The 56,948-nt window shown below is 70.7% G+C and carries 49 protein-coding genes and 1 pseudogene (1 of these 50 running past the window's edge); 28 read left to right on the top strand and 22 right to left on the bottom strand.

Annotation, left to right across the window (positions count from 1 at the left end; all coding sequences use genetic code 11):
- The first annotated feature begins 100 nt into the window (after positions 1-100).
- From ssuE to ACIOKD_RS36720, 6 genes are all read left to right on the top strand, one after another.
- Positions 101-655 carry an NADPH-dependent FMN reductase gene (gene ssuE / locus ACIOKD_RS36695; RefSeq protein WP_402092375.1) on the top strand — a complete coding sequence of 185 codons (555 nt, stop codon included), beginning with the start codon at positions 101-103 and terminating at the stop codon, positions 653-655.
- Positions 656-690: 35 nt separating this feature from the next.
- Positions 691-1,068 (top strand): hypothetical protein, encoded by a 378-nt coding sequence (locus tag ACIOKD_RS36700; RefSeq protein WP_402092376.1) that lies wholly within the window; start codon positions 691-693, stop codon positions 1,066-1,068.
- Between the two features lie 69 nt (positions 1,069-1,137).
- Entirely contained in the window at positions 1,138-2,280 is a 1,143-nt protein-coding gene (locus ACIOKD_RS36705) for an LLM class flavin-dependent oxidoreductase (protein ID WP_402092377.1), read from the top strand.
- Positions 2,281-2,401: 121 nt separating this feature from the next.
- Complete coding sequence (locus ACIOKD_RS36710) at positions 2,402-3,100, top strand: DNA polymerase beta superfamily protein (RefSeq protein WP_402092378.1); 699 nt, start codon at positions 2,402-2,404, stop codon at positions 3,098-3,100.
- A gap of 175 nt (positions 3,101-3,275) precedes the next feature.
- Positions 3,276-4,598: an aldehyde dehydrogenase family protein gene (locus ACIOKD_RS36715; RefSeq protein WP_402092379.1), complete on the top strand. Its 1,323-nt coding sequence runs from the start codon at positions 3,276-3,278 to the stop codon at positions 4,596-4,598.
- 228 nt (positions 4,599-4,826) lie between these two features.
- Complete coding sequence (locus ACIOKD_RS36720; RefSeq protein WP_402092381.1) at positions 4,827-5,714, top strand: glycoside hydrolase family 19 protein; 888 nt, start codon at positions 4,827-4,829, stop codon at positions 5,712-5,714.
- A gap of 65 nt (positions 5,715-5,779) precedes the next feature.
- On the opposite strand, the gene ACIOKD_RS36725 is transcribed toward ACIOKD_RS36720, so the two are convergent.
- The 3 genes from ACIOKD_RS36725 to ACIOKD_RS36735 all read right to left on the bottom strand — a co-directional run bounded on the left by ACIOKD_RS36725 (position 5,780) and on the right by ACIOKD_RS36735 (position 7,990).
- Positions 5,780-7,438, bottom strand: coding sequence for a catalase (locus tag ACIOKD_RS36725; protein ID WP_402092382.1), 1,659 nt, complete (start codon positions 7,436-7,438; stop codon positions 5,780-5,782).
- A 107-nt stretch (positions 7,439-7,545) separates the two neighbouring features.
- Complete coding sequence (locus ACIOKD_RS36730; protein ID WP_402092383.1) at positions 7,546-7,821, bottom strand: DUF4190 domain-containing protein; 276 nt, start codon at positions 7,819-7,821, stop codon at positions 7,546-7,548.
- 4 nt (positions 7,822-7,825) lie between these two features.
- Positions 7,826-7,990, bottom strand: a complete 165-nt coding sequence (locus ACIOKD_RS36735; protein ID WP_402092385.1) for a hypothetical protein — start codon at positions 7,988-7,990, stop codon at positions 7,826-7,828.
- Between the two features lie 201 nt (positions 7,991-8,191).
- Between ACIOKD_RS36735 and ACIOKD_RS36740 the strand changes: the two genes are divergently transcribed.
- The 3 genes from ACIOKD_RS36740 (at position 8,192) to ACIOKD_RS36750 (ending at position 12,110) form a co-directional block, all read left to right on the top strand.
- Complete coding sequence (locus tag ACIOKD_RS36740) at positions 8,192-9,544, top strand: acetyl-CoA carboxylase biotin carboxylase subunit family protein (RefSeq protein ID WP_402092386.1); 1,353 nt, start codon at positions 8,192-8,194, stop codon at positions 9,542-9,544.
- 30 nt (positions 9,545-9,574) lie between these two features.
- A complete protein-coding gene (locus ACIOKD_RS36745) occupies positions 9,575-11,632 on the top strand; it encodes a CocE/NonD family hydrolase (RefSeq protein WP_402092387.1) in 2,058 nt (685 codons plus the stop codon).
- Between the two features lie 85 nt (positions 11,633-11,717).
- Positions 11,718-12,110, top strand: a complete 393-nt coding sequence (locus ACIOKD_RS36750) for a DUF3662 domain-containing protein (RefSeq protein WP_402092388.1) — start codon at positions 11,718-11,720, stop codon at positions 12,108-12,110.
- 25 nt (positions 12,111-12,135) lie between these two features.
- On the opposite strand, the gene ACIOKD_RS36755 is transcribed toward ACIOKD_RS36750, so the two are convergent.
- Positions 12,136-12,627 (bottom strand): DUF5709 domain-containing protein, encoded by a 492-nt coding sequence (locus tag ACIOKD_RS36755; protein WP_402092390.1) that lies wholly within the window; start codon positions 12,625-12,627, stop codon positions 12,136-12,138.
- 251 nt (positions 12,628-12,878) lie between these two features.
- Between ACIOKD_RS36755 and ACIOKD_RS36760 the strand changes: the two genes are divergently transcribed.
- A complete protein-coding gene (locus tag ACIOKD_RS36760; protein WP_402092392.1) occupies positions 12,879-14,243 on the top strand; it encodes a phospholipase in 1,365 nt (454 codons plus the stop codon).
- 78 nt (positions 14,244-14,321) lie between these two features.
- Here the strand turns inward: ACIOKD_RS36760 and ACIOKD_RS36765 are convergent, their stop codons facing one another.
- A complete protein-coding gene (locus ACIOKD_RS36765; RefSeq protein ID WP_402092394.1) occupies positions 14,322-15,032 on the bottom strand; it encodes a dienelactone hydrolase family protein in 711 nt (236 codons plus the stop codon).
- 165 nt (positions 15,033-15,197) lie between these two features.
- Here ACIOKD_RS36765 and ACIOKD_RS36770 point away from each other — a divergent pair, with 165 nt between their 5' ends.
- The 3 genes from ACIOKD_RS36770 to ACIOKD_RS36780 all read left to right on the top strand — a co-directional run bounded on the left by ACIOKD_RS36770 (position 15,198) and on the right by ACIOKD_RS36780 (position 18,260).
- Positions 15,198-15,608 (top strand): VOC family protein, encoded by a 411-nt coding sequence (locus ACIOKD_RS36770; protein ID WP_402092395.1) that lies wholly within the window; start codon positions 15,198-15,200, stop codon positions 15,606-15,608.
- A 43-nt stretch (positions 15,609-15,651) separates the two neighbouring features.
- On the top strand, positions 15,652-16,749 hold the full coding sequence (locus ACIOKD_RS36775; protein ID WP_402092397.1) for an adenosine deaminase: 1,098 nt from the start codon (positions 15,652-15,654) through the stop codon (positions 16,747-16,749).
- 284 nt (positions 16,750-17,033) lie between these two features.
- Complete coding sequence (locus tag ACIOKD_RS36780; protein ID WP_402092399.1) at positions 17,034-18,260, top strand: cytochrome P450; 1,227 nt, start codon at positions 17,034-17,036, stop codon at positions 18,258-18,260.
- A 154-nt stretch (positions 18,261-18,414) separates the two neighbouring features.
- On the opposite strand, the gene ACIOKD_RS36785 is transcribed toward ACIOKD_RS36780, so the two are convergent.
- From ACIOKD_RS36785 to ACIOKD_RS36810, 6 genes are all read right to left on the bottom strand, one after another.
- The gene (locus ACIOKD_RS36785; protein ID WP_402092401.1) at positions 18,415-19,680 is read right to left on the bottom strand and encodes a cytochrome P450; all 1,266 of its coding nucleotides are present in this window, start codon (positions 19,678-19,680) and stop codon (positions 18,415-18,417) included.
- A complete protein-coding gene (locus tag ACIOKD_RS36790) occupies positions 19,677-20,294 on the bottom strand; it encodes an ATP/GTP-binding protein (protein WP_107019020.1) in 618 nt (205 codons plus the stop codon). The genes ACIOKD_RS36785 and ACIOKD_RS36790 overlap by 4 nt, the downstream gene beginning before the upstream one ends.
- On the bottom strand, positions 20,275-20,631 hold the full coding sequence (locus ACIOKD_RS36795; protein WP_402092404.1) for a DUF742 domain-containing protein: 357 nt from the start codon (positions 20,629-20,631) through the stop codon (positions 20,275-20,277). Before ACIOKD_RS36795 ends, ACIOKD_RS36790 begins: the two co-directional genes overlap by 20 nt.
- Positions 20,628-21,047 (bottom strand): roadblock/LC7 domain-containing protein, encoded by a 420-nt coding sequence (locus ACIOKD_RS36800; RefSeq protein WP_402092510.1) that lies wholly within the window; start codon positions 21,045-21,047, stop codon positions 20,628-20,630. Before ACIOKD_RS36800 ends, ACIOKD_RS36795 begins: the two co-directional genes overlap by 4 nt.
- Before the next feature lie 124 nt (positions 21,048-21,171).
- Positions 21,172-22,953, bottom strand: a complete 1,782-nt coding sequence (locus tag ACIOKD_RS36805; protein ID WP_402092405.1) for an ATP-binding protein — start codon at positions 22,951-22,953, stop codon at positions 21,172-21,174.
- 383 nt (positions 22,954-23,336) lie between these two features.
- A complete protein-coding gene (locus tag ACIOKD_RS36810) occupies positions 23,337-24,248 on the bottom strand; it encodes a LysR family transcriptional regulator (RefSeq protein ID WP_402092407.1) in 912 nt (303 codons plus the stop codon).
- 113 nt (positions 24,249-24,361) lie between these two features.
- Between ACIOKD_RS36810 and mgrA the strand changes: the two genes are divergently transcribed.
- The 5 genes from mgrA (at position 24,362) to ACIOKD_RS36835 (ending at position 31,163) form a co-directional block, all read left to right on the top strand.
- Positions 24,362-25,354 carry an L-glyceraldehyde 3-phosphate reductase gene (gene mgrA, locus ACIOKD_RS36815; RefSeq protein WP_402092511.1) on the top strand — a complete coding sequence of 331 codons (993 nt, stop codon included), beginning with the start codon at positions 24,362-24,364 and terminating at the stop codon, positions 25,352-25,354.
- Between the two features lie 937 nt (positions 25,355-26,291).
- A complete protein-coding gene (locus ACIOKD_RS36820; protein WP_402092408.1) occupies positions 26,292-26,702 on the top strand; it encodes a hypothetical protein in 411 nt (136 codons plus the stop codon).
- Between the two features lie 79 nt (positions 26,703-26,781).
- The gene (locus tag ACIOKD_RS36825) at positions 26,782-29,118 is read left to right on the top strand and encodes an FHA domain-containing protein (RefSeq protein WP_402092410.1); all 2,337 of its coding nucleotides are present in this window, start codon (positions 26,782-26,784) and stop codon (positions 29,116-29,118) included.
- A 21-nt stretch (positions 29,119-29,139) separates the two neighbouring features.
- Complete coding sequence (locus ACIOKD_RS36830; protein ID WP_402092412.1) at positions 29,140-30,207, top strand: hypothetical protein; 1,068 nt, start codon at positions 29,140-29,142, stop codon at positions 30,205-30,207.
- The gene (locus ACIOKD_RS36835) at positions 30,207-31,163 is read left to right on the top strand and encodes a serine/threonine-protein kinase (protein WP_402092413.1); all 957 of its coding nucleotides are present in this window, start codon (positions 30,207-30,209) and stop codon (positions 31,161-31,163) included. Before ACIOKD_RS36830 ends, ACIOKD_RS36835 begins: the two co-directional genes overlap by 1 nt.
- A gap of 67 nt (positions 31,164-31,230) precedes the next feature.
- On the opposite strand, the gene ACIOKD_RS36840 is transcribed toward ACIOKD_RS36835, so the two are convergent.
- Together ACIOKD_RS36840 and ACIOKD_RS36845 are read right to left on the bottom strand one after the other, a co-directional pair.
- Positions 31,231-31,875: a class I SAM-dependent DNA methyltransferase gene (locus ACIOKD_RS36840; protein ID WP_402092415.1), complete on the bottom strand. Its 645-nt coding sequence runs from the start codon at positions 31,873-31,875 to the stop codon at positions 31,231-31,233.
- 30 nt (positions 31,876-31,905) lie between these two features.
- Complete coding sequence (locus ACIOKD_RS36845) at positions 31,906-33,183, bottom strand: streptophobe family protein (RefSeq protein WP_402092416.1); 1,278 nt, start codon at positions 33,181-33,183, stop codon at positions 31,906-31,908.
- Between the two features lie 219 nt (positions 33,184-33,402).
- On the opposite strand from ACIOKD_RS36845, the gene ACIOKD_RS36850 reads away from it, so the two are divergent.
- Positions 33,403-34,701, top strand: coding sequence for a DUF6777 domain-containing protein (locus tag ACIOKD_RS36850; protein WP_402092417.1), 1,299 nt, complete (start codon positions 33,403-33,405; stop codon positions 34,699-34,701).
- A 17-nt stretch (positions 34,702-34,718) separates the two neighbouring features.
- On the opposite strand, the gene ACIOKD_RS36855 is transcribed toward ACIOKD_RS36850, so the two are convergent.
- Together ACIOKD_RS36855 and ACIOKD_RS36860 are read right to left on the bottom strand one after the other, a co-directional pair.
- Positions 34,719-36,209: an esterase gene (locus ACIOKD_RS36855; protein WP_402092419.1), complete on the bottom strand. Its 1,491-nt coding sequence runs from the start codon at positions 36,207-36,209 to the stop codon at positions 34,719-34,721.
- A gap of 183 nt (positions 36,210-36,392) precedes the next feature.
- Positions 36,393-37,619: an epoxide hydrolase family protein gene (locus tag ACIOKD_RS36860; protein WP_402092420.1), complete on the bottom strand. Its 1,227-nt coding sequence runs from the start codon at positions 37,617-37,619 to the stop codon at positions 36,393-36,395.
- A 274-nt stretch (positions 37,620-37,893) separates the two neighbouring features.
- On the opposite strand from ACIOKD_RS36860, the gene ACIOKD_RS36865 reads away from it, so the two are divergent.
- Positions 37,894-38,376 carry a VOC family protein gene (locus ACIOKD_RS36865; protein WP_402092421.1) on the top strand — a complete coding sequence of 161 codons (483 nt, stop codon included), beginning with the start codon at positions 37,894-37,896 and terminating at the stop codon, positions 38,374-38,376.
- Between the two features lie 124 nt (positions 38,377-38,500).
- On the opposite strand, the pseudogene ACIOKD_RS36870 reads toward ACIOKD_RS36865, so the two are convergent.
- Positions 38,501-39,894, bottom strand: a pseudogene (locus ACIOKD_RS36870) (ABC transporter ATP-binding protein).
- Between the two features lie 251 nt (positions 39,895-40,145).
- On the opposite strand from ACIOKD_RS36870, the gene ACIOKD_RS36875 reads away from it, so the two are divergent.
- The 6 genes from ACIOKD_RS36875 (at position 40,146) to ACIOKD_RS36900 (ending at position 48,227) form a co-directional block, all read left to right on the top strand.
- Positions 40,146-41,729, top strand: a complete 1,584-nt coding sequence (locus ACIOKD_RS36875) for an ABC transporter substrate-binding protein (protein ID WP_402092422.1) — start codon at positions 40,146-40,148, stop codon at positions 41,727-41,729.
- Positions 41,730-41,731: 2 nt separating this feature from the next.
- Entirely contained in the window at positions 41,732-42,688 is a 957-nt protein-coding gene (locus ACIOKD_RS36880) for an ABC transporter permease (protein ID WP_402092424.1), read from the top strand.
- Positions 42,685-43,584: an ABC transporter permease gene (locus tag ACIOKD_RS36885; RefSeq protein WP_402092425.1), complete on the top strand. Its 900-nt coding sequence runs from the start codon at positions 42,685-42,687 to the stop codon at positions 43,582-43,584. Before ACIOKD_RS36880 ends, ACIOKD_RS36885 begins: the two co-directional genes overlap by 4 nt.
- A complete protein-coding gene (locus ACIOKD_RS36890; protein ID WP_402092427.1) occupies positions 43,584-45,338 on the top strand; it encodes a dipeptide ABC transporter ATP-binding protein in 1,755 nt (584 codons plus the stop codon). The genes ACIOKD_RS36885 and ACIOKD_RS36890 overlap by 1 nt, the downstream gene beginning before the upstream one ends.
- A gap of 226 nt (positions 45,339-45,564) precedes the next feature.
- Complete coding sequence (locus ACIOKD_RS36895) at positions 45,565-47,580, top strand: CocE/NonD family hydrolase (RefSeq protein WP_402092429.1); 2,016 nt, start codon at positions 45,565-45,567, stop codon at positions 47,578-47,580.
- Positions 47,547-48,227 (top strand): TetR/AcrR family transcriptional regulator, encoded by a 681-nt coding sequence (locus tag ACIOKD_RS36900; RefSeq protein WP_402092430.1) that lies wholly within the window; start codon positions 47,547-47,549, stop codon positions 48,225-48,227. Before ACIOKD_RS36895 ends, ACIOKD_RS36900 begins: the two co-directional genes overlap by 34 nt.
- Positions 48,228-48,242: 15 nt before the next feature.
- Here ACIOKD_RS36900 and ACIOKD_RS36905 read toward each other — a convergent pair whose 3' ends face one another.
- On the bottom strand, positions 48,243-49,184 hold the full coding sequence (locus ACIOKD_RS36905; protein ID WP_402092432.1) for an SGNH/GDSL hydrolase family protein: 942 nt from the start codon (positions 49,182-49,184) through the stop codon (positions 48,243-48,245).
- 106 nt (positions 49,185-49,290) lie between these two features.
- A complete protein-coding gene (locus ACIOKD_RS36910) occupies positions 49,291-50,691 on the bottom strand; it encodes a pyridoxal phosphate-dependent decarboxylase family protein (RefSeq protein ID WP_402092433.1) in 1,401 nt (466 codons plus the stop codon).
- Positions 50,692-50,933: 242 nt separating this feature from the next.
- On the opposite strand from ACIOKD_RS36910, the gene ACIOKD_RS36915 reads away from it, so the two are divergent.
- Positions 50,934-51,629, top strand: coding sequence for a L,D-transpeptidase family protein (locus ACIOKD_RS36915; RefSeq protein WP_402092434.1), 696 nt, complete (start codon positions 50,934-50,936; stop codon positions 51,627-51,629).
- Between the two features lie 48 nt (positions 51,630-51,677).
- On the opposite strand, the gene ACIOKD_RS36920 is transcribed toward ACIOKD_RS36915, so the two are convergent.
- The 4 genes from ACIOKD_RS36920 to ACIOKD_RS36935 all read right to left on the bottom strand — a co-directional run bounded on the left by ACIOKD_RS36920 (position 51,678) and on the right by ACIOKD_RS36935 (position 56,212).
- A complete protein-coding gene (locus tag ACIOKD_RS36920) occupies positions 51,678-52,880 on the bottom strand; it encodes a Gfo/Idh/MocA family protein (RefSeq protein WP_402092436.1) in 1,203 nt (400 codons plus the stop codon).
- 62 nt (positions 52,881-52,942) lie between these two features.
- Positions 52,943-54,292: an ABC transporter substrate-binding protein gene (locus ACIOKD_RS36925; RefSeq protein ID WP_402092437.1), complete on the bottom strand. Its 1,350-nt coding sequence runs from the start codon at positions 54,290-54,292 to the stop codon at positions 52,943-52,945.
- Between the two features lie 10 nt (positions 54,293-54,302).
- Positions 54,303-55,229 (bottom strand): carbohydrate ABC transporter permease, encoded by a 927-nt coding sequence (locus tag ACIOKD_RS36930; RefSeq protein WP_402092438.1) that lies wholly within the window; start codon positions 55,227-55,229, stop codon positions 54,303-54,305.
- Positions 55,230-55,246: 17 nt separating this feature from the next.
- Entirely contained in the window at positions 55,247-56,212 is a 966-nt protein-coding gene (locus ACIOKD_RS36935; protein ID WP_402092439.1) for a carbohydrate ABC transporter permease, read from the bottom strand.
- A 178-nt stretch (positions 56,213-56,390) separates the two neighbouring features.
- Here ACIOKD_RS36935 and ACIOKD_RS36940 point away from each other — a divergent pair, with 178 nt between their 5' ends.
- Positions 56,391-56,948, top strand: partial view of an ROK family protein gene (locus ACIOKD_RS36940; RefSeq protein WP_402092440.1) — the 5' end (the start) only. It continues 615 nt past the right edge of the window; 558 of the gene's 1,173 nt are visible here — the first part of the coding sequence; its start codon is at positions 56,391-56,393; its stop codon lies off the right edge, out of view.

The raw sequence follows: 56,948 nt of genomic DNA on the forward strand, positions 1-56,948 counted from the left end.
CCCGGAGAGCCGGGCGGCCACTCCTTCGAAGCCACTGAAGGCAAGAACCCATAAGCCACACCCGGCCCTCCCGGGCCGCCTAACAACTTACGGAGGACCCATGGCCACCGTCCTGTCCGTCTCCGGCAGCCCCTCCGCCTCCTCCCGCACCAACCGCCTGCTGCGCCACCTCGACAACCGGCTGACGGCACAGGGCCACGAGGTGATCCCGCTCGACGTCCGTACGATCCCTGCCGAGGCCCTGCTCGGCGCCGACTTCCGGCATCCGGCGATCGTCGAGGCCACCGCCCTCGTCGCACGGGCCGACGGCGTCGTCATCGGCACGCCCGTCTACAAGGCCGCCTACTCCGGGGTGCTCAAGGCACTGCTCGACCTCCTCCCGCAGTACGCCCTCACCGGCAAGACCGTGCTGCCCCTGGCCACGGGTGGGACGACGGCCCATGTGCTGGCCATCGACTACGCGCTGCGCCCGGTCCTCAGCTCCATGGGTGCCCGGCACATAGTCCAGGGCTGGTTCACCCTCGACAAGGACATCGTGGTCGGTGAGGACGGCCGCCTCACCGTGGCACCCGCGGCCGCCGAGGCACTGACCTCGGTGCTCGACCAGTTCTCCGAGGCGCTGGGCCGCCGGCCGGTCCTGGCCGCGGCGGGCTGACCATGTCAGCGGCGACCGTCACAGAAGCGTTCGCGGTGCAAGGGGAAGCCTCCACGAAGGTCCCGGCAGGAGCTGTCGCGCGGGGCGCCGCCAAGGTCATCGCCGACCACGCCGAACGCGGGCTCACGCGCGAGGAGTCGGCCCGGCTTTCCGACTCCGGCCTGCTCGCCGCCGCCGGCCTCGCCCAGACCCCGCGGACACCAGGACCCGCCCGTGGTTCGAAAGCGGTGTGGAGCGTGCTCTTCGAGGTGTCCGGCACCCGGTCCGCCCGCAACTCCCGCAACCGGTGCCGGTGCCGGCACCGGCACGACGCCCGCACCCGCGCCCAGTACGACCCGGCCCGCTGGAAGATCCAGCACATCGGCCGGTACGTACTGAACGGCACCCTGCCGCCGCGCCACGGACTCCTCTGAGCCGAAGAACCGTCGAGCCGCCCCGCACACCCCCGCACACCGCCCCGCGCCCGATCGGAGAACGCACCCGTGTCCCTCACCTTCCACTGGTTCCTGCCCACCAACGGCGACAGCCGCCATGTCGTCGGGGGCGGCCACGGCACCCCGGCCGCGGTGTCCGGGCGGGACCGGCCGCCGACGGTCGCGTATCTGAGCCAGATCGCCCGCGCCGCCGAGGATCTCGGCTTCGTCGGCGCGCTCACGCCCACCGGGGCGTGGTGCGAGGACGCCTGGCTGACCACCGCGATGGTCAGCCAGAACACCGAGCGGCTGAAGTTCCTGGTCGCCTTCCGGCCGGGGTTCGTCTCGCCGACGCTCGCCGCGCAGATGGCGTCCACCTTCCAGCGCCAGTCCGGCGGACGGCTCCTCCTCAACGTCGTCACCGGTGGCGAGAGCCACGAGCAGCGGGCGTACGGCGACTTCCTCGACAAGGACGCCCGCTACCGCCGTACCGGCGAGTTCCTGGAGATCGTCCGGGGCCTGTGGGAGGGCAGGACCGTCGACCTGGACGGCGAGTTCCTCAAGGTCGAGGACGCCAGGCTGGCGCGGGTGCCCGACCCGGTGCCCGAGGTGTACTTCGGCGGCTCCTCGCCCATCGCCGGTGAGGTCGCCGCCAAGCACGTGGACGTCTACCTCACCTGGGGCGAGCCGCCCGCGCAGGTCGCCGAGAAGATCGCCTGGGTGCGCGCGCTGGCCGAGAAGGAGGGCCGCACCGTCCGGTTCGGCATCCGGCTGCACGTCATCACCCGGGACAGCTCCGAGCAGGCCTGGGCGGAGGCCGAGCGGCTGCTCGCCGGGTTCGACCCGGGGACCGTGAGGTCCGTACAGGCCGGACTGGCCCGCAGCGAGTCCGAGGGCCAGCAGCGCATGCTCGCCCTGCACGGCGGCGGCAGCCGGGACGGCCTGGAGATCCACCCCAACCTCTGGGCGGGCATCGGCCTCGTGCGCGGCGGCGCGGGCACCGCCCTGGTCGGCAGCCACGACGAGGTCGCCGAGCGCATCACCGAGTACCACCGCCTCGGCATCGACGAGTTCGTGCTCTCCGGCTACCCGCACCTTGAGGAGGCGTACTGGTTCGGCGAGGGCGTCCTGCCCCGGCTTGCCGCGCAGGGCCTGTGGCAGCACCCCTTCGCCCGGCCCGCCCCCTCGGCGCAGGTGCCGTTCGCGAGCTGAGCCGCGCCCCCGTACTCCCGGAAATTCGCTGTACGCGACCGCCCCCCGGGTGGTGACCTTGTGCGAGCCGCCCGGCTCGCACAAGGCAGCGGGGCGGCCTGGGGAGAAGGGGGGGACAGCCATGACCACCACCAGGAACATCCTGCTGTCCGGCATCGTCGGCTCGACCGCGTACGGACTGGCCCGCCCGGGCTCCGACGTGGACCGGCTCGGCATGTTCGCCGCCCCCACCGAGGACTTCCACGGCCTGCACGGGCCGAAGGAGACCCACGTCACGGCCAAGCCCGACAACACCCTCCACGAAGCGGCCAAGTGGTGCCGGCTCGCCCTGGGCGGCAACCCCACCGTGACGGAACTGGTGTGGCTGCCCGACGAGTTGTACGAGGTCCGCACCCCGCTCGGTGACGAGCTGATCGGCATCCGCACGACCCTGCTCTCCGCGAAACGGGTCCGCGACGCCTACCTCGGTTACGCGACCCAGCAGTTCAAGCGGCTCTACGACCGTGGGGACGGCTCCGCCTCCGCGGACACCCGCGGGCGCACCGCCAAACACGCCCGGCATCTACGGCGCCTGTGCCACCAGGGCTTCGAGCTGTACGCCACCGGTGCCTTGGACATCCGCGTCGAGAACCCGGACGACTACCACCGCTTCGGCGAGCAGGTGGCGGCCGACGCGATGGCCGCGCTGCCCCTGCTCCAGCGGTACGAGGCGGCCTTCGACGAGACCCGCAGCGCCCTCCCGGAAGAGGCCGACGAGGCCCCCGCCGAGGACTGGCTGCGCCGGGTCCGGGCTCAGCACTACACGCGACCCGGGGCCTGAGGGGCCGACCCGCGCGGCGGCCCCGGCGGGATCGTCCGGGTGATCCGACAAACACGGGCGGTGTCTTCGACCGGTGCGGAATGACGATGCCGTATAAATGGTTGGCATATACATCGAGCTTGTCGCTCGACGTACCGCGTGCGGGTCACAGGCCCGCCCCGACCAGCGAGGCACCGTGAACCAGCCCACCCCCGAGCAGCCCGCCGACGTCGTGGCCCGGCTGCGCGCCACCTTCCGCTCCGGCCGCACCAGGCCCGTCGAGTGGCGCACCGGCCAGCTGGGCCGTCTGCGCGAGATGCTCACCACGGACGGTGCCGCACTCGCCGCCGCCCTCCACGCCGACCTGGGCAAGAGCTCCACCGAGGCCTTCCGTACGGAGATCGACTTCGTGGTGCGGGAGATCGACCACACCCTCGAACACCTCGAAGAGTGGCTGCGCCCCGAGCCTGCTCCCGTCCCCGCGCACCTCGGAGCCGACGCGACGGGCTGGACGCGCTACGACGCACTCGGTGTCGTCCTGGTCATCGCCCCCTGGAACTACCCGGCGCAACTCCTGCTCGCCCCGATGCTCGGCGCGCTCGCCGCGGGCAACGCGGTGGTCGTCAAGCCCAGCGAGCTGGCCCCCGCCACCTCCGCCGAACTGGCCCGGCTGCTGCCCCGGTACCTCGACACCGAGGCCGTCGCCGTCGTCGAGGGCGGCATCCCCGAGACCACGGCCCTGCTCGCGGAGCGCTTCGACCACATCTTCTACACCGGCAACGGCACGGTCGGCCGCATCGTGATGACCGCCGCCGCGCGGCACCTCACCCCGGTCACGCTCGAACTCGGCGGCAAGTCCCCGGCCTTCGTCGACCGGGACGCCGACCTGACCGTCGTCGCCGAGCGCCTGGCACGCGGCAAGTTCCTCAACGCCGGACAGACCTGTGTCGCGCCCGACTACGTCCTGACCGACCCGGAGACCGCCCGCGCCCTGGAGCCCGTGCTGACCGAGGCCGTCGAGAGGCTCTACGGGTCCGACGCGTCGAGTTCCACCGAGTACGGGCGGATCATCAACGAGCGGCACTTCGACCGGCTCAGCGGGCTGCTCGACTCCGGCCGGATCGTCGTCGGCGGCGCGACCGACCGCGCTACGAGGTTCATCGCGCCGACCGTCCTGGCCGACGTCGACCCCGACGCGCCCGTCATGCGCGAGGAGATCTTCGGCCCGGTCCTGCCGATCGTCACCGTCCCCGGCCTCGACGAGGCCATCGACTTCATCAACGACCGCGACAAGCCCCTCGCCCTCTACGCCTTCACCGAGTCGGACACCACCAGGGAGCGGCTCGCCGCCGAGACCTCGTCCGGAGGGCTGGGCCTCGGACTGCCGCTCGCCCACCTCACCGTCTCCGACCTGCCCTTCGGCGGAGTGGGGGAGAGCGGCATGGGCAACTACCACGGCCGCTACTCGATCGAGACGTTCAGCCACCGCAAGGCGGTACTGGAAAAGCCGCTGAGCTGAAGCCGCTGACGGGCCGAGCCCGCTGAGTCGAAGCGACGCCGCGCCGGGGCGAGTTGACTGGTCTACACCCTTGACTGGTCCAGACCAAGGTGGTGGAGTGTGCCTCACTACCCCCCACCACGGCCGCCCCGTACGCCGCGGCCGGTCTCACCGGCACGTGCGTACAAGGTCCGCCCCGCGCTGCCTCCGTACGGGTCCGCGGCCGTGCTCCGTGAAGGAGTTGACCCTGTGTCCAGGCGCCGTATCTCCGCGTTCGTGGCCGCGATCGTCCTCGGAACCGCCGCACCGGTGCTGTTGCCGGCCTCGGGCGCGTCCGCCGCGGCCTGTTCGAGCTACCCGAGCTGGGTGGCCGGCAAGTCCTACGTGACCGGGAACATCGTCCGGTACACCGACGGCAAGGCCTACATCGCCGAGCACGACAACCCGGGCTACGACCCCACCATCAGCACCTGGTTCTGGGAGCCGTACGCCTGTGACAACGGACCCACCAACCCCTCCGGGTTCGTCGTCAGCGAGGCGCAGTTCAACCAGATGTTCCCGAACCGGAACTCCTTCTACAGCTACAGCGGGCTGAAGGCCGCGATGAGCGCCTACCCGGCCTTCGCGAACACCGGCAGCGACACGGTGAAGAGGCAGGAGGCCGCGGCCTTCCTCGCCAACGTCAACCACGAGACCGGCGGCCTGGTCCACATAGTCGAGCAGAACACCGCCAACTACCCGCACTACTGCGACTGGGGCCAGCCCTACGGCTGCCCGGCCGGCCAGGCGGCGTACTACGGCCGCGGTCCCATCCAGCTCAGCTGGAACTTCAACTACAAGGCCGCGGGCGACGCGCTCGGCATCGACCTCCTGAACAACCCCTGGCTCGTGCAGAACGACTCCGCCGTGGCCTGGAAGACCGGCCTCTGGTACTGGAACACGCAGACCGGCCCCGGCTCCATGACCGGCCACAACGCCATGGTCAACGGCGCGGGATTCGGCCAGACGATCCGCTCCATCAACGGTTCGCTGGAGTGCGACGGCAAGAATCCGGCGCAGGTGCAGAGCCGGGTGGACAGCTACCAGCGATTCGTGGGGATCCTCGGCACGACGGCGGGCAACAACCTGTACTGCTGACGTCCTCGCGGACACGGCACCGCGGCCGGCGCACGCGCCGGCCGCGGTGCCGTGTCCGCGGACGCTCAGCGCGTGACCGTGTGCCGCGTGTCGGGTACGCAGTGGGTCATGGTCAGCCCCGCGACGTCCCGGGGCGGGTTCTTCCCCAGGTTCGCGAGCCGCTCGCGGTCCTCCTCGGTCAGGTCCTGGCTGGCCAGCGGCTTCAGACCGGCGACGTCCTCGGGTGTGATGCCGAGCCCCTCACCGACCCTCAGACCGAGCTCGTTCTCGACCAGCAGGAAGTGCCAGACCATCCGCTCCTGCACCGGCCGGTCGCACTGGGACAGCAGGTCGGTGAAGTTCTTCACCAGGTCCTCCTGCTCCCACTCCTCCAGCAGCAGATAGCGCTGGCCCGCCTGCATGTAGTCGTTGGTGCGGGGGATCCGCTTGCGGGTGAGGCGGCCCTGGATCTCCGGACCCTGCTCGTCATGAGTGGGGTACTCGCCCTCGCGCAGGCCGCCGGTGATCGACGGCTCGTAGTTGACGATGGGGTTCTCGCCCGCGCTGTCCTGGTGGTACGCCATCTGGCCGTCGCGCTGGTTCGTGCGGACCTCGGCGTTCTTGGCCTGGTTCACCGGAAGCTGGAGGTAGTTCGGCCCGACCCGGTAGCGCTGGGTGTCGCTGTAGGAGAAGGTCCGGCCGACCAGCATCTTGTCGTCGGAGAAGTCCAGCCCGTCCACCAGGACTCCGGTGCCGAACGAGATCTGCTCGTTCTCCGCGAAGTAGTTGTCCGGCATCCGGTTCAGCACCATCCTGCCGACCGGCTTCGGCGGGAAGTCCTGCTCGGGCCAGGTCTTCGTGTCGTCCAGCGGGTCGAAGTCCAGCTCGGGGTGGTCGTGGTCCTCCATGACCTGGACCAGCAGTTCCCACTCCGGGTACTCGCCGCGCTCCACCGCCTCGTAGAGGTCCTTCGTGGCGTGGCCGAGACCCTGGGCCTGGACGTTGGCCGCGTCCTCCTCGGTCATGCTGCGTACGCCCTGCTTGGGCATCCAGTGGAACTTGACCAGGACGGTGTCGCCCTCCTGATTGACCCATTTGTACGTGTTGACGCCGAAGCCCTGCATATGGCGGTAGTCGGCCGGGATGCCACGCGGGCTGAAGAGGTTCACCAGCATGTGCATGCACTCCGGAGTCTGCGACATGAAGTCGAAGATGCGGCGGGGCTGCTGCTCGAAGGTGACCGGGTCGGGCTTGAGCGCGTGGATCACGTCCGGGAACTTGATCGCGTCCCGGATGAAGAACACCCCCAGGTTGTTGCCGACCATGTCCCAGTTGCCGTCCTCGGTGTAGAACTTCACCGCGAAACCGCGCGGGTCGCGCGCCGCCTCGGAGGAGTCCCGGCCGCCGATGACGGTCGAGAACCGGACGGCCAGGTCCGTGCGCTTGCCGCGTTCCGCGAAGAGCTTGGCGCGGGTGTAGCGGCTGATGGGCTCGTCGCCCCAGGCTCCGTACGCCTCGAAGTAGCCGAACGCGGTCACTCCGCGGGCGTGCACGACGCGCTCCGGGATGCGCTCGCGGTCGAAGTGGCTGATCTTCTCCAGGAACTGGTAGTTCTCCAGCGTCGCCGGGCCGCGGGCGCCCACGGTCCGCTGGTTCTGGTTGTCGTAGACCGGATGCCCCTGCCGGTTGGTGAGCACTTCGCGGTCGTCGTCCGGGGCGGGGCCTGTGCTGGATACATCCGTCACGATCGTCCACTCCTCTGGGGTTGTGTCTTGTGAGGTCGTACGAGAATTTCTAGCAAGGTATGCCCGTTTTTCACCGCATATGCTCCGGGGTCGCGGATGGCGGCCCGTCAGCCGAGCACACTGCTCCACGACGTGGTGCCGTTCACCGCCATGAGGGCGGCGAGCAGCACGATGTCCGTGACACCGAGCCACAGACCGAGCAGCGCTCTGAAGCGGCGGGGCGTGTTCCGGCGCAGGGCCATGGTGGCCAGGACGATGGCGATGGGGCCGAGGACGAAGTTGAGGACGAGGAGTCCGACGAGGCCGAGGACGAAGGAGGCGACGGCCATCCCCTCCGTGTCCCGCCTGCCGGTCTCCCGCCGCGGTGACTCTGTCAGTCGCATCACGTCACGCCTTCCGGGTACGGCCGTGCTTGCGTCGCTCACGGACGGCGAAGACGGCCAGCCACACGGCGATGACCACGCCGGCCACGACGGCCACGGGCGCGGGGAGATAGGCGGCCGACCCGATCAGGACGGTCAGGAGGAGAAAGGCAACGACAAGGAAGAGCATGTCTACTCCCGTTCCCGCGGGGACATGGGCAACGCCGTGGACCGCCGTTGCACGGACAGCTGCATGAACATGCGGCACGGGTGTCCCCGGGGAGAGACATCACACCTGCGAACGCTCCGGCCGACGCCAGGGGATTCGCCCCGCCGCTCAGGGGTACCCCCCGATCTTCCGCAGTGCTCCGAAAGAACGGGAAGGTGACCAGTGCCGGAGAAGAACGCGCCCGAGGTGAAGACCGAGGTGAGGACCGAGGTGAAGAACGTCTTCGTGATAGGTCTCGACGACGCCAACCTGCCCACACTCGAAGCGGCCGCGGCGGCCAGGTCGCTGCGGTACCACCCGCTGCTGACGATCGAGGAACTGCAGAGCGGCGAGGTGTCCGTCCCGGAGCTCATCGACAAGGCCCGGGCCGTCCTGGACGCCTTCGACGGAAACATCGACGCGATCGTCGGCTACTGGGACTTCCCGGTGAGCACCCTCGTGCCGATCCTCGCCGAGCGCTACGGAACCCGTAGCACCAGCCTGGAGTCGGTGGTCAAGTGCGAGCACAAGTACTGGAGCCGGCTGGAGCAGCAGAAGGTCACCGACAGGCACCCGCGGTTCGGCCGGGTCGACCTGGACACCGACGACCCGCGGCCCCCTGAGAACGTACGGTTCCCGATGTGGGTCAAGCCCGCGCTCTCGTACTCCTCCGAACTCGCCTTCGGCGTCGAGGACATGGACGAGTTCCGGGACGCCGTCCGGCAGATACGCGAGGGAATCTCCCGGGTGGGCCGTCCCTTCGAGTACATCCTCGACCGGATCGAGCTGCCGCCCGAGATGAAGGGCGTCGGCGCCCAGGTCTGCCTCGCCGAGGAGACGATGACGGGTCTCCAGGTCGCCGTCGAGGGTTACGTCCACGAGGGCGAGGTCACCGTCTACGGCGTGCTGGACTCCATCAACTACCCCGGCACATCCAGCTTCCAGCGGCACCAGTACCCCTCGACACTGCCACCGGCGGCGATCGCCCAGCTGCACGACGTCACCGAGCGCGTCATGCGCCGGATCGGCTTCGAGTCGGCCACCTTCAGCGTGGAGTACTTCTTCGACCCGAAGACCCAGGAGATCAGCCTGCTGGAGATCAACCCCCGGCATTCCCAGTCCCACGCCGAACTGTTCGAGTACGTCGACGGCGTGCCCAACCACCACGCCATGCTCGGCCTCGCCCTGGGCGACGATCCGGCCATGCCGCGGCGCAAGGGGCAGTACGCGATGGCCGCGAAGTGGTACTACCGCTGGTTCACCGACGGCGTCGTGCGCGACGTGCCCTCGGCCGACGACCTCGCCCGCATCGAGCGCGAGGCCGACGGCGTACGCGTGGACGTCACCACCGAGGAGGGGCAGGTCCTCTCCGATCTGTCCCAGCAGGACTCCTACAGCTACGAGCTGGCGCACATATTCACCGGCGCGAACAGCGAGGAGGACCTGAGGGCGAAGTACGACCACTGCGTGGCCGCCCTGGGACTCGCCTTCGACGAGAGCCCCGGCGAGAGCCCCCGGGAACGACCGCACGCGTAACGACCACCGAACAAGGAGTAAGTCCGCCTCATGCGCTACGTGAGCAACCTGCCGTACGCGACGAAGGAAGAGGAGGACGTCCGTATCCCGATGCCCGACGGCGTGCAGCTGTCGGCCCGTGTCTGGCGCCCCACCTCCTCCGACAACGAGCCCGTGCCCGCGGTGCTGGAGTACATTCCCTACCGCAAACGCGACCTCACCTCGGTGCGCGACTCCATGCACCACCCCTACATCGCCGGTCACGGATACGCCTGCGTGCGCGTCGACCTGCGCGGCACCGGCGACTCGGAGGGGGTGCTGCGGGACGAGTACCTGGAACAGGAACAGACCGACGCGGAAGCGGTCCTCGCCTGGCTCGCCGAGCAGCCCTGGTGCGACGGCAACACCGGCATGATGGGCCTGTCCTGGGGTGCCTTCGCCGCCCTCCAGGTGGCCGCCCGGCAGCCGCCGAGCCTGCGCGCCGTCGTCATCGCGTCCTTCACGGACGACCGGCACGCCGACGACATGCACTACATGGGCGGCGCGATGCTGTCGGACAACCTCGCCGAGGCCGGCACCATGTTCGCCTACGCCACCTGCCCGCCCGACCCCGCCGTGGTCGGCGACCGCTGGCGCGAGATGTGGCACGAACGCCTGGAGAACACCGGCCCCTGGGTCCTTCCCTGGCTGCGCCACCAGCGCCGGGACGACTACTGGCGGCACGCCTCGGTCGCCGAGGACTACCAGGCCGTACAGTGCCCCGTCCTCGCCTCCAGCGGCTGGGCGGACGGCTACTCCAACGCCGTGACCCGGCTGCTCGGCCATCTGGACGTGCCCCGCAAGGGACTGATCGGCCCCTGGTCGCACAAGTTCCCCCACCTCGGGGAGCCCGGGCCGGCCATCGGCTACCTCCAGGAAGTGGTGCGCTGGTGGGACCACTGGCTCAAGGGCGTCGACAACGGCGTCATGGACGGCCCCATGCTGCGCACCTGGATGCAGGACAGCGTGCCCCCGTCCACCTCCTACGAGGAGCGCCCGGGCCGCTGGGTCGCTGAGCCCACCTGGCCGTCTCCGCAGATCCGTCCCGTCAGGTACCCGCTGACCCGGCACCGGATCGGCACACCGGTCGAGGCCGGTGCCGACGCCCGGGCCGGCGCCGATGCCGCCGGGGGCGGCGCCGGGATGACCGTACGGTCGCCCCTGTCCGTCGGGCAGTTCGCGGGCAAGTGGGCCTCCTACAACGCGCCCCCGGACCTGCCGTACGACCAGCGCGAGGAGGACGGCGGTTCCCTCGTCTTCGAGACCGAGCCGCTGACCGAACGGCTGGAGATCCTCGGCGCACCGACCGTGGAACTGGACCTCGCGGCCGACCGGCCGGTCGCGATGGTGGCCGCGCGTCTGTCCGACGTGAGCCCCGACGGCGCCGCCACCCGCGTCACCTACGGTCTGCTCAACATCACGCGTCGGGAGAGCACCGAGAACCCCGAGGCCCTGGAGCCGGGCACGCGCTACCGCGCCACCGTCCAGCTCAACGGAGTGGCACAGGCGTTCCCGCCCGGCCACCGGGTCCGCCTCTCCCTGTCCACGTCGTACTGGCCGCTGGCCTGGCCGCCCCCCGAACCGGCGCTGCTGAGCGTGTACGAGGGCTCCAGCACCCTCACGCTCCCCGTCCGCCCGACGGACCAGCCGGACGGGGTGCCGGCGAACCCGTTCGAGGAGCCCGAGGGCACACCACCGCTGTCCGTCACCCGGCTGACCGCCCCGGACGCACGGTGGGAGGTGAAGCGCGACATGGTCGACTACCGCGCCGAACTGGAGATCGTGAAGGACCAAGGACTCGTCCACTTCGACGAGATCGGGCTCGACGTCGGGCGTCGCGCCTACGAGCGCTATACGTCCATCGCCGACGACTTCACCTCGGCGACCGGCGAGTCGACCTGGACCATGCGTTTCAGGCGCGACGACTGGGATGTCCGCGTGGAGACGCACACGCGGCTGACCTGCGACGAGACGGACTTCTTCGTAAACGCCACGCTGGACGGCTACGAGGGCGAACGCCGGGTCTTCTCGCGCACGTGGAACGAGACGGTGCCACGGGACCTGCTGTAGGCGGCCGGACGCGTTTTTCCCCACCGCCCGGGCACCCGCAGAAGAAGAGCGGAACACCACGACACCATCTAGGAGAAGTTGCGGCGTGAGCACACTCACTGGTCTGGAACGAGCCATGGAACGCTTCGGAGGGTCCCTGCTCGCGCGTTTCCGCCACAAAGAACCGGTCGAGCTGATCGAGGCCCTGCACAAGGAGTGCGACGACCACATCGTGGTGTGCAGCGAGAGCCGGACCGTCGTCCCCAACGCCTACGACGTCGAGCTGGCCGAGTTCGCCCACGAGGAGCTGGAGCGCAACGGCGGCCGCATCGACCAGGTGCTCACCGACAGCCTGCTCCGCCACGGCGAGAAGCACGGCTACGAATGGGCCGGCCCGCTGACGGTGCACGTCACCAGGTCACCGGACCTGCCCAACGGCCGGTACCGGGTGGCGAGCGCCGTCATGAAGCATGTGCGGGCCGACGCCTTCCAGCACTGACTCCAGCGCTGACCGACCCGCCGGGTCAGTCCCGTCGCAGAGGTGCCGGCGGCAGCTCCTCCTCCTCGGGGATGAGATGGACCGCGGCTTCCTCGGCGCCCGCGGCTCCGCCGTCGATACCGATGTCCGAGGCCACGGCTTCCTTCGTCATGTCCTCGTGCGCGCCCTCGTCCGGCGCCACCAGTCGGCCCGCGCGCTCGTCACCGGCCTCGGGGTCGGTCACCTCGCCCTCCCCGTAGGGCAGGTCACCGATGCCGTCGCCGGCCGGGGCCTCCTCGTCGGGGACCTCCTGGCGCAGCCGTTCGTCGAGGCTCTCGCCCTCCTGCTGCTCGGCCGCCGTGGTACCGCTCTTGGTGACTCCCAGCGGCTTCTCGGGAGGTGAATAGCCCTCGTCGAGCACATCGTCGTACGTACGCTCGTCCACCGCGTCCTGGAGATCCAGCGGTGCGGCGTCGGCCTGCTCCTCGTTGGTCCCCGTGGGCTGGTAGACGTCGTCCGCCATGCTGTCGTCGCTCATGTCCGTCCTCCTGGCGCGGTGATCATTTCTTGCTCCCCGTAGAAGTACCGCGGTGCCCGGCATACGTCCCGTGAAACACCGGAGCGGCAAAGGTGGGCCATGCCGGTGGGGATCTTCACCGCCGCGACCGCGTCCGGCGAGCACACGCTCTTGACCGGTACATACCAACCCGATTGAGTGTCCCGCGCAGACCCCCCACTTTCCCGGCCGCCGACCAGGCGCCGCCGCGCTGCCGAAGGGACCTCACCACCATGCGGAGACATCGCCCCCTGTTCGCCCTCACCGCCGCCGGAGCGGCACTGACCACCGTCCTGGCAGCTCCCGCCCACGCCGCGGAGGTGCCGACGGCGGGCGTGTTCCACGTGCAGAGCGCGGTCACAGGACTGAACGCCGCAGACAGCGGGGGAGCGGTCGTCCAGCGCAACCCCAGGGGCAACGAGGACCGCCAGCAGTGGACGCTGCGGGCCACCGGCACCTCGTACGTCCTGGAGAGCACCGACACCGCGGGCAGCTGCCTGGGCCGGTCCGGTGGCCAGGCGAGAACCGTGGCCTGCGCGAGTGCCGACGCCGCGTGGGAGATCACGTCGACGGGTACCGACCGCTACCGGCTCAGGGTCCCCGGCGCCGACCGGTACCTGACCGTCGGGGCCAAGGCCTCCGGCGCCAACTACCCCGCGCAGCTCGTCGTCGGCGCGGCGGGCGACCCCGCCGCCTGGTACCTGACCCCGGTGACGTCACCGACCTCCCCGATGCCGTCCGCGGACCGGCGCACCCTGGACCAGGTCACCTTCCTCACCTCCCACAACGCGTACGCGAACGGCGTCGACGGCGGTTTCGCGCCGCCCTTCGTCAACCTCGTCCCGAACCAGAGCCGGGGCATCAACCAGCAACTCGCCGACGGCGTACGCGGATTCATGCTGGACATCCACCAGACCTCGGACGGCGCGATCCTCTGCCACAACAGCTGCACCCTCGTCAGCAGGCCGGTGGCCCTGAACGTGGACCTCCAGCGCATGGTCGACTTCCTCCGGCAGAACCCGAACGACGTCGTCACCGTGTTCCTGGAGGACTACGTCGATCCGGGCGTCCTGCGCAGCGAGCTGGCCCGGGTGAACGGCCTGTCCGACGTCCTCTACCGGCCGGACCTGACCGGCGTACGCGCGAACGGCTGGCCGAAGATGGCGGACCTGATCGCCGCCGACGACCGGCTGCTCCTGTTCACCGACCACAGCCGTGCCGCCGACGAGTCCGCGGGGCTCACCCGGGACAGCTTCGGCGTCATGTACCAGCGCGAGTGGACCGTGGAGAACTACTGGTCCATGGGCTCGGGCCTCGGCAGCTCCGACTGGTCCTGCTACAGCCGCTGGTACGACGCCAACACCAACGTCCCCCTCACGGCGGCGGCGCCGCCCTTCCGCCCGCTCTTCGTGATGAACCACTTCCGGGACGCGGCGATCGCCTCGACCGCGACCACCGACAACACCAAACTCGCCGACCGGGCCCAGCGCTTCTGCCAGCCCGCCGCCCGCAAGAAGCCCAACTTCCTCGCGGTGGACCGGTACGACCTCGGCTCCCCGGCCTCGGCCGTGGCGGCGCTGAACACGTACACGTACTGACGCCGGACACGGATACGCCGCTTCTCCCAGGGTCCTACCTGGGGGAAGCGGCGTACCGGCCGTACGACGGGGCGGTGCTCAGCCCAGCCGCGCGTGCAGGAACTCGACCGTGCTCCGCCAGGCCCGCGCCGACGACTCGGGGTCGTGGACCTCCGGGCGGCCGTCGTTGAAGAAGGCGTGGTCGGCCGGGTAGACGCGGAAGTCCGGGGTGATGCCGGACTGCTCGCGGATGGTCTCGCCGAGCGTGGTGAGGGAGTCCACGGGGATGGCGGTGTCCCGCTCGCCGTAGTGGCCGAGGATCTGGGCCTTGAGGCCGGAGAAGTCCGGGGCCTCGCCCTGGATGACGCCGTAGAACGGGACGGCGGCGCTGACGCGGGGGTCGGTGGCCGCCTGGTGGAGGACGAAACCGCCGCCCATGCAGAAGCCGACCGAGCCGACGGTCTCGGACGTGACCTCCGGCATGGCCAGCAGATGGTCGACGGCGCCGGACAGCAGCTCGACGCCGCGCGGCACGGGCAGCTCCTGCATCATGCGGTACGCCTCGGAGCTGTCATGGGCGACATTGCCGCCGTAGAGGTCCGGGGCCAGTGCCACGAAGCCCTCCTTCGCGAGACGCTCGGTGACGTCCGCGATGTGGTCGGTCAGCCCCCACCACTCCTGGATGACGATGACTCCGGGCCCTCGTCCGGCCGGTGGCAGTGCCAGGTAACCGTGCGCGGTGGTGCCGCCGCTCGGGAAGGTGACGTTCTGATGGGCGGGTGCCCCGGTCGACCTGGGCGTCTCGGACATGGTGTGTCACTCCTGTCGCTTGATCCTGCCTCCAGCATGCAGGAGGCGGACGCCGTGCGGGCAGGCGACCCCCCGGCGATGGCGTATCCTCGCGTGTTACGTATAACCCATGCTGCTCATGCTCACTGTCGGCACCTGCTGCCGCGAAACCCGGGAGAGGCCCCGATGCGACGCGTTGCCCTGGTCACCCTCGTCGTCGACGACTACGACGAGGCGGTCCGCTTCTACACCGAGGCACTCGGATTCCGGCTCGTCGAGGACACCCCACGACCCGACGGGTCCCGCTGGGTCGTCGTGGAGCCCGGCACCGGCGGGCACGGCACCGGACTCCTGCTGGCCCGCGCCAAGGACGAGGCGCAGCGCGAGCGGGTCGGCGACCAGACCGGCGGCCGGGTCGGCTTCTTCCTGCACACCGACGACTTCGCCCGCGACCACGCCCGGATGGCCGCCGCAGGCGTGACCTTCCTGGAGGAGCCGCGGCACGAGCCGTACGGCTCGGTCGTCGTCTTCCAGGACCTGTACGGGAACAGGTGGGACCTGCTGCAGCCGGCCGCCCTCGACGTAACCGACCAGTAGTCCAGCCCTTCCCGCCCACACAGAACCTGCCGAGGAACACCGCATGACCGCGCCCCGCACCGACTCCAGCACCGATCTCCGTCTCGACGCCGACACCGTCCGGCGGCTCCCCAAGGCCGTCCTGCACGACCACCTCGACGGCGGCCTGCGCCCCGCGACGCTCGTCGAACTCGCCGGCGCGGTCGGCCACACCCTCCCCGCCACCGACCCGGAAGCGCTCGCCGCCTGGTACTACGAGGCGGCGAACTCCGGCGACCTCGTCCGCTACATCGCCACCTTCGAGCACACCCTGGCCGTCATGCAGACCCGTGAAGGCCTGCTGCGCACCGCCGAGGAGTACGTGCTCGACCTCGCCGCGGACGGCGTCGTCTACGGAGAGGTCCGCTACGCCCCCGAGCTGATGCTGAACGGCGGGCTCACCCTGCCCGAGGTCGTCGAGACCGTGCAGGAGGGCCTGGCCGCCGGCATGGCGAAGGCGGCGACCGCCGGTACGCCCGTCCGGGTCGGCACGCTGCTGTGCGGGATGCGGATGTTCGACCGCAGCCGCGAGATCGCGGACCTGGCCGTGGCGTTCCGGGACGCGGGTGTCGTCGGCTTCGACATCGCGGGCGCCGAGGACGGCTTCCCGCCCGCCGACCACCTCGACGCCTTCGCGCACCTGCGTGTCGAGAACGTACCGTTCACCATCCACGCCGGTGAGGCCCACGGCCTCCCCAGCATCCACCAGGCACTCCAGGTCTGCGGCGCCCAGCGGATCGGCCACGGTGTCCGGATCACCGACGACATCGTGGACGGCAAGCTCGGCCGCGTCGCCGAGTGGATACGCGACCGCCGGATCGCCCTGGAGATGTGCCCCACCTCCAACCTCCAGACCGGTGCGGCCACCTCGATCGCGGAGCACCCGATCACCCGCCTGCGCGACCTGGGCTTCCGCGTCACCCTCAACACCGACAACCGGCTGGTCTCCGGCACGACCATGACCCGCGAGATGTCCCTGCTCGTGGAGGAGGCGGGCTGGACCCTCGACGACCTCCGCACGGTCACGGTCAACGCCCTCAAGAGCGCGTTCATCCCGTTCGACGAGCGGAGCGCTCTGATCCGGGACGTGGTCCTGCCCGGGTACGATCTCGGGCCGCGCTGACACGTGTCGAATGAGTCGTGGCCGAAATCGTTCGCCGGCTCCGGGAGCGGCGGTCCGCCGCGGGGTGGACCGCCGCTCTCCCGGCGGCAGGACGATCACCGGACTCCGGCATAACGACTCAAAAGGCTCGGATCATGAGAGGGAAACCGCCGGTAAGCGCGACTGTGAGCTACTCGCGGCGCGGAAAGGTCGGGCGTCCAACTTCGGCCAGGACTGGACTGTTTGAGCCATCGAAAGATCATTAACCTGTTCCTCGACGGCACGCATCCAACACGAGGAGTTCCGTGTCCACTGCCCAGCAGGCGCCCGACATCCTCTCTCCCGAGTTCGCCGCGGATCCCTACCCCGCGTACGCGGCGATGCGAGAGAAAAACCCCCTGATCTGGCACGAGGCCACCCAGAGCTACATCATCTCCCGCTACGACGACGTCGAACGGGTCTTCAAGGACAAGAAGTCCGAGTTCACGACCGGCAACTACGACTGGCAACTGGAGCCGGTCCACGGCAAGACGATCCTCCAGCTCAGCGGCCGTGAGCACGCGGTGCGGCGCGCGCTCGTCGCCCCCGCCTTCCGCGGCAGCGACCTCCAGGAGAAGTTCCTGCCGGTCATCGAGCGCAACTCGCTCGCGCTCATCGACGCCTTCCGCGCGACCGGTTCGGCGGACATCGTCAGCGACTACGCGACCCGGTTCCCGGTCAACGTCATCGCGGACATGCTGGGCCTGGACAAGGCCGACCACGCCCGCTTCCACGGCTGGTACACCGCCGTCATCGCCTTCCTCGGCAACCTCTCCGGTGACGCCGAGGTGACCGCCGCCGGCGAGCGCACCCGCAGGGAGTTCGCCGAGTACATGATCCCGATCATCCGCGACCGGCGCGACAATCTGGGCGACGACCTGCTGTCGACGCTCTGTGCCGCCGAGGTCGACGGTGTCCGGATGAGCGACGAGGACATCAAGGCGTTCTGCAGCCTGCTGCTCGCCGCCGGAGGGGAGACCACCGACAAGGCGATCGCCAGCATCCTCGCCAACCTGCTGATGAACCCCGAGCAGTTGGCGGCGGTTTACGAGGACCGGAGCCTGATCCCCGCGGCCTTCGCGGAGACGCTGCGCTACACCCCTCCGGTCCACATGATCATGCGGCAGGCGGCCACCGACGTCGAGGTCTCCGGCGGCACCATCCCGCAGGGGGCCACGGTGACGTGCCTCATCGGAGCCGCCAACCGGGACGAGCGCCGCTACGGCAACCCTGACCGGTTCGACATCTTCCGGGACGACCTCACCACGACCTCGGCGTTCTCGGCCGCGGCCGACCACCTCGCGTTCGCGCTGGGCCGGCACTTCTGCGTCGGCGCGCTGCTCGCCAAGGCGGAGGTCGAGGTCGGTCTGAACCAACTGCTCGACGCCATGCCGGACCTGCGTCTCGCCGACGGCTTCGACCCCGTCGAGCAGGGCGTCTTCACCCGAGGCCCGCAGTCGCTTCCGGTGCGTTTCACCCCGGCGACTTCCTGAGCGCAGACCTGTGTCTTCCGTGTGCCAGGGATCCCGGGCACACGGAAGACACAGCGCCCCGAAGGGGCGCGGGGCTGTGCCCTCTTGCGGCTCCGCCGCGTGGGCGCGCCCAGCCACAACGCACCCGCAGACGTGAAACGCACCCAGCGGAGCGCTAGTGCACCGCGGGAGTGAACTGCACCGGCAGGGAGTTCAGCCCCCGCATCCAGATGGACGGACGCCAGGTCAGCTCCGAGGGATCGACGCCCAGCACCAGGTCGGGCAGTCGCTCCAGAAGGGTCTCCACCGCCGTGCGTGCCATCACGTCCGCGAGGAGCGGCGCCGGATACGGGCAGCGGTGCTCGCCGTTGCTGAAGGACAGGTGCGAGGAGTTCTCCGCGCCGACATGCGACTCGGGCCAGATCTGCGGGTCCGTGTTGGCCGCCGCGAGGCCGAGGACGAGGCAGTCGCCCTCGCGGATGAGCCGCCCACCGAGCTGGGTGTCGCGTACGGCCCAGCGGCCGATGAAGTTCTGGGTCGGCGTGTCCAGCCACAGCACCTCGTTCAGCGCGTCGCCGACACTGACCCGGCCGCCGGAGACGTTGACCGCGAACCGCTCGTCGGTCAGCAGCAGACGCAGGGTGTTGCAGATCCAGTTGGCGGTCGGCTGCTGGGCCGCGGCGATGACGGAGATCAGGTCCTGCACGATCTCCTCGTCGCTGAGCCCCGCCGCGTCCTGCAGCATCCGGGAGGTGACATCGGGCCCGGGGCGGTCCCGCTTCTCCTTCACCAGCTGCATGATGCGCTCCCCGACGCGCATGTACGCGGCCACCGGGTCGTCGCCCTCACCGGCGTCGAGCGAGATCCGCAGATCGTCGACGAGCTGCTCGGTGTCCGCGCTGCCCTGCGGCATACCGCACATCCACAGCACGGCACGGGCCGGCAGAGCGTGCGCGTACGTGCTCATCAGCTCGGTCTGCCCGCTGCCGCCGAACGAGGCGATCAGCTGCTCGGCGATCGACTGGCACTCGCGGGCCAGTTCGAACTGGTCGACCCCCTCCAGCGCCTGGGTGATGACACCGGCCCGGCGCTGGTGCTCCGGGCCCTCGGTGAACAGCACGGACGGCTGGTAACCGACGAACGGCATCAGGGGCCAGTCCGCCGGAATGTTCGGCCACTGGTTCCAGCGCCGGGAGTCCCGCGCGAACAGCTCGTCATGGCTGGTCACATAGCTGACCTCGGGATAGCCGAGGACGAGCCAGGCCGGGATGTCCCCGTCGAGGAGGACCGGAGCCACCGCTCCGTGGTCCCTGCGCATCGTGCGGTACAGCTGCGAGGGTGTCTGCTGGTACTCCAGGCCGCCCAGCTGCACGGCGGAACCGTGCGCGGGGCAGCCCGGTGGGGGAGTGCTGGAGGAACGGGAGCCGGTGGCGTCGCTCACGACGTTCCCTCCTGGGACAGGGCCAATGCGTAGAGGTGGTCCACGAGAGTGATCAGGACTTCCTTGCCCGACGACCTGACCCGCGCGTCGCAGTCGACCATGGGCACATGGTCGCCCAGCGCGAGTGCCTGCCGGATCTCGTCGAGCGAGAACCGCTGCTCGTCGTCGTCGAAACGATTGACGGCCACCACGAACGGCGTCTTGTGGTGTTCGAGCCTGTCGATCGCGTACCAGGAGTCCTCCATGCGCCGGGTGTCGACGAGGACGATCGCGCCCAGAGTGCCGGAGAACAGCCGGTCCCACAGGAACCAGAAGCGTTCCTGGCCCGGTGCGCCGAACAGGTAGAGCACCATCCGCTGGTTGAGGCTGATGCGCCCGAAGTCGAAGGCGACGGTGGTCGTGGTCTTTCGCTCCACACCCGCCGTCTCGTCGACGCCCTGCCCCGCCTGCGTCATCACCTCTTCGGTGTTCAGCGGCCGGATCTCGCTGACCGAGCGGACCAGGGTGGTCTTGCCGGCGCCGAAACCGCCCACGACGACGATCTTCAGTCCGGTCTCGGCGGCGTCGGCCAGCGGCGTGCGCTGGGCGGGCAGCTCAGAGGTTGCGGAGCCCATGGAGCACCTCCTGCAGCAGTGCGGTCTCGGGGAGGGTCGCGACGGAATCGGCCGCGCGGGGGTGACGGGCGCTCACCTTGCCCATGGCATGGAGGTCGCCGAGGAGGATCCGTACGACGGTGATGGGCATCTTGAGCTCCGCCGAGACCTCGACCAGCGCCGTCGGGTGACGGCACAGTTCGAGGATCCGGACGTGCTCGGACTGCATACCGGCGGTCGGCTCGCACTCGCTGACGATGAGCGTGACCAGGTCGAAGGCGTCATCGGCCTCGCTGCGTCCGCCCGTGACCGTGTAGAGCCGGTCGGGGTCGCCGATGTCCACGGGTTTGCGGCTCACGCCGAGGCACCCCTGATGGCGGGAGTACGGGGTTCGGCCCGCAGATGGTCACCGATCTGCTCCACCAGCTCGGTCATCTGGTGGCCGACGACGCCGGGGTCGGCGCTCTCCTCGGCGACGACCGCGAGGTGCGCGCCCTGACCGGCCTCGACGATGAACAGGAGGCCTCCGTGGAACTCGGTCATGGAGTGCCGGACACCGCCGGTTCCGTCGCCGAACTCCATGGACGCGCCCTGCGCGAGAGCCTGGATGCCGGAGCAGATCGCCGACAACTGGTCGCCCTGGTCGAGGGTCAGGTGTTCCGTCCAGCACAGTTTCAGACCGTCCCGGGACAGGACGAGTGCGTGGCGGGTGCCCGGTGTGCGCTCCAAGAGGTTCATCAAGAGCCAGGTGAGGCTGTTGTCAGTGGTCTCCATGATGGGCGGGCCGGGTGTTGACCAGTCGGTGGTCACCCGGCTCGTTCCTCCAATCCAACGGGGTGCGGCGAATCAGTGCGGGGTGGGCTTGCGAAGCTCTGAGCTGTGCGAAGGGCCGGGCGAACTAACCGTCCGCCTCGGGCCCTGTTGCGTATCCGGCGTCCTCGCCGGGAGCGGTGGGGGAGCCGTCGGTGGTCCCTGCGGCGTGCCTGCCGCGGTGGAAGGCGCCGAACCGGCTTCCGGCGTCGCGCGCCGGACCGTTCTCGTCGGGCTCCGCCTTGGACGGCTCGGCAGTGGTCCTCGACCGGCCCCGTTCCGCCTCGGCCATGGTGTGGCCGGGAGCCCGGACGGGCAGTCCGCCCGGAGTGGCCGCGCCGCGTCGGCGGGGCATGTCGACCGGGGGCGCCTCGTCCACGGGCGCGGTCGCCTGCGGAATGCGTACCGGAAACGATTCCTCGGCCGGGATCGGCGCGGGGGCCGGTGGTGCGGCCGGTGTGGCAGCGGGTGTGGCGACCGGGAGGGCCGCGCCGGGGCGCGGATGCTCGGGACCGACCGGCTCGCGCTGCTGGGCCACCAGCTGGGGCGGCAGCAGGACGACGACACCGGTGCCGCCGCGCGAGGAGGGGCGGTAGTTGACGCTGATGCCGTGCTTGGCGGCGAGCCGTCCCACCACGCTCAGGCCGAGCCGGGTGCCCTGGAGCGAGGCGAGGTCGGTGACCTGGCCCGACACCGACTCCTCGGCCCGGCGCATGGAGGCGTCGGACATCTTCAGGCCGCTGTCCTCGATGGTGATGACGAGACCGGCGCTGCGCTCCTCCACGTACACGTGGACCTCGTCGATCGGCGGCGAGAAGTTGGCGGCGTTGTCCATGAGCTCGGCCAGCAGGTGCATCACGCCCTCGGCGGCGAAGCCCGCGATGGAGGCCTTGCTGGAGTTGTGCAGCCGCACCCGCCGGTAGGCGGCGATCCGGCCGACGGAGCCCCGCAGGATGCTCTCCATGACGATCGGCTTGTTCCAGACGCGGCTGGAGCGACCGCCCATCAGCAGGGCGAGCCGGTCGGTCATGAGGCCCAGCTGGGAGGTGCTGTGGTCCAGCCGCAGCAGGTCGCCGAAGATCTCGCCGCCGTGGCGGTCCTGCATGTCCCGGAGGTCGGCGAGCATGCCGACGGTCTTGGCCTGGACCCGGCTGAGCGCCTTCGCGGAGGCGGCCTGGGCGGCGGCGGACCGGCGCTCGGCGTACGCGAGTTCACGGATGAACGATTCAGCGGGGGAGCGCAGCAGCGGGGTGAGCGGCCAGTCGAGCTTGGCGAGGACGGTGTCGGCGGAACTGCCCTCCCGCAGCAGGAGTACCGCGGCGGGGAGGGTCTCGTTGGTGAGGTGTTCGAGTTCCTTCGTTCCCCTGGCCAGTTCGCGCCGCATCATTTCGAGTTCCGACTGCGACTCGGTCGTCCGCTGTACCGAATCGGCGACCTCGGCCGTGAAGACGTGCAGCATCCGGCGCAGATACGGGTCGGAGGGGGTGGGAAGACCGGCCAGGACCTTGTCGGCGGCGACACCGTTCTTCAGCTGTTCGGCCACCGTCGGCAGGGTCACGTTGACCAGCTGATCCGTCTCGGCGCCGTGCTGGCTCCAGCTGTTCTTGGTCATCTCCAGTTCGCCGGTCCGCGACACCGTCTGGCGGTGGGCCTTGCGCAACCGGGCGGCGGTGAAGGCGACGACGGCCGCTATGCAGCCCCAGGCGGCTATCGCCGTACCCGCCACCCAGGGGCGGGCTGCCTCGGGGGCGAGGCCGACGGCCGCTCCGGCACCCGCGGCCGTGACGACCAGGACCGCGGGGAACACGACCGGAGTGGAACCCGTCTTCTGCGCAGATCGGCGCTGACGGGGGCGAGCAGGCACTGGCATTCCGCGGTCCCTCGGTCCGTGCGAGCAGGAGTACGTCCACAGTTGAGACATCGCAGAGAACACGGAAGGTGGTAGGCCGCCTTCCGGATCAAGCGCGTCGCTCATGCTAGTCATCGGACCTGGCTGTCGGGCCCGGCAGGGGTCCCATCCCCACGATGACTTCACATCGTCGGGAAATGGCTACCGCGAAACGACTGTGTGGTAGTCGAACTGAGTTGCCGTCAACTGGTCGCCGGCATGTGCCGGTCGGCATTTTCATGCACTTTGCCGCTCCCGTGCCGTGTTCGACACTTCGTCACCTTCGACTCGGGGGGTGCATTTTCGGCCAACTAACCGCTGATCCTGGACGATGATCAGACTGTCGGCGCGGTGTGACGGGTGGTTCAGGAGTGGCGGGGCCCGTCGTGGGCCGGTGCCAGGGCGTCCGTGTCGAGCAGGGACATGAAGGCCCTCGCCGCCGGGCTGGTCGCCTCCGGCGGCGGCAGCATCGCGACCGTCTCGTACGGCGTCTCGGTGTCGGCCTTGAACGGAAGGGCCGGGAGGGCCGGCCGCTTGTGGGCGAAGTGGCGCGGTACGACGGCGATGCCGAGGCCCTCCTCGACGAGGTCGAGCAGACTGTGCACATCGTTCACCTCCAGGGTGACCGTGCGCTGCACCCGTGCCGCCGCGAAGGCCGCGTCGGTGGTGCGGCGCGGCCCCCAGTCGGGGTGGAAGTCGACGAAGGCCTCGCCGCCCAGCTCGTGGGGGGTGACAGGACCGCCGCCCGCCAGCCGGTGCGAGGGATGGCAGACGACGGTCATCGGCTCGCGGGTCAGCGGCAGGCTGCGCAGTTGTTCCGTGTCGGCGCGGGTCGTCACCGCGAACGCCAGATCCAGCCGGCCCGCGGCGACGTCCTCCGCGAGCGCGCCCGAGCCGGCCTGCCGCAACCGGATCTCCACGTCCGGATGCCGCCTGCGGAACTCGGCCAGCAACGGGGCCACGTGCACGCCCGCGATGCACTGCTCGGTGCCGAGCGACAGCGTGCCGCGCAGCACGCCCTGTACCGCGGCCACCGCGTCGTGGGCCGCGCGGACCTGCGCCAGGATCCGCTCCGCCTCGGCCAGCAGGGCCCGCCCGGCCTCGGTGAGCGTGACCCGGCGGGTGGTGCGGACGAACAGGGGCGCGCGCAGTTCGCGCTCCAGCGAGCGGATGGAGGCGGACAGGCCGGACTGCGACACCATGAGGCGTTCGGCCGCCCGGGTGAAGTGCTGGTCCTCGGCGACCGCGACGAAGTGCTGTAGGTGGCGCAATTCCATGATTGAGAAGCGTATCCGCTGAATCCCATCCGATTCTCCTGTTGGACCGCTGTCCGTGGCGCAGGCGAGAGTGGACAGTGGTCCACTCCGTACCGACCCCTCTGGAGAACGTGTTGTACACCGCACACACCGACCGCTACGCGGACATGCCCTACCGGCGCACCGGACGCAGCGGCCTGAAGCTGCCCGCCCTCTCCCTGGGCCTGTGGCACAACTTCGGCCCCGACCGGCCGGTGGACACGCAGCGCGCGATCCTGCGGCGAGCGTTCGACCTGGGCGTCACCCACTTCGACCTGGCCAACAACTACGGGCCCCCGCCCGGCGCCGCCGAGTCCGCCCTCGGTGAGGCGCTGAAGGCCGACTTCTCGCCGTACCGCGACGAGCTGGTCATCTCCAGCAAGGCCGGTTACCTGATGTGGCCGGGCCCGTACGGGGAATGGGGCTCGCGCAAGTACCTGCTGTCCTCGCTCGACCAGAGCCTGAACCGCATGGGTCTCGACTACGTCGACATCTTCTACTCGCACCGCCCCGACCCGGAGACTCCCCTTGAGGAGACGATGGGTGCCCTGCACTCGGCCGTCCAGCAGGGCAAGGCGCTGTACGTCGGTGTCTCGAACTACTCGCCGGAGCAGACCCGCGAGGCCGCCCGCATCCTGGGCGAGCTGGGCACCCCGCTCCTCATCCACCAGCCGCGCTACTCGATCCTCGACCGGCGCCCCGAGGAGGAGGGGCTCCTGGACACGCTCGACGAGCTGCGGATCGGGTCCATCGCCTACTCGCCGCTGGAGCAGGGCCTCCTCACGGGCCGCTACCTGGACGGGATCCCGGAGGGTTCGCGGGCAGCGAGCGACAGCCCCTTCCTGAGCGCGGACAAACTGACCGAGGAGCTCGTCGCCGACCTGCGCGCCCTCAACGACATCGCCAAGTCCCGCGGTCAGTCGCTGGCCCAGATGGCACTGGCCTGGGTGCTGCGCGGCGGGCGGGTCACCTCCGCGCTGATCGGCGCGAGCAGTCCGCAGCAGCTGGAGGACAGTGTGGCTGCCACCGGCAACCTGGAGTTCTCGCAGGACGAGCTTGCCCGGATCGACGAGCTCGTCCAGCGGTAGGGGGTCCGCCCGGCGGCGTGGTGGTCGAGCTGCGGGTCCGGTGGGGGCCGGTCCCGCCCACGCGGCGGAGCCGCACATCGACACACTCCCGCGCCCCTTACGGGGAGGGGCGCGGGAGTCCGGCTGCGAGCCTGGTGGTGGTTGGTCGCGCCCACGCGGCGGAGCCGCGCATCGACACAGTCCCGCGCCCCTGGCAGGGCGCGGGTTTCGCGTGTCCGGATTCACCGGACCGGGGCACCCCGCCGCGGGCACCGGGTCGAGCAATCCGAATACGCTCCGTATCCGTCCGTCCTCCGTCAGGGGGCGACGTCGAACCCGGTGACGGGTGCCGAGCCGTCCGTGGTCCAGGCGACGGCCACCGCCTTCGCCAGGGTCCGCGTTCCGGGCGTCGAAGTAGCGGGCGACGGCGGTCTCGTAGCGGTTCTCGTTCGCGTTCTCGTTCGCGGACATGAAAAGCGGCCTCCATCGAGGTCGTGGGGATGCGGTACCGCAACCATGCCGGGCGCGGATTCCGTACGGTCCGAGCCGTTTCGGCCAAAGAAGGCCGTGAATATGCCGGGAGACTGGCTGGAAAGACATGGTGACACTGTGTCAGGAGTGTCGATACTCGAAGGCTAAGAGCTGTCCCGCAATACCCGGAGGATCAGCGCGCGGCCTCAGATGCGGTGCATCGCAAGGCGCCGGGTCACCCGCATACCGGGTGTATTCGGGCGATCCGGTAGCGCCGCGAGGTGCCGTAACTGTCGTCGTGCGCCCGCCCCGGAGATTACGGACAGCCCTCAGGGGCCTTCACCCTTCACCACTCGGAGAGCTCCCGGCGAACGGTCCGGAGCAGCCGAGCCCCCTCGGAACAGCGCCACGGTGCACGCCGGAACGAGTCGCGTAAGAGCCCGGAGAGAGGCCGGCAGGCGGCGAGCGGATGCGATGGGGAGTGATCGTGCACGATGAATTCCTGTGCCACGTCACCGCGTACGGAGTCTGTGGCGGAATGTGGGTCGGCGTACCGCTCGGCACCTACCGGGCGCCCACTCTGGCCCTGGCCATGTGGTGGTTGCGGGACCGGGCGTCCTGGATCGCCGAGCGCCTCGATCCCGATCCCGGCGCCCCCTGTTTCCCGCCGAACTCGATGGCACCCGTCGCGGGCACGACCCCCGATGTGCCGGGTCTGCTGCGCAGGTGGTGCGGCGACGACGCGCAACAGGAGCTGGCCGCCGAGGAGTTGACCGCCGGGCATCTGGTCCGCATCGCCACGAGGGACGAGACCACCGAGTACGAACTGCTGGCGGAGTCGGTAGACGCCCTGCGGATGCAGCGGACCCTGCCCTTTCTGTCCGTCCCGGCCGCCTGAACCGGCGTCCTGGCCCCCGGCAGCCCGGCCTTGGCGCCCGCAGCAGGCGCACATGTGGACGAATAGCTAGAATTCAGGCATGGGAGAGCGGTCTGCGGTGCCCGAACTCGTCCTCGAAACGGAGACGGGCTCCACGGTCATGACCCCGGACCACGAGTACCACGTCGGGCGGGACCCGCTCTGCGACATCGTCATCGAGGACGCCCGGGTCTCCTGGCACCACGCGGTCCTGCGGCCGGGCACCGACCACTGGACGCTGGAGGACGAGAACAGCACGAACGGCACGTACGCCGACGGCCGCCGCGTCCACGAGCGGGACGTCGGAGCCGGCAGCGTCATCCGCTTCGGCGCCCCCGTCGACGGCCCGTGCGCCGTGCTCGCCGAGCGGCCCCCGCCCGCCCCCGAGCGGCCCTCGGTCGTCTCCGTGCCCGCCGCGACCGGCACCTTCCGGCAGCCCACCACCGTGCGGCCACTGCCCTCCCGCACCGTCCGTATCGGCCGCGGCGACGACAACGACCTTCTCGTCGACGACCTGAGCGTCTCCCGGCTCCACGCGGAGCTGCGCGCCCTGCCGGACGGCACGTACGAGATCGTCGACCTGGGCAGCCACAACGGCACGTTCCTCAACGGGCAGCCCGTCACCCGCGCCCGTATCGACGCGGGCGACATCGTCGGCATCGGCCACTCGGCGTTCTGCCTGGTCGGCGACCAGCTCCAGGAGTACGTCGACACCGGTGAGGTCTCGCTCGACGTGCAGGACCTGATCGTCACCGTCGACCGGGGCCGCAGGACACTCCTCGACGGGGTCTCCTTCCCCGTCGGCGAGAAGTGCCTGCTGGCCGTCGTCGGACCCAGCGGCGCGGGCAAGTCCACGCTCCTCAACGCCCTGACCGGGCAGCGCCCCGCCGACCGGGGCACGGTCCTGTACGACGGCCGCGACCTCTACCGGGACTACGCCGAGCTGCGCCGGCGCATCGGCCTCGTACCGCAGGAGGACATCCTGCACGCCCAGCTCACCGTGCGGCGCGCCCTCACGTACGCCGCCGAGCTGCGCTTCCCCCAGGACACCGCGAAGGCCGAGCGCAGGGCCCGCGTCGACGAGGTCATCCGCGAACTCGGCCTCGAACAACGCGCCGGGCAGCCCATCCACAGCCTCTCCGGCGGCCAGCGCAAACGCGTCAGCGTGGCCCTCGAACTGCTCACCAAGCCGTCCCTGCTCTTCCTCGACGAGCCGACCTCGGGCCTCGACCCCGGTATGGACCGCTCCGTGATGCACATGCTGCGCGGACTGGCCGACGACGGGCGGACCGTCGTAGTCGTCACCCACAGCGTGCTCAGCCTCGACGTCTGCGACCGGCTGCTCGTCCTCGCGCCGGGCGGAAAGGTCGCCTACTACGGCCCGCCCGACGAGACACTCGCCTTCTTCGGCTACGAGCAGTGGCCGGAGGCGTTCGAGGCGTTCGAACGGGACCGCGAACGGGACTGGGCCGGCGACTACCGCGCGTCAATCCAGCACCGCCAGTACATCGTGAACTCCTCCACCCAGCCGCGCCTCCCACGGGCGGACCCCGCACCCGGCACATTCCCCCGGCCGCCCAAGGCACAGAGCTGGGGCTCGCAGCTGGGCACACTCGTGCGCCGGTACGCCGCCGTGCTCGGCGCCGACCGCACGTTCCTCGCCATCATGATCGCCCTGCCCTTCGTGATGGGAGCGATGGCGCGGGCACTGGCGGGCAGCAAGCTGACCCAGGAGACGGCGATGAACGCGCTGCTCATCCTCTGCGTCGGCGGAGTCCTGACGGGCGCGGCCAACGCGGTGCGGGAACTGGTCAAGGAACGGGTGATCTACCAGCGGGAACGGGCCGTCGGCCTGTCCAGATCGGCGTACCTGATGTCCAAGGTCGTCGTCCTCGGCACGGTCACGGTGCTCCAGGCCGTCGTACTGACCCTGGTGGCCCTGCTCGGCGTCGACCTGAACGCGCCCGGCGGCGAGGGAGTCCTGCTGCCGCCCCTCGTCGAGCTCACGGCCGCCGTCGCGCTGCTCGCCTTCACCGCGATGATGCTCGGGCTCCTCGTCTCCGCGCTGGTACGCAAGGAGGAGGTCACGATGCCGCTGCTCGTGCTCCTCGCCATCGTGCAGGTCGTGTTCTGCGGCGCGCTGCTCAGACTCGACGGCGTCCCCGGCATCGAACAGCTGTCGTGGCTGGTGCCGTCGCGCTGGGCGCTCGGCGCCATGGCGGGCACCGTCGGACTGGCCCGGCTCGTTCCGGGCGAGCTGACGGCCGACCCGCTGTTCCGGCACTCGGCCGGGGTGTGGCTGCTCAACATGGGCATGCTCGTCGTCCTCTCGGCCGTCTTCGGCTACCTCGTGGCCCGGCTGCTCAGACGGCGCGAACCCGCGGTCATGCGGAAGTAGCAGGAAGGGGAGCCGGACGCGATGACGACGACAACTCCCGGATTCCGCCCCACCCACGTGGTTCCGCGGGACGGCATGGCCGCCTGGGACGCCCCCGACCCGGTCCGGCCCACCGTGCCCCTCGACGCCCTCCTGCCGGTCCGGCTCGTCGAGCGGCGCGGCGACTGGGGGCACGTGCTGTGCGCCAACGGCTGGTCCGCGTGGGTCGACGGCCGACTGCTGGTGGCCGTCCCGCAGGACCCGCCCGCCGCCGGACAGCCGCTCGCCCGCACCGCCGACCCGCGTCCGCTGCTGGCCCGCGTCGAGGAGACGCTGCGCCGCTACCGGCGGCACGTCGAGGAACTGGCGGCCGGCCGCCTCGACCGGGAGGCGTTCCACGACCTGACGACGGGGATGCGGGTCGGGATCGTCGTGGAGGGGGAGGCCGTCTGGCTCTACGAGGCCGAGCACGAACGGTGGGTGTACTGCGACGGCACGCGCGTGAGCACGTACGCGACGCGGGAGCCGCCGTCCGCGGCGGTGGAGGGCTCGACCCCACCGGTTGCCGGGGCCCCGCCCGAGCCACCCGCCGGCCCCGGCCCGTCCGATGCCGAGTCCCCGCCCGAGCCCGCGGCGGCCGGTCCTGAGCCGCCCCCTGCGGCAGGCCACGCGCCCACGCGGGTCGTGCGGGTCGTGCGGGGCGTGGGAGCGGAGCCCGCACCGTCCGCGCGGAGCGCCGAGCCGGAGCCCGCACGCGGTGTGCGAAGTGGCGCGCCCGAGTCGGCTCAAGCCGTCCCGGCGAGCGGATCCGAGCCGCCTTCGGCCGGGCTGGAAGGCGGGCCGGAGTCGACGCAAGCTGTGCGCGGTGCCGGGCCCGAGCCCATGCGAGACGCGCGGGGAGTCCGACCCGAGCCGACTCGGGTCGTGCGGGGGATCGGGCCCGAGCCGACGCAAGCCGTGCCGGGTGCCGAGCCGGCACCCCTCCGGGGTGTGGCAGACGCAGGGCCGGACGCACCCGAGGGCCAGGAGGGCATCCGGCACGCCCCGACCCGGCTTGTCACGGGCGACGGCGACGGCGACGGTGACAGTGCCGGTCGCGGTGACAGGTGATGGCGGACGGTACGAGCCCGCACTCGGGGCGGCCCTCCGAGCTGATCGGCAGGCAGATCGCCGGCTACCGGATCGAGCGCGAGGTCGGCCGGGGCGGTATGGCCGTCGTCTACCGTGCCAAGGACCTGCGCCTCGACCGCACGGTCGCCCTGAAACTGCTCGCCCCGGAACTCGCCCGCAACGACACGTTCCGCAAACGCTTCACCTACGAGTCACGGGTGGCCGCCGCGATCGACCACCCGCACATCGTGCCGGTCTTCGAGGCGGGTGAGACGGACGGTGTCCTCTACATCGCCATGCGGTACGTGGCAGGTCGTGACCTGCGTCATCTCCTCGACAAGGAGGGGCCGTTGGCCGTCACGACGGCCACCCGCATCGCCGTGCAGGTGGCGTCCGCGCTCGACGCCGCCCACGACCACGGGCTGGTCCACCGGGACGTCAAACCCGGCAACATCCTGGTCGCGGCGGGTACGGACAGCGACCACCCCGAGCACGTCTACCTCACCGACTTCGGGCTGACGAAGAAGTCGTTGTCCCTGACCGGCTTCACGACCGTCGGCCAGTTCGTCGGCACGCTCGACTACGTGGCGCCCGAGCAGATCTCCGGACGTCCCGTCGACGGCCGCTGCGACGTCTACAGCCTCGCGTGTGTCGTGTACGAGACCCTGGCGGGCGGGCCGCCGTTCCAACGCGACGACGACATGGCGTTGCTGTGGGCGCATCAGTACGACGTGCCGCCGGCGGTGTCCGGGAAGCGGCCCGATCTCGCCGGTGGCGTGGACGACGTCCTGGCGAAGGCTCTCGCCAAGAGTCCCGACGACCGGTACGGGTCCTGTCTCGCGTTCGTGGCGGCGTTGCGGGCGGCGGTGGTGGGTGAGCCCGAGCGGGCCTGGGCTCCGCCCTCGCCGCCAAAGTGGGCTCGGCCCGTGTTTCCCGCCGGGGCCGGGGAACCGTAGGGGGCGTTCGGCGGATGCGGGTCCGTCGTGGCCGGTCGCGCAGTTCCCCGCGCCCCTTTCGGGGCCGTCAGGTCCTGGTGAGCAGCAAGTGGGCATGGGGGAACTGGCGTTCGTCCTCCATGGGGGCCCTGACGAGGCGGGCCTTCTCAGTGAAGCCCGTTGCGGTCAGCAGGTCGGCCACGCGGTCGGGGGACCAGCGGTAGGCGAGGGCCACCTTGTGGTCGAAGGACTCCGCGAGCTCCGAGGGGTCGTCATGGGCCTGGAACGAGACCAGCAGATGACCGCCGGGCGCCAGTACGCGACGGAACTCCGCGCATACGCGCGGCAGGTGCTCCGGCGGGGTGTGGATGATCGAGTAGCGGGCCGTCGCACCGGACAGCGTGCCGTCCCCGATGTCCAGCGCGGTCATCGAGCCCACCTCGAACCGCAGGTCCGGACGGGCCGTACGGGCGATGGAGATCATCTCCGGCGACAGGTCGATGCCGGACACGTCCAGGCCGAGAGAGTCCAGCAGAGAGGTCACATGACCCGGACCGCAGCCGAGGTCGGCCACCGGACCGCCGCCGTCCGCACGCACGAAGGCGGCGAACGCGCCGAGCATCGCCCGGTCCAGCGGGAAGTCCTCCAGGCCGTTGGCGAACAGCTCGGCATAGCGGGCGGCCCACACGTCGTAGGCCGTTCGGGTGGTGTGAAGGAAGTCCGGCTCGATCATGGATGCGTACGGTAGTACGGCTCGCGGTCCTCAGTCCTTCGGAGTCTGCAACTCGCCGTGATGACGCGTACGGGAGGCGAGCAGCGCGCCCAGGAAGCCGGTGACCAGGCCCCAGAGCAGCGCGAGACCGAGCGCGCTCCACAGTCGCGGTCGCAGGAAGAGCTCGCCGGACAGGCCGCCGCCGAGGTCCCCGATGCCGAACAGTGAGAGCCCGTAGTGCGCGTCGATCCGGCCGAGCAGGCTGACCGTGAGCACCGTGAGCGCGAGTGCGACAGCCATGTGCGGGGCGTGCCGCCAGGCCCGCATGCGGGCCGGTGAGCGCGAGGCCATCAGGAAGGCGACACCCAGCAGGAGCACCGCGTCGACGGCCACGAGCCACCACACCCTCCCGTCCTGCTCCGAGAGCGTGCTCAGATTCAGGGTCGAGAGGTCCGGCGTACGCAGCACACGGTCCAGCACCTGCGGCATCGGCAGCCCGAACGGTCCCTCGACCCTGCCGTCCCAGGTCGCCCCCAGACCGATGGTGAAGACGGGCCAGACGAGGTTCGGCAGCCCCAGGAGCACCACGGCAAGCGTCTGCGTGGCATGCCCCCGGGTCACCGCCACCACCAGCGCGACGACCACGCCCGCAACCACGCACGCGAGCAGCAGCACGACCATGGCGTACGCGGCCGGTCGCACCGATTCCTGGAAGCGCAGCAGCCGGGGCGGGAGCGGTGCCCCGGGCGAGACGAGCAGCGCGAGGACGAGGACACCGGCCAGCCACAGGAGGCCGAAGGGCAGCGTCACCGGTACATCGGTCTCGAACCCGACCCGCGGCGACGAGGCGCCGAACAGATCGCCGAGGTCGGAGAGCCTGCCCTCACCGAGGGAGACCGCGAAGGTTCGGCGGGCCGACAGTGCCAGTGCGGTCAGGGCGAGCAGCCACAGGACGGCGATGCGGCCCGCCCAGCCCGCCAGTTCGGGCGCGCCCGCGACGGCCCGGTGGCGCAACGGCCGCAGGAAACCGGCGGCGACGACCAGGGCTCCGGTCAGCGTCACCGAGAGCGGAAGCACCGTCAGGCCCGCCCGGGTGTCGGCGATCGCTCCGGCGTTCCCGGCGAACTTCACCGAACCGCCGACCGCGGTCACCACCGTCGCGGCGACGACACGCGGGCAAGCGCCATCGGGCAGGTCGGCGGCCCCCGCCGCCCACAGCCCGAGCGCGGCGACCACGATCATGGCGATCAGCCCGGCGAGGACCGTCGCCAGGGCCTGGGCCCAGCCGTGCCGGGACACTGCCTGGTCAGGGGCTGCGGGGAGGCTCACGCTGTCACGTTAAGCAGGCCTGTGGCGGCGCGCCTGCCGGGAGGGCCGACCGCGTCGGCTTGCGGGCGGTACGGGACCGGAGCACACAATGGGCTCGTTGTGAAATAAAAGGCGGCAAACTGGTGCGAAGTGTGCGGCAGTCCGCAGTCCCACAGTTTGCAGTCCCGCAGTCCCGCAGTCCGCGAACCCGCAGTGTCGCTACGCCGGGAAGAGGAGCTCGTGAGCGTCGAACCGCCGTCCTCCGGTCGCCCCACAGGACCGCCCTCCGGCCCCCTGTCGGGGCCGACCCGGCCGAACCCCGTACCTCCGTCGGACGGAAGTGGCCCCACGGGTGCCTCGATCGGCGGACCGGGCGAGGGGGCAGGAGGCGGTGCGGGGGGCGGGTCGGGCGGTGGCTCGGGCGGCGGGCCCTCCGGCCCGTCCGGCTCGGGCGCGGGGAAGGGGCCCGAAAGGCCCTGGTGGAAGTCGGTGCCGCGGGTCGCCCTCGTCGCCGCCGCGGTCGTCGTGGCCGTGGTCCTGGCCGTGGTCCTCACCCGGCCCGACGGAACGACCACCGCCAAGGGCAGGGACGGCGAGGTCTTCCTCCAGGCGGCGGGCAAGTCGGGGCCCGATCCGTTCACCGGGTCGACGGCACGGGACAGTTCCGCCGCGCCGGTGACGCCTTCGCCCACGGACACCTCCGGGTCGGCCAACGTGACGCGGGGCGTGGACGGTTCGGCGCCCGGCCTCTACGGCGGAACCCGTGACGTGGCCAGCTGCGACGTCGAGAAGCAGATCTCGGCCCTCGACCGGGCTCCCGGCAAGAAGCGGGCGTTCGCCTCGGTGCTGGACCTCGATACCTCCGCGGTGCCCGCCCATCTCCGTTCGCTCACCCCCGTACAGCTGCGGATGGACACCCGCGTCACCAATCACGGCTACCGCGACGGCAGGGCCACGAGCTATCAGGCTGTCCTTCAGGCAGGCACGGCGGTCCTCGTCGACGACCGCGGTGTTCCCCGGGTGCGCTGCGCCTGCGGCAACCCGCTGCTGCCGCCGGTCGCGCTGAAGACCACGCCCAGGAGGACCGGTGACTCCTGGCCCTCGTACCGGCCGTCGAACGTCGTGGTCGTCTCGCCCGCGACCCAGGTCGTGAACATCTTCGTGCTCTTCGACCCGGACAGCGGCGACTGGTTCACCCGGCACAAGGGCGACACCGGCGGCAAGGACAGGAAGACGGATCCCCCGGCGAACCAGCCGTCCCCGTCCGTGAGTTCCCCGCCGCCCTCGTCGGACTCTCCGTCGCCCTGCGTGTCCGTGGGGGACGGCGCCACCGTGCCACCGGGCGGGTCGGCGAGCCCGTGCCCCCCGACCTCCTCGGCCACGCCGTCGTCGCCCTCCGAGGAGTCCGGGTCGCCCTCGTCCGAACCGCCGGCGCCGGAGTCCTCCGAGCCGGCGCCCGACGACACGTCCGGCACGACGACGGAGTCGGCCGCGAGTCACAGCGTCCCGGAGTCGGCCGCGACCTCTCCGGGGCTGTGAGGAGCCTCCCGGGAGGCCTACTCGTCGATCGAGGCGCCGAACGCGGCGCCCAGGTGGGGCGCGCCGAGCGTCTGGGCCCCGTACGTCCACGCACCCGCGGCCGTGATGCCGCCCGTCCCGGCCGACAGCATCCAGACGAAGCCGTCGCCCGCGTTCTCGCCCGGCGCCGAGGCCAGCAGCCCGAAGCGGCCGTCCGCGTCGGGGTCGGTGAGACGGACCTGGCCACCCCATTTGTCGCCCTTCTCGGGGACACCGGGCACATCGGCGGAGTCCTGGTTCCACGACTTGGCGCCCGTCGCGGTCAGCCCCGCGGACGCCCCGCGCAGCACCCACACCGCGCCCGCGTCGGCGACCGTGCCGCCCGCGGCGGAGCCGCCGGTGGACACGTCCTCGCCCGCGGCGCCGATGGCCACGTCCGCGTACCCGTCCCCGTCCGTGTCCGCCACGGAAAGGTCCGTGCCCCAGCCGTCGCCCCGCTCGGCCGTGCCGGGAACGCCGGGGGAGTCCTGCGTCCACCACTGGATCTCGTCCGAGGGCCCGTTCTCGCCGCCGTGGCGCACGCCGACCAGACCGCCGGTCATGGTCTCGCCACCGTCGTCGGGGGAGTTCGGCTCGCCGGTCACCAGGTCGTCGTAGCCGTCGTTGTCGATGTCCCCGGACGCGGCGACCGGGCCCCCGCGCACATCCCGCTCGTACGTCAGCCCGTCCGCGTTCCCGGACAGGTAGGTGGACCAGCCGTGACCGGGCTCGTCGCCGACCGTCACGCCCGACACGACGAGGTCCGCGAATCCGTTCCTGTCGTAGTCGCCCGTGGTCAGCGACTTGGGCAGGACGTGCCGCTCCTGCGCCCGAGCCATGAGCGGCGCGGACGAGCGCCGCTCCATCGAACCGGTCGCGGCGGCGTCGTAGGCGAACAGCTCCAGGCCGTTGTGGTCGATGACGGCCAGCAGGTCGCCCGGCGTCTCGTTCGTGAAGTGCGCCGCGGCGAGGCCCGCACCGAATTGCTCGCCCGCGGTGGGCTCCTGGGTCTCCAGCCAATCGCTTGCCGCACCGGAGAGGCCCGCCTTCGAGCCCCACAGGATCGCGACACCGCCCGCGTCCGCGACCGTACCGAGATCCTCGCCGGGGATGCCGACGATCGCGTCGTCGTACCCATCCCCGTCCAGGTCGCCGGTGCCGACCGCCGTGCCGAAGCCGTCGCCCGTCTCCGCCGCTCCAGCGACGCCCGCGGTGGACTGGCTGAAGCGGGCGGCGCCGCTCGTCCCGATGCCTCGCGACGAGCCGTACTGCACGGTCACGAGTCCCGCGCCCTTCTTGCCGCTGACGGTCGCGCGGGGGGCGCCCACCAGCACGTCCTCGTACCCGTCGCCGTTGAAGTCGCTGTTGCGGTCGTCGGCCCGCGTACCGCCGGGAGTGCCCGCGTACGCGGAGGGCGCGGATGCGATGCCCAGTCCCGCCAGCAGAAGAAATGATGCCGCGGCGAGTGCTGTGGAACGGTTCTTGCGCATGAGTCGGCTCCTGTCAGGAAAAACGGCTGGGCAGCGCGGGGGTGTCCGGAAAGGGCCCGTTCCTTGTCCGGCGCCCTGTTTGACCTCGCATGGGGCCCAGGGGTTGTACGGGAGTTCCGACTCCGTCCACGGCCGGCCATGTCGGTCAGGGGGCCGGACGGGCGACTCCGCCCGGCCCACACATCAACTCGCGCTGCCGCCGTCGCCCCGCAACTGGCGGAAGAACGCCCGCACGTCCTCGACGAGCAGGTCCGGTTGCTCCATCGCCGCGAAGTGGCCGCCCCGGTCGAACTCCGTCCAGCGCACGATGGAGTTCGTGCGGTCCGCGTGATGCCGCAGCGGAATGAAGTTGTCCCGGGGGAAGACGGCGAGCGCGGTCGGTGCGGTCGACGGCTGCGCGAGCGCGTTCTCGCCGACGGCGTGCGCGCGCTCGTAGTAGACCCGCGCGGACGAACCCGCCGTGCCCGTGAGCCAGTACAGCATCACGTTCGTGAGCAGTTGGTCCCGGTCCACCGCGTCCTCGGGGTACTCGTCCGAGTCCGTCCACTCCTTGAACTTCTCGGTGATCCAGGCGAGTTGCCCGACGGGGGAGTCCGTGAGCCCGTAGGCGAGGGTCTGCGGCCTGGTCGACTGGATGTCGGCGTAACCCTGCCGGTCGCGGGACCACTCCTTGTGGCGTCGCCATGAGGCGAGAGTGCGTTCGCGTTCCCGGGGGCTGAGCGCCGCCAGTTCCTCCGCGGTCGGCTCGGAGGTGGCCTGGGCGCCGGGCAGCAGGTTCAGATGGACGCCGATCACCCGGTCCGGGTGGGTCCGGCCCAGCTCGCGGGAGATCGCCGCGCCCCAGTCACCGCCCTGCGTACCGAACCGCCGGTAGCGGAGCCGGTCCATCAGCACGGCGAACGCGGCGGCGATACGGCGGTACTCCCAGCCGGTGTCGCGGGTGGGTCCCGACAGACCGAAGCCGGGGATGCTCGGCACCACCACGTGGAAGGCGTCGGCGGGATCACCGCCGTGCGCGCGCGGATCGGTCAACGGGCCCACGACGTCCAGGAACTCGGCGATCGAGCCGGGCCAGCCGTGGGTGACGAGCAGCGGGGTCGCGTCGGGCTCCGGCGAGCGGATGTGGGCGAAGTGGAGGTCCGCCCCGTCGACAGCCGTCGTGAACTGCGGCCACTCGTTGAGCCGGGCCTCCGCCGCGCGCCAGTCGTAGGAGTGCCGCCAGTACTCCACGAGCTCCATGAGGTAGGTCCGCGGGATCCCGTAGGCCCAGCCCACCCCCGGCAGCTCGTCCGGCCAGCGCGTGAGATCCAGGCGCGCGTGCAGATCGTCGAGGTCGGCCTGGGGGACGTCGATGCGGAAGGGGTGGAGGCGGCCGAGGGGCTCAACGCTGTCGCCGTGCGGGGAGGTCATGGCGGGCCATGCTAGTGCCGCCGCGACAGGCAACGTTCGCCCCGTCGCGAGGCCCGGCACGCTCCCCCAGCCTCCGGCCGGGGGGACCCCCGGAGCACGCACGGGACGCCGCTCCCCAACGGGCGGACGTTGCCCTGCCGCCGCACTGGTTCCGGCGGGGACTCCGGGCCCGTGCGGGAAAGCGGGTGGAAAGTCGGCGCGCCACCGATGAGTTTTCCGTCGGGGACAGGTCGGTACAGATGACAGCGTTCCCGCTCCGCTCCAGGAGGTACTCATGAGCACCGACGGATTCACCACGTGTCTCTGGTTCGACGGCCAGGCCGAGGAGGCCGCGAACTTCTACGTGTCGCTCTTCAAGAACTCCGAGCTGGGGAAGGTGGTCCGTGCCACGGAGGCCGGTCCCGGACCCGCCGGTTCCGTCGTCACCGTCGACTTCGTGGCCAACGGCCAGAAGTTCGTCGGGCTGAACGGCGGACCGCAGTTCAAGTTCACCGAGGCCGTCTCCTTCCAGATCGACTGCGCGGACCAGACCGAGGTCGACTTCTACTCGAACGCGATCACCGAGGGCGGCGGCGAGCAGGGCCCCTGCGGCTGGGTGAAGGACAGGTTCGGCCTCTCCTGGCAGGTCGTGCCGACCAGGCTGATCGAGATGTTCAGCGACCCGGACCAGGAGAAGGCGGGCCGCGCCACGGCGGCCATGCTCAAGATGCACAAGCTCGACATCGCCGCCCTGGAGAAGGCGTACGCCGGGGAGTGAGCCGGCCGCCCCCGCACGACGGCCGCCTCCCGTCCGCGTGGGTGCGGGCGGACTCCGCGGGCCCGGACCAAGGAGCGGGGGCCGGCCGTTCTCCAGCTCGGACCGGCCTCCCCCCACCCCGCGTTCAGGCGGGCAGGCTGCCTCCGTGCAGTTCCGTGTACGCCCCCGCCCGGGACATCAGCTCCTCGTGCGACCCGATCTCCCGGACCGCGCCGTCCCCCATCACCACGATCCGGTCGGCGCCCCGGATCGTCGACAGCCGGTGCGCCACCACGAAGGTGGTGCGCCCGTGCACCGGGCGGGCCAAAACCTGCTGGACGAGTGCCTCGGACCGCGTGTCCAGCGCGGACGTCGCCTCGTCGAGGATCAGGACGCACGGATCGCGGATGAGGGCCCGCGCGATGGCGAGGCGCTGCCGCTGACCGCCCGACAGCCGTGCCCCGTGCTCGCCCACCACGGTGTCGAGCCCCCGCGGCAGCCGGTCCACGAACTCCAGCGCGTTGGCGTCCCGCAGCGCCGCGCGCACGGTCGCCTCGTCGGCGTCCGCGTCGTCCATGCCGTACGCGACGTTCTCCCGCACGGTTCCGTCGAACAGGATCGACTCCTGCGGCACCACCGACACGAAGCGCCGGTAGGTCCGCAGGTCCAGGCCGTTCATGTCGGCCCCGTCGAGCAGCACCCGGCCCGAGGTCCATGTTCAGGAACACCCAGGCCGGCGAGGCGAAACGGCCGTTGAGGAGGTCGAGCCGCAGCCCCGAGGCGAGGACCTTGTGCAGCGTGCCGTCCATGCGCCGCAGGGCCTTGCCCTCCAGACCGTGCGCCCAGACCGTGCGCCCGCGTGACCGAGATGAGCCGGGTCATCTCCGTCACCCGCGAGGACAGGTGCTCGACCTCGTGCCGGAAGTCCTCGTTGTGGACGCGCAGCCGGCCCCGCAGCCGCGCCACGAGCAGCGCCGCGACCGGCACCACGCACAGGAACACGGGGACGAACTCGGGGGTGCGCACGGCGATGATGATCAGCCCGCCCGTGAGCACGGTGACCGCGCCCAGCCCCGTCTCGGCGGTCTGCTGCACCATCTGCTCGACCGTCTCCACGTCACGGACGACCTTCGCCTGGAGGACGCCAGCGCTGACGCGTGAGTGGTAGCCGATGGAGAGGTGCTGTATGCGCGTGCACAGCGCGGAGCGCAGGGCCGTGCCCATGCGGCGCACGCTGCCGTAGAGCAGCCGCACGTACAACAGGTGCACGTACAGCAGGTGCAGCGGCATGTTGACGACCAGGATCGCGAGGACGACTCCGGCGCTGAGCCAGAGGTCGGCGATCGGCCCGTGCCGCACGACCGTGTCGATGATGGTCGCGGTGATCAGGGGCAGCAGCCAGACCGGGCTGTGCTTGACGGTGAAGACGGCGAACGCGGCGGCGAGCTTCCACCGGTCGGCCCGGAACAGGTAGACAAGGGTGCGGATCGGGTGCTCGCCGCGGTAGCGGTGGTCGAGCGGTTTCTCCCACGAGGCCATGCCGGCCGTCCCTCCCCAGGGAGTGGTGAACACGCGGGGCAAGCGCTTTCTCCCCATCCCTCGATCACGCACACCCGGCGCGGCCGATCATCCCGCGGCCGTTCCTCCGCCACGTAACGGCTCGGTTTCCGACGTAAATTTCCGCGCTCCGAGGGTTGGCGGGGAACCATCGGCTGGTTATCGTTCACGCACTTCACTCAATCGTTCCGCTGAACGAATAGCGAACGCATAGCGGGAGGGACGGTCGGCCCATGCCCGACATCCATCACCCCGGACGGCGCTCCGTCCTTGCCGCGGCGGCCGCGGGCAGCGCGTCGCTCGGTGCGTCCTGGCTGCTCACCGGCTGCACAGGCGCCTCGGCCGCCCCCGCTCTGCCCAAGAGGGCCGAGCAGGGCACCCCCGATCGCGGCGGAACGCTCCGCATCGCCCGGCCGCCCGCCTCCGAGGCCGAGACCCTGGACCCGGCGAGCGCCCTGTCCGCGTACGAATACCTCGGTGCCCTCTACAACCGGCTGGTCCGCATCGGTGCGAACGGCGCTCTCGCCCCCGACCTCGCCGAGTCCTGGGAACCGGACAGCAAGGCCCGCACCTGGACCTTCCGCCTCCGCAAGGGGGTCGCCTTCCACGACGGCCACGAACTCACCTCCGCCGACGCCGCGTACACCCTGCGCCACATCCTCGACAAGGCGACGGCGTCACCGCAGGCCGCCGTTCTCGCCCCGCTCATCGACCCGGCGAAGCTGCGCACTCCCGACGCCCACACGCTCGTCGTGCCGCTGAAGACCCCCAACGCGGAGTTCCCGAGCCTGCTCACGCACTACAACTGTTACGTCATCCCCGACGGCAGCGCCCGCGGCATCGGCCGCACCGGCATCGGCACGGGCCCCTTCGAGCTGGAGTCCTTCGCCCCCGCGGGACCCGGCCGGATCACCGCGTTCGAGGACCACTGGGCGGGCCGCCCGGTCCTGGACGCCATCGACTTCTACTCCGTCGCCGACATGTCCGCCCGCTCCAACGCCCTGCTCGCCGGACAGGTCGACCTCCTCTCGCAGACCAACCTGGACTTCGCGACCGCCCGGGTCGTCGCCGCCTCCGACCGCGCGACGATCGCCCGCGTCGAGAACGCCCAGTGGTACGTGCTGCCGATGCTCACCACCGAGAAGCCCTTCACCGACGTACGCGTCCGGCAGGCGATGAAACTGGCCTACGACCCCGAGCACGTGGTGAAGGTCGCCCTCCAGGGCGCGGGCACGCCCGGCTGGAACAACCCCGTACCGCCCAGCGACCCCGCCCACCTCGCCACCCACCCCGAGCACGACCCGGAACAGGCCCGGCACCTGCTGAAGAAGGCGGGCCACGAGGGTCTGACGGTCGACCTCTACACCTCCTCCTACGACCCGGTCTTCACACCCATGGCCCTCGCCTACCAGGACTCGGCCGGGCGGGCCGGGATCCGGGTCCGGGTGAAGACGGCCTCGGCGGACTCGTACTACACGCAGATCTGGATGAAGAAGCCGCTCATGGCCACCTACTGGTACACCGGCAGACCCGTCGACCAGCTGTTCACGCAGGTCTTCCGCAGCGGCTCCTCCTACAACGAGACCGCCTGGTCGGACAAGGCGTTCGACGCGCTCCTCGACCGGGCCCGGCAGGAGACCGACGACGAGCGGCGGCGCGAACTGTACGGCGAGGCGCAGACCTTCGTCGTCGAGAAGGGCGGGGCGATGACCCCGATGTTCGCCGACCGGCTCGTCGGCATCTCGCGGAAGGTACGCGGCTACGCCGAGCACGGCTTCGAGTTCGACTACCTCGGCATCGGCCTGAAGGGAGCCTGACCATGCTCTCGTTCATCGCCCGCCGCGTCCTCGCCGCCCTCGGCACCCTCGTCCTCTCCTCCGTCCTGGTCTTCCTCGCCGTCCAGGCCCTGCCCGGCGACGTCGCCACCCAGGTCCTCGGCAAGGACGCGACCCCGGACGCGGTCGCCGCCCTGCGCGAAAAACTCAAGCTCGACCAGCCGGCCTGGGAGCGGTACGCCGACTGGATCGGCGGCGCCCTGCACGGCGACTTCGGATCCTCCCTCGTCTCCGGCAAGGCGGTCGGCGGCGAAGTCGGCATGTACCTCGGCAACTCCGCGCTCATCGCCCTGGTGACCGTCCTGTTCGCCGTCACCGGCTCGATCGTCCTCGGCATCCTCGCCGGCCTGTACCGCGACCGCTGGCCGGACCACCTCATCTCCACGGTCAGCCTGGTCGGGATGAGCGTCCCCGAGTTCGTCGTCGCCACCGTGCTCGTACTCTGCTTCTCGGTCGCCCTGCCCTGGTTCCCCGCGGTCGTCCTGTACGGCCCCGAGGCGACCGTCGGCCAGCTCATGCCCGCCGTATGGCTGCCCGCCCTCGCACTCGCGATCGTCATGGCCGCGTACATCGTCCGGATGGCCCGCACGTCCGTCATCGACGTCATGGCGAGCGAGTACGTCACCACGGCCCGCCTCAAGGGCCTGTCGAACTGGCGGGTCGTCACCCGGCACGCGCTGCCGAGCGCCCTGCTGCCGACCCTGCACGTCATCGCCCTGAACGTCGCCTGGCTCGCGGGCGGAGTCGCCGTCGTCGAGAACGTCTTCAACTACCCCGGCATCGGAAAGCTGATGCTCGCCTCCGTCCAGAACCGGGACCTGCCCGTCATCCAGGCCATCGCCCTGATCAGCGCGGTCGTGTACGTCGTCTGCAACCTGGCCGCCGACCTCGGTGCCATGGCCCTCAACCCCAAGCTCCGTACGCGCGGGAGGACCCGATGACCACCCTCGACACCCCGGCGGCCACGCCCGCGGTGCCCGCCGCACCACCGTCCGCCGCGGCCCGCGCCTGGCGCACCCTACGCTCCTCACGGGCGGCGGCCATCGGCCTCACGATCGTCGCCGTCCACGTCCTGATCGCCCTGCTCGCTCCCCTCCTCACCTCGTACGACCCGATCGCCAACAACGCCGACCAGGCGCTCCTCGGCCCGAGCTGGAGCCACTGGGCGGGAACGGACCAGTACGGCCGTGACGTCCTGGCGCGGGTCCTGTACGGCGGCCGGTACGCGATCGGCGTCTCCGTCGCAGCCACCCTGGTCACCCTGCTGATCGGCACGGTCGTCGGCTGCGCCGCGGCCCTGCGGGGCGGCTGGTTCGACGACGTGCTGGGCCGGGTGCTCGACGCGGTGCTCTCCATCCCGTCGGTGCTCGCCCTGCTGGTCATCGTCACCGCACTGGGCACGGGCCCGTCGGTCATCGTCCTCGCCATCGCGGTCGTGTACGTCCCCCAGGTCGTACGAGTCGTCCGCGGCGCCGCCCTCGCGGTCGCGCCCGCCGACTACGTGACCGCGGCGCGGGCCAGGGGCGAGGGCACCTGGGCCATCCTGCGCCGCGAGATCCTGCCGAACATCACCGACGTGGTGTGTGTCGAGTTCGCGATGCGGGCCTCCTGGGTCGTGCTGCTGATCTCGTCGCTGTCCTTCCTCGGCTTCGGCGCCGATCCGCCGACGCCCGACTGGGGCCTGATGGTGGCCGAGAACCGCACCGCCATCACCGTCGTCCCGATGGCGAGCCTCGCACCGATCATCGCCCTGGCCACACTCGTGGTGGGGCTCAACCTCGCGGCCGACGGCCTGTCCAAGGCATGGGGCGTCGACCGGATCAGGGAGGGGTCCTGATGACCGCCGCCGTCGTATCGGTGAAATCGCTCGTATCCGTGAACTCGCTGTCGGTGGCCTACCGTTCGGGCGGCCGTGACGTGCCGGTCGTGCGCGAGGTGTCCCTGGAGGTGCTGCCGGGCCGGACCCTCGCCCTGGTCGGCGAGTCGGGAAGCGGCAAGTCGACCGTCGCGGCGACACTGCTGGGGCACCTGCGGCACGGATCGCGGGTGACGGGCGGCTCGGTACGGGTCGACGGCGCCGACGTGTTCGCCCTGCCCGCAGGGGAGTTGCGGCGGTTGCGGGGCGGCACTGTCGCCATGGTCGCCCAGAACGCCGGACACGCCCTGACCCCTTCCATGCGCATCGGACGCCAGATCGCGGAGGCGGGCGGTGACATACCGGTCGTGGACCTCCTCGAACAGGTCCGGCTGCCCCGTCCCGCCGAACTCGCCCGCCGTTACCCGCACGAACTCTCCGGCGGCCAGCAGCAGCGCGTCGCCATCGCCATGGCCATCGCCGCCCGTCCCAAGGTCCTCGTCCTCGACGAGCCGACGACCGGACTCGACGTCGTCACCCAACGCGGTGTCCTCGACCTGATCGGCGCGCTGCGCGACGAACTCGGCCTGTCCGCCGTCCTGGTGAGCCATGACCTCGGAGTCGTCGCGCACATGGCCGACGAGGTGGCTGTGCTCAGAGCCGGCCGGATCGTGGAGGCGGCTCCGACGAGCCGGCTCTTCGCGACGCCGCAGGACCCGTACACCAGACGCCTGTTGGCGAGCGTGCCGCGGCTCGACGACGCGGGCCTCGCGCGGGTGGGCGAGGCGGGTGAGCGGGAGGTGCGGCCGAAGACGGTGATCCCCGCGGGGGCTCCCGTCGCCGTCGCCGCCCGGGACGTCACGATCGACTACGGGTCCAGCCGTGCCGTGGACGGGGTCTCCTTCGACGTCCGGCGCGGGGAAGTCCTCGCGCTGGTGGGGGAGTCGGGCAGCGGGAAGTCCACGCTCGCCTGGGCGCTGGCGGGGCTGCGCACGCCGTCCGGCGGCACGATGACGCACGGCTCAGGCCGCGACGCGGGTGACCTCGCCCGGCCCGCCGGGAAGCGGCCGTCGGCGCTGCGGCGGCGGGTCCAGCTCGTCTTCCAGAACGCCGACACCTCCCTCAACCCCCGGCGGTCCGTGGGGGACGCGGTGCGGCGGCCGCTGCGCTTCTTCGGCACGGCCGGTTCGCGGGCCGACGCCGACGCGCGGGCACGGCGGCTCATCTCCGACGTACGCCTCGACCCCGCCCTCGCGGAGCGGCTGCCCGCGCAGCTCTCCGGCGGGCAACGGCAGCGGATCGGGATCGCGCGGGCGCTCGCGGGTGAGCCGGATGTGCTGATCGCCGACGAGATCACGACGGCGCTCGACGTGTCGGTGCAGGCCGATGTCCTGCGGCTGCTCGACGACCTGCGGCGGGAGCGGGAGCTGGCGTGTCTGTTCATCAGCCACGACCTGGCTGTGGTGCGGGGGATCGCGGACCGGGTGGTTGTGCTGTGGCGGGGGGTGGTGGTGGAGCAGGGACCGACCGACTCGGTCTTCTCCTCGCCCGGTCATCCGTACACGCGGCAGTTGATGGCTGCGGTGCTTCAGCCCGATCCGGGGGCGCGGGACGTTGTGGGGCCGGTGCCGGAGTGGGTGGATGCGGTGGAGGGGGGTGACCTGTGGGTCGGCGATGACCAGGTCGCTGACTCTGCTGGGGGGCATCGTGTGCGGCGGTGGAGGGCGGTGGGGTGAGGGGGGTCTCGCCCCCGCCGCATGGGGGCTGCGCCCCCTCGCCCCCTCTGTCCTCAAACGCCGGACGGGCTGAAAGATTCGCGGACGGGCTGAAAGATATCCGCCGGTCCGGCGACATCTCAGCCCGTCCGGCGTTTGAGGACCGGGGGTTCGGGGGCGGAGCCCCCATGCGGCGAGGGCGAGAACACCTCTCCTCGACCCCCACCCACTGGAGCAAGGAGCCAAGTTGCACCACCGTGAGCACTTCGACCGGCAGGTCATGGTCGAGGACGTCTGGATCCCCACCAGGGACGGCCAGACCCACCTGCACGCCCGCGTCTGGCGTCCCACGGACGCCACCACCACCCCCGTCCCCGCCCTCCTCGAATACCTCCCCTACCGCAAGACCGACTGGACGGCACCCAGGGACGCCCAACGCCACCCCTGGTACGCGGGCCACGGCTACGCCTCCGTCCGCGTCGACATCCGCGGCCACGGCGACAGCGAGGGCACCCCCGGCGACGAGTACGACGCACAGGAACTCGCGGACGGCGTGGACGTAGTCAACTGGCTGGCCGCGCAGCCCTGGTGCACCGGCAAGGTGGGCATGTTCGGCATCTCCTGGGGCGGCTTCAACGCCCTCCAGATCGCCGCCCTCGCCCCCGAACCGCTGAAGGCGATCGTCACCGTCTGCTCGACGGACGACCGCTACGACAACGACGTGCACTACACGGGCGGCGCAGTCCTCGGCGTCGACATGCTCGCCTGGGCGGGCACGATGCTCGCGTTCGCCGCCCGCCCGCCGGACCCGACCAGCGTGGGGAAGGACCGCTGGCTGCCGATGTGGCGCGACCGCCTCGAAGCCCTCGAACCCTTCCTGCACACCTGGCTGGCCCACCAGCGGCGCGACGACTACTGGCGGCACGGCAGCGTCTGCGAGGACTACTCGGCGATCGGCGCGGCGGTCCTCGCCGTCGGCGGCTGGAACGACCCGTACCGGGACACCGTGCTGCGGCTCGTGGAGCACCTGCCCGACGACCGCGTCCGCGGGCTCGTCGGACCCTGGTCGCACCAGTACCCGGACCGCGGCCTGCCGCCCGGCCCGGCGATCGGCTTCCTCCAGGAGACCCTGCGCTGGTGGGACCAGCATCTGAAGGACGAGGACACCGGCATCATGGGCGAGCCGCTGCTGCGCGCCTGGCTCAACGACCCGGTCCCGCCGGCCACTTCGTACGACGTGATGCCGGGCCGGTGGGTGGGGGAGGACAACTGGCCGTCCCCCGCCGTCAGGTGGGACGAGAGGCCCCTCGGGCAGGGCGCCGCCCCCGTCCTCGTACGGTCGCCCCAGCACACCGGACTCGACGCCGGCCGGTTCTTCCCGTTCGGCAACGCGAGCGATCTGCCGCCCGACCAGCGGGAGGAGGACGGGCGTTCGGTCTGCTTCGACTCCGACCCGTTGGAGGGAAGGGTGGAGATCCTCGGCCGCCCCCGCGTCCGGCTCCGCCTCGACAGCGGCACGCCCCGCGCCCATGTCATCGCCCGGATCTGCGACGTCGCCCCCGACGGCTCGTCCACGCTCGTCACCCGCGGCGTCCTCAACCTGCTCAGCAGGCACGGGCGCGACCGGGCCGTGGAGTGGACCCCGGGGACGTACGAGACGGTGGAGTTCGAGCTGAACGGCGTCGGATACGCCTTCCCGCCGGGACACCGTGTCAGGGTCGCCGTCTCCGACTCGTACTGGCCCTGGGTGTGGCCGCACGGCGAACGCGGCGAGCTGACCGTGCTGCCCGCCGAGAGCGCCGTACTCCTGCCTGTACGTGATCCGGCGGCCGACGAGGGCCGCGCGCCCATCCGTTTCGAGGAGCCCGAGCAGGCCGTACCGCTGGCCGTCGAGCACGAGAAGGCCGCCGACCCGGCGCCGGAGCGGCTGGTCACCCATGACGTGGCCAAGGGGGAGTGGACTCTGGAGGTCGACCCCAACTACGGCGGCTCGCGGGTCTATCCGGACGGGCTGCGCTACGACGAGAGCGCCCGCGAGACGTACCGGATCCGCTCCGACGACCCCCTGTCCGCGCGGGCGGTCTCCGAGTGGGCGATCCGGCTGCGGCGCGGCGACGACTGGGACGCTGAGATCATCACGCGTACGGAGCTGCGGGCCACGGCCACGGAGTTCATCATGGACAGCCGGATGGAAGCACGGGCGGACGGAGAGACAGTGGTCAAGCGCGCATGGCACCGCACCACCCCGAGGACGTCCGCGTGAAGGCCGCGAGGACGCCCCGCCGTGCGGTCGCCGCGGCCGACCGCACGCGCCAGCCCACCGAGGTCCGCCGCCGGCTCATCGTGGAGGCGGCCGTCCCGCTCATCGCCGAGCGCGGCTACGCGTCCGTGGGCGTGCGGGACGTCGCCGCCGCGGCCGGGGTGTCGGTGGGCACGGTCACCTACCACTTCGGCAGTGTCCAGGAGATCCTCTCCGAGGCCATGGTGCTGAACATCGAGCGCTACTACGCGGCACTGAACGACGCCGCCGAGGAGGCGTCCGGCGGTGCCGAGGCGCTGCGGCTGCTGATCGACGCGCTGTTCACGCAGGACACCGACCGGCACTGGCGGATGTGGTTCGACTACTGGAGCGCCGGCGACCGCGACCAGGACCCCGAACAGGCCTTCGCGGGCGGCCAGGCGAAACGGTACGAGGACTGGCACGGCCAGATCCGCGCGCTGGTCGAACGGGGCGTCGTCGACGGCGAGTTCGTCTGCGCCGACCCCGCCGGGTTCACCGTCCGCTTCGCCGCCCTCTCCGACGGACTGGCCCTGCAGCGGCTGCGCCAGGCGCCTCCGCTGAGCACGGAGGACGCGCGTCGGCACATGTACCGGCTGGTGGAGACGGAGCTGGGGACCGGTGGACGCTGAGTCCGGTGCCCGGGTTCAGTCCGCCGCCGGAGCCACGGCCTGACCGATCGTCCGGCTGATCGCGCGGGTGATGCGCAGGATGCCGGGGGAGCGGACGGGGCAGGGCTCGGGCGTCGAGGTGGTGGGTGCCAGGCAGAAGTGCAGGTAGTCGTCGTCGCGGTGCAGAGCGGTGCGGCCACTGCCCGGCTGCGTGCAGTACGGGCCGTGCGCACGCTCGTACGCGGTGCACGGCAGGTACTGGGTCCAGGTGTAGCGGGCCGAGGCCGCGCTCACCGCTTTTCCGGCGTCCGCGAGCAGATCACCGGAGGCCCGCGCCTGCCGCTCGTACACCGCGTTGACACGCCGGACCCGGTCGGGAGTGATCGGGTCGGGTCCCTGCAGCACCCAGACGATCTTCGCTCCGTTCGCGGCCTCCGCGATCTGGTCCGTCAGCCGCCCGGCGTCGGCGGTGTAGCGCGCGAAGTACCCGTCCCGCTCCTTGTCGTACGTGATGCCGTCCATGCAGGGCGTGTAACCCCAGGCGTTGCCCCAGAACTGGAGCACCACGAAGTCCGGCCGCAGCCGGCGCACCAGGGCGGCCGCCTTGTCCTTCGGCGGGACGAGGGAGTCCTCGCCGGTGCCCTCCAGGTAGTCGCACAGAGTGGTGCCGGAGTAGGGGGCGCTGGTGTAGCGCGCCCTCTCCTCGTCCCGCAGGAGTCCGCCGAGGACCTGCTGGTTCTCCATGGCGAGGGAGTCGCCGAGGTAGAGGACGGTGGGGCGGGAGGCGGAACGCCCGGCGGACGCGTCGGACCCAACTCCGGCGCTCGCCCCGGGCGTGGCGGCCGGGCGCCGATGCGTGGTCGAGGCGGTTCCTGGGGCTGAGGGCGTGGACGCGGTCTCGGGTCCCGACGAGGGATCCCCGCACGCGGTGAGCAGCAGTGCTCCCGCCAGCACTCCACCGATCCACGGCCTGCTCATACGGCAACTCCCGCCCCGGCCCTCGAAAACGGCCCCCAGACAAGCACAGCGGCCCGCAGGGCGGAAGAGCTGAAGCGGCCGGCACCTGCCGCCGGGACCCGGCTGTTCAGGACTCCGGTTCGCCGGCCGCCCGCGTCACCGCTTCGAGCACCCGGTCCGTGTCGGCCCCGGACGTCCGCCAGTTGCTGAACGCGGCCCGCAGCGCGTGCGTCCCCTCCAGGACGGTCGGTGTCACAAACGCCTCGCCGGACTCGGCGACCGCCCGGCCCAGCGCGTGCACCCGCTCTTCGGTGGCGGACCCGGCGAGGGTGAAGCAGACGACGTTCAGCCGGACCGGCGCGAGCAGGCGCAGGCCCGGTACCCCCGCGATCCCCTCGCCGAGCCGCCGGGCCTGGGCCACGTTGCGCTCGACGATCTCGCGATGCCCCTCGCGCCCGTAAGCGGTGAGCGAGAACCAGGCCGGCAGCGCGCGCAGCCTGCGGGAGTTCTCCGGCGTGAGATGCACGAAGTCGGGCTCCCCGGTGGGCAGTCCGAGGTACGGCGACGCGTTGTGGAAGACCCGCACCTGCAACTCCTGGTGGCGGGTGAACTGCACGGCCGCGTCGTACGGGACGTTGAGCCACTTGTGCAGATCGACGCAGACCGAGTCGGCGGCGTCGATGCCGTCGGTCAGGTGCGCGTGTGCGGGGGACAGCGCGGCGAAACCGCCGAAGGCGGCGTCCACGTGCAGCCAGAAGTCGTACCGCTCCTTGAGCTCCGCGATCGCCCGCAGATCGTCGAAGTCGACCGTGTTCACCGTGCCCGCGTTGGCCACGACCACCGCCGGGCGCCCGTCCAGCGCTTCGAGCGCCTCCGCCAGCCGTGCCACGTCGACCGCCTCCCGGCCGCCGGGCAGCACCGGCACCGTACGCAGCCGGTCGCGGCCGATGCCCAGGACGGAGAGGGCCTTGGGGATGCTGGAGTGCGGGCTGCCCGAGAGCACGGTGACCGGGCCGAGCGCGGCGACGCCCGCCTCGGACACGCGGATCCCCTTATGGTCGCCCAGCCACTCGCGTGCCAGGGCCAGCCCGACCGTGTTCGACATGGTCGCGCCCGTCACGAAGGCACCGCTGTGTGCTTCGCCGAACCCGAACAGCTCCCGCAGCCAGCCCAGCGTCTCCCGCTCCAGAGCCGACGCCGAGGAACCGTCGCCGCCGGCGGCGTTCTGGTCGTAGACGCTGGTCAGCCAGTCCCCGGTGACCGCGGCCGGAGTCGCGCCGCCGGTGACGAAGCCGAGATAGCGGGGGCCCGCGATGGCGGCGAAACCGGGCGCCCACCGCTCGGCGAACCGTGTGAGGGCGCCCTGCGCACCCGCACCCTCGGTAGGAAGGGGCCGCGGATCCGGCGCCCGGCCCTGCTGGACCACGGGCCGTGCCTCGATCCCCGACACCTCGCGGGCGGCGAAGTCACGGGCGGACTGCAGGAGTTCGGGGAGCCGGGAGAGGTCGTCGGCGAGTGCGGGATGCATGGCGGCAGCGTAGGCGGGCAGCCGGGACAGGAGCAGGGGCCAATCGCAGGGAACTGGCCCCGTCCAGGGCGACCGACACCGTCCCGGAGCGGGAGACCGCTCCCGTACCGAATGACCCGGTTCAAGATCATGTCACCGTTTCGTTCCAGCCGGTCCGATACCACAACCGATATTCCCCGGCGCGTGTCCAACTGGCAGGGATCGACCGGATCGCAGCAGAACCGAAGAGGGAAGGCCTGGTCATGGGGGACATTCGCAGACGGACAGCCGTCGCACTGGGGATCACCGGCATGGTGGTGCCGCTGACCGTCGCACTGGGCGCGGCGCCCGCGCAGGCGGCCACTTGCACCACTTCGAGCGGCCCGTATCAGAAACAGGTGGAGAAGTTCCTCGGCCGGCCGGTCGACGGCAAGCAGTCCACCGCCGACTGCAAGGCGATCAAGACCTTCCAGACCAAGCACGGCATCACCCCGAACATCGGCTACGCGGGCTCCGTCACCTGGGGCGTGATGGATCTGATGACCAAGCAGAAGGCCGTCGGGACGAACCCCAACAAAGACGGCAAATGCCCGGTCAACAAGGGCCGCATCGCCTGTGTGAACCTGACGCTCCAGCTCAGCTGGATCCAGGACGGCAAGACCCTCGTGTACGGACCGGTGCCGGTGCGCACGGGCCGCAACGGATACGAGACCCGTACCGGCCTGAAGAAGATCTACTGGCGCAACATCGACCACGTCTCGACCATCTACGACGTGCCCATGCCCTACAGCCAGTTCTTCGACGGCGGCCAGGCCTTCCACTCGGTCGGCGTGAGCATGTGGAACCCGCCCGGCTCGCACGGCTGCGTCAACATGACGAAGACGGACGCCAAGAAGTACTGGTCGCTGCTGAAGAAGAACGACGACGTCTACGTGTACGGCCGCAAGCCGGGCACCTGACCGGGCCGGTCCGGCCGTTCCCGGGAACGGCCGGACCGTACAGAAACGTCACGCCTCCGGCGCGTCCCCGAAGTCCGGGATCTCCAGTCGTGCCCCGCCCTGCCGTGCCGACTCGTGCGCGACGATGCCCGGCAGGGTGTAGCGGGCGGCCACCCACGCGTTCACCGACGGCAGGGTCCGGGTGTTGACGGCGGTCACGAAGTCGTCCACCAGGAAGTGGTGGCTGCCCTCGTGGCCGTTGTGCAGGTTGTCGAACTCCCTCGGCAGCCGTGACCGGTCGTGCACCGGGGCCGATCCGGAGGTGAAGGCGGCCCGCAGCTCCGGTGCGATGTGCCGCAGGGAGGGGTCGTCGGGGGACATGGTGGGCTTGGGCTCCAGGAGTTCGCTGATGTCCTCGACCCCCTGCTTGTCCTGCCAGAAGGCCACCGTGGCGAGCTGCTCCATGCTGGCTTCCGTCCCGAAGAACCGGAAACGCGACTCCCGGATGTGCGAGGGGTAGCCCACCCGCCGGAACTCGTTGGTACGGAACGAGCCGCCGCCCGCGACCTCGAACAGCGCGGTGGCGTTGGAGTAGTCGTTGTCGAACTGGCTGATCTCCTCGTCGAAGACCCCGTCCCCGCGGTCGTCCCTGACCCCGATCGCGGACACGCTCACCGCGTGCGTCTGCCAGGCCCCGAGGACCCCGCCCACCGAGTGCGTGGGGTAGAGCAGCGGGGGGTAGCTGGCGGTCGCCTTCCAGTTCTCGCCGCCGCTGTACTGGTAGGCCTCGTAGAACCCGAGGTCCATGTCGTGCACGTAGTCGCCCTCGGCGTAGAAGAGCCGGCCGAAGGAGCCCTCCGCGATCTGGTTGCGGGCATGGACGGTTGCCGGGTTGTACTGGCTGGTCTCACCCATCATGTAGGTGAGTCCGGTGGCCCGTACCGTGTCGATGATCGAGGCGATCTCCTCGTGGGTGATCGCCATCGGCACGGCCGAGTAGACGTGCTTGCCGGCGTTCAGCCCCTGGATGACCAGCGGGCCGTGGGTCCAGCGCTGGGTGAAGATCGCGACGGCGTCCACCGCCTCCGACTCCAGCATCGCCTGGTACGAGGGGAAGGTGCCCGCCAGCCCTTCGGCGGCGGCCAGTTGTTCGGCGCGCTCCGGCAGCAGATCGGTGACGTACACGTCGCCGACACCCGGGTGGGCGAGAAACAGCTTCGCGAACTGGCCGGAGAACTGGCCGGCGCCGACGATGCCGAGGGAGAACGTCATGGAGTGTGTGCCTTTCACTGTCCGGGTCACTGTCTGAGCCAGCGTCTGAGTCACTGTCCGGGTCACTGGCCGAGGACGAAGTTGATCTGGTCGTTGGTCTTGGTCAGGCCCTTCACCGGGGCGTTGTTGGCGAAGACGTCCTGCATCGCGGGGCGCATCAGGGCGTACACGTCCGCCGCGTAGTCGGTGACGGGGAAGGAGAAGGTGGTGAAGTCCTTCTTGTCCGCGACCGGACCGGTGAAGGCGGACACGTCGATGTCCTTCGCCTTGTACGCGGCCACGGCCGCCTCGGTACCGCCCGGGGTCGCCGGGAAGACGATGCCGTAGCCTCCCACCGTCTTCTGGCACTCGTCGGAGGCCAGGTACCGCACCCACTTCTTCGCGCCCGCCTTGTTGTGGGCGTTCTTGGTGATGGAGTCGGCGAGGCCGTTCATCATGGTGGCCCGCTTGCCGGTCGGACCGGCCGGGGTGACGGCCGTCCCGACGTCGAGCCCCTTGGTGCCGTAGTACGTGGAGATCATCCAGGCGCCGTCGAGGGCGGTCGCCGCCCTGCCGGAGGCGACCTGGGCGTTGGGCGGGTTGGCGCCGTCGGTGTAGTCGGTGAACGGGGCGAGGTAGCCCTTCCTCGCGAGGCCGAAGTACCAGTCGACCACCGTCTGGAAGGTCTTGCTGTCGTACCTGTACTCGGTGCCCCAGCGCGCCTTGTCCGTGTACTTCCAGCCTGCCGAGGCGGCGAACGGGCTCCAGGTGGTCTGCCCGTCGCTGTCGCCGGCGCCGCCGGTGGCGAGCCCGTACACCTCTACGTTGTTCTTGTCGAAGCCCTCCTCGTCGCCGCGCTTGCCGTTCTTGTCGACGGTCAAATGCGCGATGGCCTTCTCGAAGGTGCCGCCGTCCCTGGGGTTCCAGGCGAGGCCGTTGAGCTCCTCCGCGGCCAGCCCGGCCTTCTCGGTCATCTTCTTGTCGTAGAAGAGGGCGACGGTGTCCCAGTCCTTCGGGGCGCCGTAGCGGTGACCGTCCCGGCCGGTCCAGTTGGCGGCGAGACCCGGCTGGTAGGCGGAGTCGTCGATGCCCAGGTCGTCCAGCGGTTCGAGCACGTCCAGGTCGGCGAACTGCCCGAACTTCTGGATGTGGTCGGTGAACACGTCGGGCTCGGTGCCCGCGATGAAGCTCGCGGTGAGCTTGGTCCAGTAGTCGGCCCAGCCCATCTGAGTGATCTTCACGTCCAGGCCCGGGTTCTGCTTCTCGAAGTCCTTGGCGCAGGCCTGGTAGGCGGGCTGCTGGTTGGAGTCCCAGAGCCAGTACGTGACCGTGTCCGCGCCCGCTCCGGCGGCTCCGCCCTGCGCGCAGCCCGTCACCAGGGACAGCGCCAGCGCCCCGGTCAGTGCCACGGCTGTACGCGTACGAATTCGCATGCCCGTCCCCTTACTTTATGCCGGTGAAGCTGATGGTGCTGACGATGCGGCGCGCGAAGAAGCCGAAGAGCACGAGCATCGGGAGTGCGGCGATGAGCGTCGCCGCCATCAGGCCGGACCAGTCGTAACCGGTCTGCGGTGTCTGCGCCCGGAAGATGGCCAGGGCCACGGTGAGCACGCGCGAACTGTCGCTGTAGGAGACCATCAGCGGCCAGAAGTAGTCGTTCCAGGAGGTGATGTACGTCAGCACGCCCAGGGTGAGGACGGGGGAGGACGCCATCGGCAGCATGACGCGGAAGAAGACGCGGATCTTCCCGGCCCCGTCGAGCAGCGCCGCCTCCTCGACCTCCCGGGGCACGTTCATGAAGAACTGGCGCATGAAGAACACCGCGAACGGGGTCATGAACATCGTCGGCAGGGAGATACCCAACAGGCTGTCGACCAGGCCGAGTTGCTTGATGAGGACGAAGTTCGGCAGCAGCGTGAAGATGGTGGGCACCATCAGCCCGGCCAGGAACAGCCCGAACACCTTGTCCCGGCCGCGCCACCGCAGCCGGGCGAAGGCGTACGCGGCCATGGCGGAGAAGAGGATCTGGAAGACGGTGATCAGGGTGGACACCATCACCGAGTTGAGCAGATAGCGCCAGAACTTCAGCCCGCCGCCCGAACCGCCCTGGGCGATCGCCTCCTCGGTGGACTGCAGGCCCAGAGCGCGTTCGAAACCACCGGTCGTCAGGTCCACGGGCAGGGCGTCGCCGGGGTGGGCCGCGAGCGCCGTGTTCGAGGACAGCGCGGTGCGCAGGATCCAGTAGAAAGGCAACAGGGTGATGAGGACCATCGCGGCCATCACCGTCCAGGCCGCGACCTTCCCGGGAGAGAGCCTTCGGCGCTCGGGCCGTACCTTCGTGGTCGTTGTCGTTGCCGTCACGGCGGTCATGTCGGTCGCTCCCTTCGTCAGCCGAGGTCGGTCTGCCCGGCTCGGGTGAGCCGGTACTGGAGGATGGTGATCGCGCTGAGCACGACCAGGAGCGCCACGGACATCGCCGAGGCGTAGCCGAACTGGAAGCGGCCGAACGCCGAGCCGTAGATGTAGAACTGGAGCACGTTGGTGGCGTTGGCGGGGCCGCCGTTGGTCGTCACCGCCACGGTGTCGAAGACCTGGAACGAGCCGATCACGGTCATGATCAGCACCACGGCCAGCACCGGCCGCAGCAGCGGCATGGTGATCCGCCAGAACATCCGCCACTCGCTCGCCCCGTCGACCTTCGCGGCCTCGTACATGTCGCCGGGGATGGCCTGCAGTCCGGCGAAGAGCAGCAGCGCGGTGTAGCCGACATGCCGCCACACGTTGATCAGCGCGATCGTCGGGATCGCCCACGTCTCGTCCGCGAGGAACGGGATGCGGTCGAACCCGAGGCCCGCGATGATCTCGTTGCCGACGCCGAGCTGGGTGTCGAGCATCCACAGCCAGACGATGCCCGCGACGACGTTCGACATCAGATACGGGGTGAGCACGACGCCCCGCAGCGCCGCGGACCGGGTGAGGCGCTGCAGGAGGACGGCGACGGCCAGCGCGGAGACCGTCTGGACACCGATGTTGATGAACACGTACTCGACGGTGACCTGCATCGAGTCCCAGAAGATGGGGTCGTTGACCATGCGCCGGTAGTTGTCGAGGCCGACCCACTCGGCCGGGGTCAGCAGATTGAAGCGGGTGAAGCTCAGATAGATGCCGCGCAGCGTCGGCCACAGCAGGAAGACCAGGAAACCCAGCATGGCCGGCGCGATGAACAGTGCCGCGAGGGCCCCGTCACCGCCACCGTCACGCTCTCGCTTCCTGCCGCTCCTCGGCTTGGGAACTGTCCCCTCGACGCCGCGCGGTGGCAGACGCGACGGTGGGCTGCTTGAGGCGACGGTCATCGGGAGACTCCCTCGTCTGCGGCTCGTTCTCGGGGCCCACTTACTTTTGGGTCGAAAGAATCCAGCCGTCAAGAGGTCTGCACATAACTTTCTCTCCTGGGCTTCGATGGGTTTACGCGGCCAGAAGTGGCATCATTACTTCTGAACCAAAAGCAATGACATGACAAGGGGGTCGGTCATGACCGCACGCGCCGCCAGCTGGCTGCCGCTCAGTCCCGGTGAACGCTCCGTGGCGATCGAGGTCCTCACGCACGGCCCCCTGTCGCGCAGCGACATCGCCCGACGGCTCGACCTGTCCGCGGGCAGCCTGACCCGGCTCACCAAGCCGCTCATCGAGTCCGGCCTGCTGGTCGAGGTCCCCGAGGGCAGCGCACTTCCCGACGCCGAGGTGCGCCAGGGCCGACCCTCCCAGCCTCTCGACATCGTCGCCGAATCCCGCACCTTCATCGGCTTCAAGATCACCGAGGACATGGTCTACGGGGTCGTCACGACCCTCAGGAGCGAGATCGTCGCCCGCCACGACCTAGCCCTGGCCGGCCACGATCCGCAGCACGTCGTGGAGGTGCTGCGGGCGGTCACGGAGGAGTTCGCCCGGGACTTCCCGGGCCTCGCCGGGATCGGCATCGGACTGGGCGGGCGCGCCTCCGACCGCTCCGTCGTCGACGAGTCGGCCTTCCTCGGCTGGCGTGACGTCCCTCTGGCGCGGCTGCTGGAGGAGCGCACCGGACTGCCCGTC

The organism is Streptomyces sp. NPDC087844, assembly GCF_044742785.1.
Lineage (GTDB): Bacteria > Actinomycetota > Actinomycetes > Streptomycetales > Streptomycetaceae > Streptomyces.

Bases quoted from the DNA above. Each gene is read 5' to 3' on its own strand.
- ssuE (WP_402092375.1), top strand. From the start codon at position 101: ATGGCCACCGTCCTGTCCGTCTCCGGCAGCCCCTCCGCCTCCTCCCGC.
- ACIOKD_RS36710 (WP_402092378.1), top strand. From the start codon at position 2,402: ATGACCACCACCAGGAACATCCTGCTGTCCGGCATCGTCGGCTCGACC.
- ACIOKD_RS36730 (WP_402092383.1), bottom strand. From the start codon at position 7,821: ATGCGACTGACAGAGTCACCGCGGCGGGAGACCGGCAGGCGGGACACG.
- ACIOKD_RS36735 (WP_402092385.1), bottom strand. From the start codon at position 7,990: ATGCTCTTCCTTGTCGTTGCCTTTCTCCTCCTGACCGTCCTGATCGGG.
- ACIOKD_RS36745 (WP_402092387.1), top strand. From the start codon at position 9,575: ATGCGCTACGTGAGCAACCTGCCGTACGCGACGAAGGAAGAGGAGGAC.
- ACIOKD_RS36755 (WP_402092390.1), bottom strand. From the start codon at position 12,627: ATGAGCGACGACAGCATGGCGGACGACGTCTACCAGCCCACGGGGACC.
- ACIOKD_RS36760 (WP_402092392.1), top strand. From the start codon at position 12,879: ATGCGGAGACATCGCCCCCTGTTCGCCCTCACCGCCGCCGGAGCGGCA.
- ACIOKD_RS36765 (WP_402092394.1), bottom strand. From the start codon at position 15,032: ATGTCCGAGACGCCCAGGTCGACCGGGGCACCCGCCCATCAGAACGTC.
- ACIOKD_RS36770 (WP_402092395.1), top strand. From the start codon at position 15,198: ATGCGACGCGTTGCCCTGGTCACCCTCGTCGTCGACGACTACGACGAG.
- ACIOKD_RS36775 (WP_402092397.1), top strand. From the start codon at position 15,652: ATGACCGCGCCCCGCACCGACTCCAGCACCGATCTCCGTCTCGACGCC.
- ACIOKD_RS36790 (WP_107019020.1), bottom strand. From the start codon at position 20,294: ATGGGCTCCGCAACCTCTGAGCTGCCCGCCCAGCGCACGCCGCTGGCC.
- ACIOKD_RS36800 (WP_402092510.1), bottom strand. From the start codon at position 21,047: ATGGAGACCACTGACAACAGCCTCACCTGGCTCTTGATGAACCTCTTG.
- ACIOKD_RS36805 (WP_402092405.1), bottom strand. From the start codon at position 22,953: ATGCCAGTGCCTGCTCGCCCCCGTCAGCGCCGATCTGCGCAGAAGACG.
- ACIOKD_RS36810 (WP_402092407.1), bottom strand. From the start codon at position 24,248: ATGGAATTGCGCCACCTACAGCACTTCGTCGCGGTCGCCGAGGACCAG.
- ACIOKD_RS36825 (WP_402092410.1), top strand. From the start codon at position 26,782: ATGGGAGAGCGGTCTGCGGTGCCCGAACTCGTCCTCGAAACGGAGACG.
- ACIOKD_RS36830 (WP_402092412.1), top strand. From the start codon at position 29,140: ATGACGACGACAACTCCCGGATTCCGCCCCACCCACGTGGTTCCGCGG.
- ACIOKD_RS36835 (WP_402092413.1), top strand. From the start codon at position 30,207: ATGGCGGACGGTACGAGCCCGCACTCGGGGCGGCCCTCCGAGCTGATC.
- ACIOKD_RS36840 (WP_402092415.1), bottom strand. From the start codon at position 31,875: ATGATCGAGCCGGACTTCCTTCACACCACCCGAACGGCCTACGACGTG.
- ACIOKD_RS36855 (WP_402092419.1), bottom strand. From the start codon at position 36,209: ATGCGCAAGAACCGTTCCACAGCACTCGCCGCGGCATCATTTCTTCTG.
- ACIOKD_RS36860 (WP_402092420.1), bottom strand. From the start codon at position 37,619: ATGACCTCCCCGCACGGCGACAGCGTTGAGCCCCTCGGCCGCCTCCAC.
- ACIOKD_RS36865 (WP_402092421.1), top strand. From the start codon at position 37,894: ATGAGCACCGACGGATTCACCACGTGTCTCTGGTTCGACGGCCAGGCC.
- ACIOKD_RS36875 (WP_402092422.1), top strand. From the start codon at position 40,146: ATGCCCGACATCCATCACCCCGGACGGCGCTCCGTCCTTGCCGCGGCG.
- ACIOKD_RS36880 (WP_402092424.1), top strand. From the start codon at position 41,732: ATGCTCTCGTTCATCGCCCGCCGCGTCCTCGCCGCCCTCGGCACCCTC.
- ACIOKD_RS36885 (WP_402092425.1), top strand. From the start codon at position 42,685: ATGACCACCCTCGACACCCCGGCGGCCACGCCCGCGGTGCCCGCCGCA.
- ACIOKD_RS36890 (WP_402092427.1), top strand. From the start codon at position 43,584: ATGACCGCCGCCGTCGTATCGGTGAAATCGCTCGTATCCGTGAACTCG.
- ACIOKD_RS36900 (WP_402092430.1), top strand. From the start codon at position 47,547: ATGGCACCGCACCACCCCGAGGACGTCCGCGTGAAGGCCGCGAGGACG.
- ACIOKD_RS36905 (WP_402092432.1), bottom strand. From the start codon at position 49,184: ATGAGCAGGCCGTGGATCGGTGGAGTGCTGGCGGGAGCACTGCTGCTC.
- ACIOKD_RS36910 (WP_402092433.1), bottom strand. From the start codon at position 50,691: ATGCATCCCGCACTCGCCGACGACCTCTCCCGGCTCCCCGAACTCCTG.
- ACIOKD_RS36915 (WP_402092434.1), top strand. From the start codon at position 50,934: ATGGGGGACATTCGCAGACGGACAGCCGTCGCACTGGGGATCACCGGC.
- ACIOKD_RS36920 (WP_402092436.1), bottom strand. From the start codon at position 52,880: ATGACGTTCTCCCTCGGCATCGTCGGCGCCGGCCAGTTCTCCGGCCAG.
- ACIOKD_RS36925 (WP_402092437.1), bottom strand. From the start codon at position 54,292: ATGCGAATTCGTACGCGTACAGCCGTGGCACTGACCGGGGCGCTGGCG.
- ACIOKD_RS36930 (WP_402092438.1), bottom strand. From the start codon at position 55,229: ATGACCGCCGTGACGGCAACGACAACGACCACGAAGGTACGGCCCGAG.
- ACIOKD_RS36935 (WP_402092439.1), bottom strand. From the start codon at position 56,212: ATGACCGTCGCCTCAAGCAGCCCACCGTCGCGTCTGCCACCGCGCGGC.